The sequence below is a fragment of the Amycolatopsis sp. NPDC004368 genome, from assembly GCF_053602515.1.
In genome coordinates, this window is sequence record NZ_JBSGDT010000010.1 from 1 (window position 1) to 55735 (window position 55735).

At 71.9% G+C, this 55735-nt stretch carries 57 protein-coding genes and 1 pseudogene (1 of these 58 cut by a window edge); 30 read left to right on the forward strand and 28 right to left on the reverse strand.

Going from position 1 to position 55735, the window contains the following annotated elements; genetic code table 11:
* Nucleotides 1-230 precede the first annotated feature (230 nt).
* Nucleotides 231-1274 (reverse strand): bile acid:sodium symporter family protein, encoded by a 1044-nt coding sequence (locus ACWEOE_RS16545; RefSeq protein ID WP_452009461.1) that lies wholly within the window; start codon nucleotides 1272-1274, stop codon nucleotides 231-233.
* A gap of 98 nt (nucleotides 1275-1372) precedes the next feature.
* Between ACWEOE_RS16545 and ACWEOE_RS16550 the strand changes: the two genes are divergently transcribed.
* On the forward strand, nucleotides 1373-2251 hold the full coding sequence (locus tag ACWEOE_RS16550) for a LysR substrate-binding domain-containing protein (protein ID WP_452009464.1): 879 nt from the start codon (nucleotides 1373-1375) through the stop codon (nucleotides 2249-2251).
* A 44-nt stretch (nucleotides 2252-2295) separates the two neighbouring features.
* Here ACWEOE_RS16550 and ACWEOE_RS16555 read toward each other — a convergent pair whose 3' ends face one another.
* Both ACWEOE_RS16555 and ACWEOE_RS16560 read right to left on the reverse strand, forming a co-directional pair.
* Nucleotides 2296-2889 (reverse strand): sigma-70 family RNA polymerase sigma factor, encoded by a 594-nt coding sequence (locus ACWEOE_RS16555; RefSeq protein ID WP_452009958.1) that lies wholly within the window; start codon nucleotides 2887-2889, stop codon nucleotides 2296-2298.
* A gap of 168 nt (nucleotides 2890-3057) precedes the next feature.
* Nucleotides 3058-3720: pseudogene (locus tag ACWEOE_RS16560) on the reverse strand (RNA polymerase sigma factor); the annotation flags it as partial.
* A gap of 101 nt (nucleotides 3721-3821) precedes the next feature.
* Here ACWEOE_RS16560 and ACWEOE_RS16565 point away from each other — a divergent pair.
* The gene (locus ACWEOE_RS16565; RefSeq protein WP_452009466.1) at nucleotides 3822-4091 is read left to right on the forward strand and encodes a WhiB family transcriptional regulator; all 270 of its coding nucleotides are present in this window, start codon (nucleotides 3822-3824) and stop codon (nucleotides 4089-4091) included.
* Nucleotides 4092-4206: 115 nt separating this feature from the next.
* On the opposite strand, the gene ACWEOE_RS16570 is transcribed toward ACWEOE_RS16565, so the two are convergent.
* From ACWEOE_RS16570 to ACWEOE_RS16580, 3 genes are read right to left on the reverse strand one after another with little or no spacing between them, the layout of a single operon-like run.
* Entirely contained in the window at nucleotides 4207-5190 is a 984-nt protein-coding gene (locus ACWEOE_RS16570; RefSeq protein ID WP_452009468.1) for an RNA polymerase subunit sigma-70, read from the reverse strand.
* 15 nt (nucleotides 5191-5205) lie between these two features.
* Entirely contained in the window at nucleotides 5206-6762 is a 1557-nt protein-coding gene (locus ACWEOE_RS16575) for an MDR family MFS transporter (protein WP_452009471.1), read from the reverse strand.
* A 37-nt stretch (nucleotides 6763-6799) separates the two neighbouring features.
* Entirely contained in the window at nucleotides 6800-7408 is a 609-nt protein-coding gene (locus ACWEOE_RS16580; RefSeq protein WP_452009474.1) for a TetR/AcrR family transcriptional regulator, read from the reverse strand.
* Between the two features lie 101 nt (nucleotides 7409-7509).
* Here ACWEOE_RS16580 and ACWEOE_RS16585 point away from each other — a divergent pair, with 101 nt between their 5' ends.
* Both ACWEOE_RS16585 and ACWEOE_RS16590 read left to right on the forward strand, forming a co-directional pair.
* The gene (locus ACWEOE_RS16585; RefSeq protein ID WP_452009476.1) at nucleotides 7510-8253 is read left to right on the forward strand and encodes an SDR family NAD(P)-dependent oxidoreductase; all 744 of its coding nucleotides are present in this window, start codon (nucleotides 7510-7512) and stop codon (nucleotides 8251-8253) included.
* Between the two features lie 207 nt (nucleotides 8254-8460).
* Complete coding sequence (locus tag ACWEOE_RS16590; protein ID WP_452009478.1) at nucleotides 8461-9717, forward strand: LCP family protein; 1257 nt, start codon at nucleotides 8461-8463, stop codon at nucleotides 9715-9717.
* Between the two features lie 27 nt (nucleotides 9718-9744).
* On the opposite strand, the gene ACWEOE_RS16595 is transcribed toward ACWEOE_RS16590, so the two are convergent.
* The 17 genes from ACWEOE_RS16595 to ACWEOE_RS16675 all read right to left on the reverse strand — a co-directional run bounded on the left by ACWEOE_RS16595 (nucleotide 9745) and on the right by ACWEOE_RS16675 (nucleotide 25325).
* The gene (locus ACWEOE_RS16595; RefSeq protein WP_452009480.1) at nucleotides 9745-10938 is read right to left on the reverse strand and encodes an acyl-CoA dehydrogenase family protein; all 1194 of its coding nucleotides are present in this window, start codon (nucleotides 10936-10938) and stop codon (nucleotides 9745-9747) included.
* A 1-nt stretch (nucleotide 10939) separates the two neighbouring features.
* Nucleotides 10940-11899, reverse strand: a complete 960-nt coding sequence (locus ACWEOE_RS16600; RefSeq protein ID WP_452009483.1) for a 3-hydroxyacyl-CoA dehydrogenase NAD-binding domain-containing protein — start codon at nucleotides 11897-11899, stop codon at nucleotides 10940-10942.
* Nucleotides 11900-11901: 2 nt separating this feature from the next.
* Nucleotides 11902-12642 carry an acetoacetate decarboxylase gene (locus ACWEOE_RS16605; RefSeq protein WP_452009485.1) on the reverse strand — a complete coding sequence of 247 codons (741 nt, stop codon included), beginning with the start codon at nucleotides 12640-12642 and terminating at the stop codon, nucleotides 11902-11904.
* A gap of 5 nt (nucleotides 12643-12647) precedes the next feature.
* Nucleotides 12648-13412 (reverse strand): crotonase/enoyl-CoA hydratase family protein, encoded by a 765-nt coding sequence (locus tag ACWEOE_RS16610; RefSeq protein WP_452009488.1) that lies wholly within the window; start codon nucleotides 13410-13412, stop codon nucleotides 12648-12650.
* Between the two features lie 29 nt (nucleotides 13413-13441).
* Entirely contained in the window at nucleotides 13442-14602 is a 1161-nt protein-coding gene (locus ACWEOE_RS16615) for a CaiB/BaiF CoA transferase family protein (protein ID WP_452009490.1), read from the reverse strand.
* Nucleotides 14603-14727: 125 nt separating this feature from the next.
* Nucleotides 14728-15636, reverse strand: a complete 909-nt coding sequence (locus tag ACWEOE_RS16620) for a LysR family transcriptional regulator (RefSeq protein WP_452009493.1) — start codon at nucleotides 15634-15636, stop codon at nucleotides 14728-14730.
* Nucleotides 15637-15762: 126 nt separating this feature from the next.
* On the reverse strand, nucleotides 15763-17133 hold the full coding sequence (locus ACWEOE_RS16625; protein WP_452009496.1) for a sensor histidine kinase: 1371 nt from the start codon (nucleotides 17131-17133) through the stop codon (nucleotides 15763-15765).
* A complete protein-coding gene (locus ACWEOE_RS16630; protein ID WP_452009499.1) occupies nucleotides 17130-17816 on the reverse strand; it encodes a winged helix-turn-helix domain-containing protein in 687 nt (228 codons plus the stop codon). Before ACWEOE_RS16630 ends, ACWEOE_RS16625 begins: the two co-directional genes overlap by 4 nt.
* A 51-nt stretch (nucleotides 17817-17867) precedes the next feature.
* Nucleotides 17868-18056, reverse strand: a complete 189-nt coding sequence (locus ACWEOE_RS16635; RefSeq protein ID WP_452009502.1) for a hypothetical protein — start codon at nucleotides 18054-18056, stop codon at nucleotides 17868-17870.
* Nucleotides 18053-18478, reverse strand: coding sequence for a hypothetical protein (locus ACWEOE_RS16640; RefSeq protein WP_452009505.1), 426 nt, complete (start codon nucleotides 18476-18478; stop codon nucleotides 18053-18055). The genes ACWEOE_RS16635 and ACWEOE_RS16640 overlap by 4 nt, the downstream gene beginning before the upstream one ends.
* Before the next feature lie 112 nt (nucleotides 18479-18590).
* The gene (locus ACWEOE_RS16645; protein WP_452009508.1) at nucleotides 18591-19742 is read right to left on the reverse strand and encodes a M20 family metallopeptidase; all 1152 of its coding nucleotides are present in this window, start codon (nucleotides 19740-19742) and stop codon (nucleotides 18591-18593) included.
* The gene (locus ACWEOE_RS16650; RefSeq protein ID WP_452009511.1) at nucleotides 19739-20737 is read right to left on the reverse strand and encodes a ketopantoate reductase family protein; all 999 of its coding nucleotides are present in this window, start codon (nucleotides 20735-20737) and stop codon (nucleotides 19739-19741) included. Before ACWEOE_RS16650 ends, ACWEOE_RS16645 begins: the two co-directional genes overlap by 4 nt.
* On the reverse strand, nucleotides 20730-21521 hold the full coding sequence (locus ACWEOE_RS16655) for an SDR family NAD(P)-dependent oxidoreductase (RefSeq protein WP_452009514.1): 792 nt from the start codon (nucleotides 21519-21521) through the stop codon (nucleotides 20730-20732). The genes ACWEOE_RS16650 and ACWEOE_RS16655 overlap by 8 nt, the downstream gene beginning before the upstream one ends.
* Nucleotides 21522-22829: an MFS transporter gene (locus ACWEOE_RS16660; RefSeq protein ID WP_452009517.1), complete on the reverse strand. Its 1308-nt coding sequence runs from the start codon at nucleotides 22827-22829 to the stop codon at nucleotides 21522-21524.
* Nucleotides 22826-23722, reverse strand: coding sequence for a polysaccharide deacetylase family protein (locus tag ACWEOE_RS16665; RefSeq protein WP_452009519.1), 897 nt, complete (start codon nucleotides 23720-23722; stop codon nucleotides 22826-22828). Before ACWEOE_RS16665 ends, ACWEOE_RS16660 begins: the two co-directional genes overlap by 4 nt.
* On the reverse strand, nucleotides 23719-24729 hold the full coding sequence (locus ACWEOE_RS16670) for an Lrp/AsnC family transcriptional regulator (protein WP_452009522.1): 1011 nt from the start codon (nucleotides 24727-24729) through the stop codon (nucleotides 23719-23721). Before ACWEOE_RS16670 ends, ACWEOE_RS16665 begins: the two co-directional genes overlap by 4 nt.
* A gap of 38 nt (nucleotides 24730-24767) precedes the next feature.
* The gene (locus ACWEOE_RS16675; RefSeq protein WP_452009524.1) at nucleotides 24768-25325 is read right to left on the reverse strand and encodes a TetR family transcriptional regulator; all 558 of its coding nucleotides are present in this window, start codon (nucleotides 25323-25325) and stop codon (nucleotides 24768-24770) included.
* 49 nt (nucleotides 25326-25374) lie between these two features.
* On the opposite strand from ACWEOE_RS16675, the gene ACWEOE_RS16680 reads away from it, so the two are divergent.
* The 3 genes from ACWEOE_RS16680 (at nucleotide 25375) to ACWEOE_RS16690 (ending at nucleotide 26869) form a co-directional block, all read left to right on the forward strand.
* A complete protein-coding gene (locus tag ACWEOE_RS16680; RefSeq protein ID WP_452009527.1) occupies nucleotides 25375-25803 on the forward strand; it encodes an SRPBCC family protein in 429 nt (142 codons plus the stop codon).
* A 70-nt stretch (nucleotides 25804-25873) separates the two neighbouring features.
* A complete protein-coding gene (locus ACWEOE_RS16685) occupies nucleotides 25874-26245 on the forward strand; it encodes a winged helix-turn-helix transcriptional regulator (protein WP_452009529.1) in 372 nt (123 codons plus the stop codon).
* A 192-nt stretch (nucleotides 26246-26437) separates the two neighbouring features.
* On the forward strand, nucleotides 26438-26869 hold the full coding sequence (locus tag ACWEOE_RS16690) for a response regulator (protein ID WP_452009531.1): 432 nt from the start codon (nucleotides 26438-26440) through the stop codon (nucleotides 26867-26869).
* On the opposite strand, the gene ACWEOE_RS16695 is transcribed toward ACWEOE_RS16690, so the two are convergent.
* Both ACWEOE_RS16695 and ACWEOE_RS16700 read right to left on the reverse strand, forming a co-directional pair.
* Nucleotides 26859-27509, reverse strand: a complete 651-nt coding sequence (locus ACWEOE_RS16695) for a response regulator (RefSeq protein WP_452009533.1) — start codon at nucleotides 27507-27509, stop codon at nucleotides 26859-26861. The two genes, ACWEOE_RS16690 and ACWEOE_RS16695, sit on opposite strands and share 11 nt — an antisense overlap.
* Nucleotides 27506-28717: a sensor histidine kinase gene (locus ACWEOE_RS16700; protein ID WP_452009536.1), complete on the reverse strand. Its 1212-nt coding sequence runs from the start codon at nucleotides 28715-28717 to the stop codon at nucleotides 27506-27508. The genes ACWEOE_RS16695 and ACWEOE_RS16700 overlap by 4 nt, the downstream gene beginning before the upstream one ends.
* A gap of 157 nt (nucleotides 28718-28874) precedes the next feature.
* Here ACWEOE_RS16700 and ACWEOE_RS16705 point away from each other — a divergent pair, with 157 nt between their 5' ends.
* From ACWEOE_RS16705 to ACWEOE_RS16720, 4 genes are all read left to right on the forward strand, one after another.
* Entirely contained in the window at nucleotides 28875-30326 is a 1452-nt protein-coding gene (locus tag ACWEOE_RS16705; RefSeq protein ID WP_452009539.1) for an ArnT family glycosyltransferase, read from the forward strand.
* Nucleotides 30323-30916 carry a GPP34 family phosphoprotein gene (locus tag ACWEOE_RS16710; RefSeq protein ID WP_452009542.1) on the forward strand — a complete coding sequence of 198 codons (594 nt, stop codon included), beginning with the start codon at nucleotides 30323-30325 and terminating at the stop codon, nucleotides 30914-30916. The genes ACWEOE_RS16705 and ACWEOE_RS16710 overlap by 4 nt, the downstream gene beginning before the upstream one ends.
* A gap of 41 nt (nucleotides 30917-30957) precedes the next feature.
* A complete protein-coding gene (locus ACWEOE_RS16715; RefSeq protein WP_452009545.1) occupies nucleotides 30958-31734 on the forward strand; it encodes an isocitrate lyase/PEP mutase family protein in 777 nt (258 codons plus the stop codon).
* A 158-nt stretch (nucleotides 31735-31892) separates the two neighbouring features.
* Complete coding sequence (locus ACWEOE_RS16720) at nucleotides 31893-32558, forward strand: hypothetical protein (RefSeq protein WP_452009547.1); 666 nt, start codon at nucleotides 31893-31895, stop codon at nucleotides 32556-32558.
* A 209-nt stretch (nucleotides 32559-32767) separates the two neighbouring features.
* On the opposite strand, the gene ACWEOE_RS16725 is transcribed toward ACWEOE_RS16720, so the two are convergent.
* Entirely contained in the window at nucleotides 32768-33688 is a 921-nt protein-coding gene (locus tag ACWEOE_RS16725) for a ferritin-like domain-containing protein (RefSeq protein ID WP_452009549.1), read from the reverse strand.
* Nucleotides 33689-33822: 134 nt separating this feature from the next.
* On the opposite strand from ACWEOE_RS16725, the gene rimP reads away from it, so the two are divergent.
* The 6 genes from rimP (at nucleotide 33823) to rbfA (ending at nucleotide 39967) form a co-directional block, all read left to right on the forward strand.
* Nucleotides 33823-34371: a ribosome maturation factor RimP gene (rimP, locus tag ACWEOE_RS16730; RefSeq protein WP_452009551.1), complete on the forward strand. Its 549-nt coding sequence runs from the start codon at nucleotides 33823-33825 to the stop codon at nucleotides 34369-34371.
* A complete protein-coding gene (nusA, locus tag ACWEOE_RS16735) occupies nucleotides 34368-35414 on the forward strand; it encodes a transcription termination factor NusA (protein ID WP_452009554.1) in 1047 nt (348 codons plus the stop codon). The genes rimP and nusA overlap by 4 nt, the downstream gene beginning before the upstream one ends.
* Before the next feature lie 89 nt (nucleotides 35415-35503).
* Nucleotides 35504-35788 (forward strand): YlxR family protein, encoded by a 285-nt coding sequence (locus tag ACWEOE_RS16740; RefSeq protein WP_452009556.1) that lies wholly within the window; start codon nucleotides 35504-35506, stop codon nucleotides 35786-35788.
* 120 nt (nucleotides 35789-35908) lie between these two features.
* Nucleotides 35909-38953 (forward strand): translation initiation factor IF-2, encoded by a 3045-nt coding sequence (gene infB / locus ACWEOE_RS16745; protein WP_452009559.1) that lies wholly within the window; start codon nucleotides 35909-35911, stop codon nucleotides 38951-38953.
* Between the two features lie 188 nt (nucleotides 38954-39141).
* Nucleotides 39142-39435, forward strand: a complete 294-nt coding sequence (locus ACWEOE_RS16750) for a DUF503 domain-containing protein (protein WP_452009561.1) — start codon at nucleotides 39142-39144, stop codon at nucleotides 39433-39435.
* A gap of 31 nt (nucleotides 39436-39466) precedes the next feature.
* Nucleotides 39467-39967: a 30S ribosome-binding factor RbfA gene (gene rbfA / locus ACWEOE_RS16755; protein ID WP_452009563.1), complete on the forward strand. Its 501-nt coding sequence runs from the start codon at nucleotides 39467-39469 to the stop codon at nucleotides 39965-39967.
* A 286-nt stretch (nucleotides 39968-40253) separates the two neighbouring features.
* On the opposite strand, the gene ACWEOE_RS16760 is transcribed toward rbfA, so the two are convergent.
* A complete protein-coding gene (locus tag ACWEOE_RS16760) occupies nucleotides 40254-41291 on the reverse strand; it encodes a TRM11 family SAM-dependent methyltransferase (protein WP_452009565.1) in 1038 nt (345 codons plus the stop codon).
* Between the two features lie 25 nt (nucleotides 41292-41316).
* Between ACWEOE_RS16760 and ACWEOE_RS16765 the strand changes: the two genes are divergently transcribed.
* The 13 genes from ACWEOE_RS16765 (at nucleotide 41317) to ACWEOE_RS16825 (ending at nucleotide 55284) form a co-directional block, all read left to right on the forward strand.
* The gene (locus ACWEOE_RS16765) at nucleotides 41317-42342 is read left to right on the forward strand and encodes a DHH family phosphoesterase (protein WP_452009568.1); all 1026 of its coding nucleotides are present in this window, start codon (nucleotides 41317-41319) and stop codon (nucleotides 42340-42342) included.
* 441 nt (nucleotides 42343-42783) lie between these two features.
* Nucleotides 42784-44097, forward strand: a complete 1314-nt coding sequence (locus tag ACWEOE_RS16770; RefSeq protein ID WP_452009959.1) for an MATE family efflux transporter — start codon at nucleotides 42784-42786, stop codon at nucleotides 44095-44097.
* A 65-nt stretch (nucleotides 44098-44162) separates the two neighbouring features.
* Complete coding sequence (locus ACWEOE_RS16775) at nucleotides 44163-44981, forward strand: PhzF family phenazine biosynthesis protein (protein ID WP_452009571.1); 819 nt, start codon at nucleotides 44163-44165, stop codon at nucleotides 44979-44981.
* A 133-nt stretch (nucleotides 44982-45114) separates the two neighbouring features.
* Nucleotides 45115-46431, forward strand: coding sequence for an MFS transporter (locus ACWEOE_RS16780; RefSeq protein WP_452009962.1), 1317 nt, complete (start codon nucleotides 45115-45117; stop codon nucleotides 46429-46431).
* A 46-nt stretch (nucleotides 46432-46477) separates the two neighbouring features.
* A complete protein-coding gene (truB, locus tag ACWEOE_RS16785) occupies nucleotides 46478-47392 on the forward strand; it encodes a tRNA pseudouridine(55) synthase TruB (protein WP_452009574.1) in 915 nt (304 codons plus the stop codon).
* Between the two features lie 48 nt (nucleotides 47393-47440).
* Nucleotides 47441-48466: a bifunctional riboflavin kinase/FAD synthetase gene (locus tag ACWEOE_RS16790; protein WP_452009964.1), complete on the forward strand. Its 1026-nt coding sequence runs from the start codon at nucleotides 47441-47443 to the stop codon at nucleotides 48464-48466.
* 148 nt (nucleotides 48467-48614) lie between these two features.
* Complete coding sequence (locus ACWEOE_RS16795) at nucleotides 48615-49088, forward strand: XRE family transcriptional regulator (protein ID WP_452009577.1); 474 nt, start codon at nucleotides 48615-48617, stop codon at nucleotides 49086-49088.
* Between the two features lie 5 nt (nucleotides 49089-49093).
* Nucleotides 49094-49609, forward strand: coding sequence for an RNA 2',3'-cyclic phosphodiesterase (gene thpR / locus ACWEOE_RS16800; protein WP_452009580.1), 516 nt, complete (start codon nucleotides 49094-49096; stop codon nucleotides 49607-49609).
* Nucleotides 49610-49739: 130 nt separating this feature from the next.
* On the forward strand, nucleotides 49740-50009 hold the full coding sequence (gene rpsO, locus ACWEOE_RS16805) for a 30S ribosomal protein S15 (RefSeq protein ID WP_326837240.1): 270 nt from the start codon (nucleotides 49740-49742) through the stop codon (nucleotides 50007-50009).
* Between the two features lie 231 nt (nucleotides 50010-50240).
* Nucleotides 50241-52508 (forward strand): polyribonucleotide nucleotidyltransferase, encoded by a 2268-nt coding sequence (locus ACWEOE_RS16810; RefSeq protein ID WP_452009584.1) that lies wholly within the window; start codon nucleotides 50241-50243, stop codon nucleotides 52506-52508.
* Nucleotides 52509-52706: 198 nt separating this feature from the next.
* Nucleotides 52707-54071: a M16 family metallopeptidase gene (locus ACWEOE_RS16815; RefSeq protein ID WP_452009587.1), complete on the forward strand. Its 1365-nt coding sequence runs from the start codon at nucleotides 52707-52709 to the stop codon at nucleotides 54069-54071.
* On the forward strand, nucleotides 54068-54817 hold the full coding sequence (dapB, locus tag ACWEOE_RS16820; RefSeq protein WP_452009590.1) for a 4-hydroxy-tetrahydrodipicolinate reductase: 750 nt from the start codon (nucleotides 54068-54070) through the stop codon (nucleotides 54815-54817). Before ACWEOE_RS16815 ends, dapB begins: the two co-directional genes overlap by 4 nt.
* A complete protein-coding gene (locus ACWEOE_RS16825) occupies nucleotides 54814-55284 on the forward strand; it encodes a hypothetical protein (protein WP_452009593.1) in 471 nt (156 codons plus the stop codon). Before dapB ends, ACWEOE_RS16825 begins: the two co-directional genes overlap by 4 nt.
* A 77-nt stretch (nucleotides 55285-55361) precedes the next feature.
* Here the strand turns inward: ACWEOE_RS16825 and ACWEOE_RS16830 are convergent, their stop codons facing one another.
* On the reverse strand, nucleotides 55362-55735 hold the 3' portion of the coding sequence (locus ACWEOE_RS16830) for a hypothetical protein (protein ID WP_452009596.1). Its footprint extends 142 nt past the window's final position; the window shows 374 of its 516 coding nt (coding positions 143-516); its start codon lies beyond the right edge, outside the window — the gene reads right to left on this strand; the stop codon is at nucleotides 55362-55364.

Genomic DNA, 55735 nt, shown 5'->3' on the forward strand with positions numbered 1-55735 from the left:
GATGGCCGTGGACAGGTCGTTCGCCGACTCCAGCAGCGAGATGCCCGAATAGGCCTTCGTCGAGTCCTGCGTCTGCGCGATCAACGGGTTGCTCACCGGCTCAAGTTAGCAGCGGCGATCACCGGCATTACGCCCGAGCTGGGGCGTTGCCTGTTCGGACACAGATTCTGGGCAGAGTGCGCACATCGTCCGGAACCCGCCGGAACGGGTGAACCGTTCCGGAGTGGCGGTCAGCTCGCCGCGACCAGCTCGCCCTGCTCGTCCTCGTCCTCGGCCGCGGCCTGGCGGGCGTAGCGGCGGGCCATGGCGGCACACACGATCAGCTGAATCTGGTGGAACAGCATCAGCGGCAGCACGATCAAGCCCACCTGCCCGTGGCCGAAGAGCACGGTCGCCATGGGCAAACCACTGGCCAAGCTCTTCTTCGACCCGCAGAACACGATCGTGATGCGGTCGGCGCGGTCGAAGCCGAGCAGCCGCGCACCGACGCTCGTGGTCGTGAGCACGGCGGCGAGCAGCACCACGCACACGCCCAGCAGCACCAGCAGCGGGCCGAACGACAGCTTGTGCCAGATGCCCTCGGTCATGCCCTCGCTGAACGCCGTGTACACGACGAGCAGGATCGAGCCGCGGTCCACGAGCTTCAGCGGCGCCGAGTGCCGGCGCACCCAGCCGCCGATCCAGCGGCGCGCGAGCTGACCGGCCACGAACGGCACGAGCAGCTGCAGCACGATGTCCAGCACCGCCTTGCCGCTCACGCCCGGGCCGTCGGCCGAGAGCAGCAGCGCGACGAGCAGCGGCGTCAGCACGATGCCGAGCAGGTTCGACACCGACGCGCTGCAGATGGCGGCCGCCACATTGCCCTTCGCGATCGACGTGAACGCGATCGAAGACTGCACTGTGGACGGCAGCAGGCACAGGAACAGCACGCCGGTGTAGAGCGGCGAGGTGAGCAGGCCGGGGGAGAGGAACGACGCGGCCAGGCCCAGCAAGGGGAAGAGCACGAATGTGGCGGACAGCACAGTCACGTGCAGTCGCCAGTGTTTGAGGCCGTCGAGCGCTTCCTGGCTCGAAAGCCGTGCGCCGTAGAGGAAGAACAGCAGACCCACCGCGACGTTGGCAGCGACGCCGAAGCCGGTGGCGGTGCCACCCGACGCGGGCAGGAGCGACGCGACGCCCACCGTCAGCAGGATTGCGGCGATGAACGGGTCGATCCTCAGCTTGGCCAGCAGCGCGGAAACGGGGCGGGTCAGCGGGGCGAGCACGGTCGTCATGGAACTCCTTTCCCACCCGATTCTCCGGTGCGGCACGGTCATTCGGAACCCCGATCACCGTACTCACTGTCATTGTGGGCGCCGATAAGATGTGACGCATGCTGGATTCGCGCCTGTGCCGCTCCTTCCTCGCGGTGGCCGAAACCCGCAGCTTCACCGCGGCGGCCCGGCGGCTGGGTGTGGGCCAGCCCACAGTGAGCCAGCACATCCGGCGCCTCGAAAGGGAAGCGGGCGGGTTGCTGTTCCAACGCGACACCCACGCCGTGGACCTCACGGCCCGCGGACAGGCGATGCTCGGCTTCGCCCAGACCATTGTGGACACCGAGGACCGCGCGGCCCGTCACTTCCGCGGCACCCAGGTGCGCGGCCGCGTGCGCTTCGGCGTGTCCGAGGACTTCGTGCTCGACGAGGTGCCCGAGATCCTCCGCCGGCTGCGCCGCAGCCACCCGCTCGTGGACGTCGAGCTCCACGTCGAACTGTCCGATGTGCTCGCTCGCCGCCTCGACGAGGGCCGCCTCGACCTCGTCCTCGGCAAACGCCGCCCCGGCGCGCCCGGCCCCGGCCGCGTCCTGCGCCGCGAACCACTCGTGTGGATCGGCTCGACGGCCACGGTGCTGGAGGCCGGTCAACCCGTGCCGCTCGTGCAGTACCCCATGCCGTCGGTCACGCGTCAGCTCGCGGTCGAAGCCCTCGAACGCGCGGGCCTCGAATGGCGCGCCGCGTGCCTCACCTCGAGCCTCACCGGCCTGCGCGCCGCCGCAGCCGCCGGCCTCGGCATCACCGTGCACGCCCGCAGCCTCGTCCCCGACGGCCTCCTGGCCCTCCCCGCCCACCTCGGCCTGCCCGACCCGGGCGAGGTCGAGTTCATGATCCTGCTGCGCGACTCCCAGGAAGGCCCGGCGGCCGCGCTGGCGGACTTCGTGGTGGCGAAGCTCGGGGTGGACGTGGACGATTCAGCCGACCGCGCCGGCCCCTGACTCGCCATGGGCGGGCTCCCCCACGGGGCCGGTCCGGCGACAGGTCACTCCTGCCCGCCGGACAGCAGCGTGCGCAGCCGCAGCAACGCCCGATGCTGCGAAACCCGCACCGCACCCGGAGACGAGCCCACGGCCTCGGCCGTCTCCTCCGCCGTGAGCCCGACGACCACGCGCAGCAGGACGATCTCCCGTTGCCGGCCGGGCAGCACGTCCAGCAGGCGCGCCAGCCGGGTCGTGAGCTCCGTGCGCAGGGCGTGCTGTTCGGGGCCGTCGGCGTCGTCGGTGCGGTCGGGGAGGTCGGCGACCGGGTCGGTGCGGTTGCGGGCGGCGGCGCGGTGGGCGTCGGCGACCTTGTGCTGCGCGATGCCGTACACGAAGGCCAGGAACGGCCGCCCCTGGTCGCGGTAGGTCGGCAGGGCGGCGAGCAGGGCGGCGCACACCTCCTGGGCCACGTCGTCGGCGGAGGCGTACGCCCGGTCGGGGCCACCGAGGCGGGCGCGGCAGTACCGCACTATCAGGGGTCGCACGGTCTCCAGCAGGTGCGCGGCGGCCCGCCGATCGCCTGCCGTGGCGGCGGCGACGGGGCCGTCGAGGTGGTGCCAGTGGTCGGGGAACCGGGGCGCGGGGCGGTCTTTCACGTGGCGCAGGGCGGTCTCGACGTCGAGGCCGCGGCGCAGCGCCCCGGTGAGCGTGGCATCGGCTTCCAGCAAGACCGTCACGAGCAGGTCCTCCACATCCGACAGCGCTTCCGGCAGCTCTCGTGCCAGTGCACCCGACAGGTCGGGCAACGCGGACACCCGGCGGTGAAGCCGCTCCCGGGCGTGGCGCAGGTTCGAGCGCACCGTGCTGGCCGGCATACCCAGCGCCGTCCCGATCTCGGTCGGGGTGAACCCGTCGAGCGACCAGGCCAGCACGGTGCGCTGCGTGTCCGGCAGCGTCGCGAGCAGCTCGACCCCCAGGGCGTTCCGCTCGACCAGCGCGGTCAGGTCGTCGTCCGCCGGGACTTCGTCGACGGCGACGAGCGGCGCGGCGAACCGCTGCACGGTGAGGCGCAGGCGGGCGCGCGGCGCGTCCGGCGGTGCCCACGTCTGCGCCTCGGTCAGCAAAGCCTCCGCGGCCGCCTCCCGGGCCACCGCGGGATCGAGGCCCAGCTTGCAGCCGAACGCCACCAGGGCCGGGAACTCGGCGCGGAAGAACCTGTCGAACTCGTCCACGCGCACCTCCCGCTCGATCGCTCCGCCGAAGGGACAGGTGCGGTGAGTGAGCCGCCAGGTGTAACGATTCGGTTTCGACGCGAGGTGTAGAACGTGATCTCGTGGGTATGCACTCGGGACAACAAAAAAGTTCAGTGTGACCTGGGCCCAAACCCCTGGGAACAACCGCCGTTGGTGGTAAGTTTGAACTTCGGTCGTCCGCGAGCCGCCCTCATGGGTGTGGCCCGGGTCGGCCGGAAGCCCACCGAGTGTCACCCGAGCTGTACAGCTCCTTGTGAGTTGTGCTGCGCCGTGTGCGCCCGGAGAAGTCGGTTGACCGAGAAAAGACAATGTTCGACAGGAGGTGAAACGCAACAATGGAACTCACGAGCACTGGCTGGCTGTCCCGCGCGGCCTGCATGGACGAGGACCCGGAATTGTTCTTCCCGATTTCGGACGTCGGCCCGGGAGCCCGCCAGGTCGAGCAGGCCAAGGCGGTCTGCGCGCGCTGCCCGGTTCGCGAAGCTTGCCTTTCCTACGCGCTGGACAACGGCCTGGACAACGGCATCTTCGGGGGAACCACCGAGCTGGAGCGCCGCAAGCTGGTCCGCACCCGCGTCGGCGCCGAGAGGCATCGAGCCGCCTGACCGCGTGCCGGTGGCCATTCCCGGCGGCGAAGGCGAGACTTTTCCGGAATTCCCCACGGGGTCCGGCTTGTGCCCGGGCGGTGACCTGATCCAGGTCACCGCCCGGGCCTTTTGCTCAGCCCATCCACACGAGTGTCTCGGGTAATCCGTACGGTTCGAACGAAGGCGTTTCGAACGCGGCCATTGCCGTGACCAATCCGTTCTCGACCGTCAGCACCGTCACGCCGAAGCGGCGGAACACGCTCTCGCCGCGCCGGCACACCCACGTCGCCACCGCGGGTTGCCGATTGGCACGCACGGCGACCATCCGGAACCGCCCCGTGAAATACGGTGACTCCGGGTCCATGCTCGTGCGCAGCGCGGCGGCGATCCGCTCGCGGCTGTCGAACCACAACGCGTACGGCGGCATCACGGCCCGTGCGTCCTCGGCCAGCAGTTCCGCCACGGCGTTCGGGTCGCCGGCTTCGTACGCGGCGACCAGCCGGCGCAGCAGCGCGGACTCCTCGGCCGTGGTGGTGCCCGACGCGGCCCAGTCGGCCCGACGGGCCGGCAACCGTTTGCGCAGGGTTTCGCGAGCGCGCTGCACCGCGCTGTTCGCCGACGCCACCGAGGTCTCCAACGCCGCCGCCGTGTCCCGGGCCGGCCAGCCGAGCACGTCGCGCAGCACGAGCGCGGCGCGCTGGCGGGGCGGCAGGTGCTGGATGGCGGCCAGGAACGCGAGCTCGATCGTCTCCCGCTCGACGACCGTGGCGCCGGGGTCGTCCGGTGCCGTGGGTTGGAGCAGATCATCGGGGATCGGGCCGAGCCACGGCACGTCGAGCGCCGCCGGCACGCCGCCGGGATCGGCGGCCGCGCCCAGCTCGTCGGGCAGGGCGCGCCGGGGGCGCCGGGCCAGCGCGTCGAGGCAGACGTTGGTGGCGATGCGGTAGAGCCACGTCCGCACGCTCGCCCGGCCCTCGAACCCGGCCCGCCCCTTCCAGGCCCGCAGGAACGCCTCCTGCGTGAGGTCCTCGGCTTCCTCGAACGAACCGCTCATCCGGTAGCAGTGCACCCGGATCTCCCGGCGGTGCCGTTCGAGGAGCGTGCCGAAGTCGTCCACGCGGAGCACGGTAGCTCAGGCGGCTTCCTCCGCGAGGCGCTCGAGACCGCTCTGGGTCTTCAGCGGCAGGTGCTTGAGGAACGCCACGGCCACCACCACGAGCAGCGCGATCGGCGCGGCGATGAGGAACAGGTCGCTGGTCGCGGTGCCGTAGGCCTCGCGGATCACGTTCGCGACGGGCGCGGGCAGGTCGGCGAGGTTCGGCACCTTCTCGCTGCCGCCGTCGCTCGTGCCCGGCATCGGGCCGAGGCCCTCGGTGATGAGCGCCGTGACCCGGTTGGCGAGCACCGCGCCGAGCGCGCTGACGCCGATCGAGCCGCCGAGACTGCGGAAGAACGACAGCGTCGAGGTCGCCGCGCCGAGATCGGTGGCGGGCACGTCGTTCTGCGTCACCAGCACCAGGTTCTGCATCAGCATGCCGACGCCGACCCCCAGCACGAGCATGAACAGGCTCAGCTCCAGCACGCTCGTGTGCGCGTCGATGAGGCCCAGCAGCCCCAGCCCGGCGGTCAGCAGCACCCCACCGAGGACCAGATGGCCCTTCCAGCGTCCGGTGCGGCTGATCAGCTGGCCCGATACGGTCGAGGACACGAGCAGGCCGAAGATCATCGGCAGGCTCATCAGCCCCGCGACCGTCGGCGACTTGCCGAGGGAGAGCTGGAAGTACTGCGACAGGAACACCGTGCCGCCGAACATCGCGACACCCACGAAGAAGCTCGCGACCGTGGTCAGTGAAACAGTGCGGTTGCGGAACAAGCGCAGCGGGATGATCGGCTCGCGCACCTTCGTCTCCACGAACACCGCGAGCGCCAGCACCACGGCCCCGGCCGGCACGAGCACCGCGGTCTGCCACGAACCCCAGGCGAACGACGAGCCGGCCAGCGACGACCACACCAGCAGCGTCGAGACGCCGAGCATGATCAGGAACGCCCCGAGCCAGTCCACGTGCGCCTCACGCCGGATCGTCGGCAGCTTCAGCGTGCGCTGCAGCAACAGGATCGCGGCGACCGCGAACGGCACACCGAGGAAGAAGCACCACCGCCAGCCGAGCCACGAGGTGTCCACGAGCACACCGCCGATCAGCGGCCCGGCCACAGTGCCCACGGCGAACACGGCGCCGAAGATCCCGGAGAACTTCCCGAGCTCCCGCGGCGAAACGATCGCCGCCATGATCACCTGCGCCAGCGCCGTGAGGCCACCACCGCCGATGCCCTGCGCGACGCGGCTCACGATGAGCAGCTCGATGTTCGGCGCGAAACCCGCCACGAGTGAGCCCACCACGAACAGCCCGAGTGACAGCTGGATCAGCAGCTTCTTGTTGTAGAGGTCGGAAAGCTTGCCCCACAACGGAACCGTGGCCGTCATCGCCAGCAGCTCCGTGGTCACCACCCACGTGTAGGACGCCTGCGAGCCCCCGAGCTCGGACACGATCCGCGGCAGCGCGTTGGCCACCACGGTGGAGGCGAGGATGGCGACGAAGATGCCCATCATCAGCCCCGACATCGCCTGCAGCACCTGCTGCCGGCTCATCGCCCCCGAGGCGGCGGGCGCCTCGGTTTCGGACACGGTCATGTACGGATCCCCTCGGAAAGTGGGTGGGGTGGGATTTTCAGTGCGGGTCGGTGAACCCGGCGGCCAGCGTGGCCACCGCCTCGTCGACCAGGTCCAGCAGCGGACGCGAACCCCCGAGGTCGCGCCACAGCATCAGGGAGGCGTTGAGCGCGCTGCCGAAGGCCGAAAGCAGCAGCGACGGGTACAGGTCCTTCGCCCGGTCGGTGCCGGTGCGCTTCGCGAGGGCGGCGACGATCGGCTCGACGACGTCGGAGTTGAGCGACATGGCGCGCAGCGTCAGCCCCGGGTTCTCCTTGATGATCCGGATGCGGGTGAGCCACTCGTCGCGGTTCTCGCCGATCTCCGCCAGGTCCTCGCGCACACTGGCGAGCAGTGCCTCGAGCGCGCTCATCGAGGGCGGTTGCGCGGTGAGCCGCTCGACCATCCGCAGGCCGCGTTCGACGTGGTCGGCGTGCGAGATCACCACCGAGTCCTCTTTGGACGCGAAGTAGTTGAAGAAGGTGCGCGCCGAGACTCCGGCTTCGGCGGCGATGTCCTCCACTGTCACGTGGTCCAGACCATGTTCGCCGACGAGCCGCACCGCGGCGGTCGTCAGAGTGCGGTGGGTTTCGAGCTTCTTGCGCTCGCGCAGCCCGGGGGTGGACACGGGGACGAGCGTAACGCGAATCTTGCACGATCTGCAAAGTTGCAGTTTGTGAAACAGAACACCTCGGGCACGTCCGGGAGCGGGCTGGCAGACTGCCGCGCGTGAGCGGAACGGTGCTGGTGCTGGGTGGACGCAGTGAAATCGGGACGGCGGTCGCGCAGCGGCTGGCCGCGGGTGGGGCCAAGCGGTTCGTGCTGGCCGCGCGGCCGGGCGCGGACCTGGGGGAGCAGGTCGCGACGCTGCGCGCGGCCGGGGCCGAGGTGGTCGAGACCGCAGGGTTCGACGCCGACGACCTGGCGTCGCACCGTCCGTTGCTCGACCGCGTGGTGGCCGAGCACGGGCCGCTCGAAGTCGTCGTGCTGGCCTTCGGCATCCTCGGCGACCAGGCACGCGCGGAGAGCGACGCCGAGCACGCGGCCGCGATCGTGCACACCGACTACGTCGCCCAGGTCGCCGTGCTCACCCACACGGCCGAGCTGCTGCGGGCGCAGGGCTCGGGCAGCCTCGTGGTGTTCTCCTCCGTCGCCGGCGTGCGGGTGCGGCGCGCCAACTACGTCTACGGCTCGGCGAAGGCCGGGCTCGACGGCTTCGCCTGCGGGCTGGCCGACGCCCTGCACGGCACCGGCGTGCACCTGCTGCTCGTGCGCCCCGGGTTCGTGATCGGCCGGATGACCAAGGGCATGTCCCCGGCGCCGTTCTCGAGCACGCCCGACCAAGTGGCCGACGCGACGGTCGCGGCCCTGCGACGACAGCGCGCGGTCGTCTGGGTGCCGGGAGTACTCCGTCCGGTCTTCGCGGTGCTGCGCCTGCTGCCGCGCGCGGTGTGGCGGCGGATGCCGCGCTGAGTGCGGCGACCGGACTCCTCGTGTCGGATGCGCCACACGGTGTTGCGGAACTCCGTGGCACAGCTCACTTTTGGCGCAGCGGGGGTCGGCCGAACGGGCATCATCACATCTTTGCGACACGATTCTCAGGCAATTCCCAGCTAACGCGGTGATCCTCGAAGGCGGGCCCGCGTCGGGCCGCTTCAGGGGAAGCAAGGGGATTCTGTCGTGCTGCTCTCGTCCCGGGGTCGCAAGATCAGCGGCCGCGTCGTGCTGGGGGTGGTGTCGACGCTGGTGCTGGGTGCCACCGGGTACGCGTGGTCACAGCTGCACCGGCTCGACACCGGCATCGTCACGGCCGACGTGATCCCGCCCGCCGCCCAGGTGCCCGAGACACCGACCGGACAACCGCTGCAGATCGCGCAGAACATCCTCCTCGTCGGACTCGACTCGCGCACCGACGCCAACGGGAACCCGTTGCCACAGAACGTGCTCGACTCGTTGCACGCCGGCAGCGGCGACGACGGCGGCAGCACCACCGACACGATGATCGTGGTGCACGTGCCCGCCGGCGGCGCGGCCGCGACGGCGATCTCCATCCCGCGTGACTCCTATGTGGACGTCCCGGGATACGGGAAGCACAAGATCAACTCGGCCTACAGCCGCGCGCGGGCCTCGGCCCGTTCCCACCTGTCGAGCCAGGGCCTGGCCGGCCCGCAGCTCGAGGTCGCCGCCGACGCCGAGGGTGCGAAGTCCGCGATCGCCACCGTCGAGAAGCTCACCGGGCTCACGATCAACCACTACGCGGCGGTGAACCTCGCCGGGTTCGCGGCGCTGAGCCAGGCCGTCGGCGGCGTGCAGGTGTGCCTGAACAACCCGGTGCACGACTCCTTCTCGGGCGCGAACTTCCCGGCCGGCCCGCAGACGCTGTCGGGCGCGCAGGCACTGGCGTTCGTGCGGCAGCGCCACGGTCTGCCGGGCGGCGACCTCGACCGCATCGCGCGCCAGCAGGCGTTCCTGGCCGGCATGGCGAAGAACGTGCTCGGCGCGGGCACGCTCACCAGCCCGGACGAGCTCTCGGCGCTCGTCGACGCGCTGCAGGGGGCGGTCGTGCTCGACAAGGGCTGGGACGTGCTGAGCTTCGCGCAGCAACTGCACGGCATCAGCTCCGGCTCCATCGGGTTCGTCACGATCCCGGTGCAAAGCCTGTCGCTGGCCACGCCGTCCGACGGCGACGCGGTGAAGGTCGACCCGCAGCAGGTCAAGACGTTCGTGCAGGACCAGCTGAGCTCGTCGTCGGTGTCGGCGTCCGGCCGCGCCGGCGCCACGGACACGCCCACGACGCCGGGCAGCCACGGCGGCGTGAAGCCGATCGCCGTGACGAAGTCCGCGAACCCACCGTCGGACACGTCGTCGAACCCGCCGTCGGGCGCCGGCACGCCGCAACAGCCGGTGGCGACGAACGCCACCGGCTGCGTGAACTGAACCGCCGCGTCGATCACCTGAGACGCGTCACACGAACGCGCTCTGCCCCGTGATCGCCTTGCCCACGATCAGCGTGTTCATCTCGCGGGTGCCCTCGAAGGAGTAGATGGCCTCCGCGTCGGCGAAGAACCGCGCGATGTCGTGGTCGAGCACGATGCCGTTGCCGCCGAAGATCTCCCGGCCCCAGGCCACGACCTCCCGCATCCGCGAGGTGACGAACGCCTTGGCGAGCGACGAGTGCTCGTCCTTGAAGATCCCCGCGTCCTGCAGGCGGGCCAGCTGCACCAGCATGCCCCAGCTCGCGGTGATGTTGCCGAGGCTCTTCACCAGCAGGTCCTGCACCAGCTGGAACCGCGCGATCGGGCGGCCGAACTGCTTGCGCTCCTTCGCGTAGTCCAGCGCGAGCTCGTAAGCGCCGATCATCACGCCCAGCGACTGCCACGCGACTCCGCCGCGGGTGGCGCGCAGGACCTCGGCGACGTCACGGAAGGAGTTGATGCCCTGCAGGCGGTTCGACTCCGGCACGCGCACGTCGGTGAGGGTGATCTCGGCGTTCTCGACGATGTGGAACGCGATCTTGTTCTCGATCTTCACCGGCGAGAAGCCCGGCGTGCCCTTCTGGACGACGAAGCCCTTCACGTTGTTGTCGTCGATGTCGCGCGCCCACACCACGACGTAGTCGGCGAAGGTGGCGTTGCCGATCCAGCGCTTGGCGCCGTTGAGGATCCAGGTGTCACCCACACGCTGCGCGGTGGTGCGCATGCCACCGGCCACATCGGACCCGCCGAGCGGTTCGGTCATCGCGAACGCGCCGATCTTGTCCATCGCGGCCATCTCGGGAAGCCAGCGGTCGCGCTGTTGCTGGCTGCCGCCGGAGTGGATGGAGTACATCGCGAGTCCGTTGTGGACACCGAAGAAGGTGGCGACCGACGCGTCGGTGCGGCTCATCTCCATGGCCATCATGCCGGTGAGCAGGTGGCTGGTGGCGGCGCGGTGCTCGCCGTAGCCCTCGTACGGCAGGCCCGCGAGGCCGCTTTCGCGGAACTTCGCGATGAGCTCCTTCGGGAACGTGCCGGCGGCCCAGTTCTCGTTCACCAGCGGCTTGACCTCTTCGCGCATGAACGAGCGCGCCTTGAGCAGCAGCTTGCGCTCGTCGTCGCTGAGCAGGGCTTCGTAGTCGTAGAAGTCGGCGACGAGCTGGTCGTCAAGGGTCGTGCTCATGTCAGTTCTCCTCCTTGCCGACACTGTCCAATGCGGACAGAACCGCGAGCTGCTTGCGGTCGCGCGCCTCGGCGAGTTGCGAGTACGTGGAGGAGCCGTAAGCCTTTTCGACGGCTTCGACGAGCCGTTCGGTTTCTTCCGGGGTCTGCGCGGGCTGCCCGAGGGTCGCCCACATCTTCTTCATCGACGGGCCGAGGTGCTCGGCCATGTGGCGGTAGCCGCCGGGGCCGCCGCCCAGGTGCGAGCCGAGGAACGGCCCGACCGTCGCCCAGCGGATGCCGAGCGAGCTGGTCATCACCTTGTCGAGGTCTTCCGGCGTGACGACACCCTGCTCGACGAGGTAGATCGCCTCGCGGCTGAGCGCGTTCTGCAGGCGGTTGCCGACGAAGCCGGGGATCTCCTTGCGCTCCACCACGGGCACGCGCCCGAGCAGGGTGTAGAAGTCCACGGTCGCCTGGGTGGCGTCCTCGGAGGTGCGTTCGCCGGGCACGACCTCCACGAGCGGGATGAGATGCGGCGGATTGAACGGGTGACCGATGAGGACGCGGCTCGCGTCGGCCAGTTCGCCGGTGAACGCGGTCGAGGGGATCGCCGACGAGGAGCTCAGCAGCAGCGCGTGCTTCGGTGCGGCTTCGACGAGCGTGGCGAACAGGTCTTTTTTGAACTCGACGCTCTCCGGGCCGTTCTCCTGCACCACATCGGCGTCGCGGACGGCTTCTTCGACACTGTCGGCGAGCTGCACGCGGCCGGCCGGCCCGGTGACGTCGAGGCCTTGCGCGGCGAGGTGCGGGGTGAACTCGGCCAGCGCCGCGGCGACCGCGTCGGCCAGGTCGGGGCGCGGGTCGGTGACCTTCACGGTGAGGCCGTGGCCGGCGAACAACGCGGTCCACGACAGGCCGATGGTGCCCGCGCCGATCACGGCGGCCGTTTTGACGTCACTGCGGAACTCGGTGGTGCTCATGGTCAAGCTCCCTTGAGGTAGTCGTGGACCGGCGTGACGGGCGCCAGCGTGAGGTCGGTGAGGATGTGGCTGGCGGACACGACCTCGCGCACCGGCAGGTCGGCCAGCGGTGCCAGCACGTGCTCGAACAGCTGCAGCCGCGCGGGGCCGGTCCAGGCCTCCTTCACGATCACGTCGGTGATCTCGGTGCGCACGAGCTCCATCACGCGGGGCGCGCCGTCGTAGCCGGGGACGATCTTGAGCATGAACGTCGGCACGGTGATCTGCGCCTCGGCGGCCACCGCGTCAAGGGTGAAGTGCTTGTAGCCCATGGTCGCGGTGGCCACGCGCAGTGTGCCGTGGTCGAGCGTGCCGACCAGGGCGCCGTTGTCGACATAGAGGTTCGGCGCCCCGATGGTCTTCGGGTAGGCGCTGACCTCGCGGCCCGACGCGGTGGCCGCGAAGTTGTCGAGGTACATCGCGTGCAGGTACTCGCCGCGTTCGCCGTCGAAGGTGACCGGGACGGCCTGGCCGGACTCGGTGTAGGGGCCGTAGCCGCTCACGTCGCCCATCTTCATGACCTCGAAGCGCACCAGCGGCTCTTCGATCTCGAGCGGCTCCGGCACCACGGCGCGCAGGGCCTCGGGGTCGGTGCGGTAGACGATGTTGAGGTACTCGCGGTTGGTGAAGCGCGGCACCATCGGGGCGAACGCGGGGTTCACGAGCGGCGTGGTCACGTGCCGCCGGACGTCTTCTTGCTTCATGGTCGTCACCGTCCAGTCCACTGGGGCGCGCGGCGCTCGGCGAAGGCGGTCATGCCCTCGCGGACGTCGGCGGAAGTCATCAAGTGCTTCAGTTCTTCGCGCTGAGCGCCGAACGCTTCGGGCTCAGGCACCCCGTCGGCGGCGCGCACGATCTTCTTCACGGCGGCCAGCGCGAGCGGCGCGTTGCCCGTGATCAGCTCGGCCAGCTGCAGCGCGACGGCGGTGGCCTCACCGGCCGGGACCACGCGGTTGGCCAGGCCCAGTTCACCCGCTTTCACTCCGGTGATGGGCTCGCCGGTGGGCAGCAGCTCCATCGCGAGGTGGTGCGGCAGCCGCTTCGGCAGGCGGATCACCCCGCCGCCGGCGGCGACGAGGCCGCGCTTGACCTCGGGCAGCCCGAACCTCGCATCTTCCGCGGCCACGATCAGGTCACAGCCCAGGGCGAACTCGAACCCGCCGCCCATGGCCCAGCCTTCGACGGCGGCGATCAGCGGCTTCGTCAGCGCGGCTTCGGTCAGCCCGCCGAACCCGCGGCCCGGGATCTCCGGGCTCTCGCCGGCCAGCGCGGCCTTGAGGTCCATGCCGGCGCTGAAGGTGCCTTCGGCGCCCGTGAGCACGCCGGCCCGCAGGGTCGGGTCGCTCTCCAGGGTGTCCAGCGCGTCCGCCAGCCCGGCCGCGGCGGCCGCGTTCACGGCGTTGCGCGCCTGCGGGCGGTCGATCGTGATCAGCAAGGTGGTGCCGATCCGTTCGGCGCGCACTTCGGTGCTCATGACGTCACTTCTTCTCTTGCTACGGGGTTTCAGCGGGCGGCCAGCTCGGCCAGCACCTCGGCGGTGTCCTGGCCGGCGACCGGCGCCGGGCGGCGGATCGAGCCGGGGGTGGCCGAGAAGCGCACCGGGATGCCGACCGTGCGGATGGTGCCCTCGGTCGGGTGCTCGACGGTGTCGAGCAGGTGGCCTTCGCGCACGTACTCGTCTTCGTGGGCGCGGTCGAGCTCCAGGACCGGCGCGAACGGGATGCTGTGCTTCGCGCAGACCTCGGCCCATTCGACGGTGGTGAGCGCGGGGGCGCATTCGTCGATGAGCTCGGCGAGGGCGTCGACGTCGGCGTTGTCGATCGCCTCGCCGTTCACCCGCGGGTCCTCGACCAGGTCGGCGCGGCCGGCGGCGGCGAAGAAGTCGCGGAAGTTCTGCGGGTTGTAGGGGATCACGCAGGCCAGTCCGTCCTTGGTCGGCGCCGCGCGGTGGCCCTGCGACATCGACAGCGGGAAGCCCGTGGGGCCTTGCGCCGGCTCGAACACGTGCCCGGCGAGGTGCTCGACCAGGTTGAACGCGATGAGCGTGTCGGTCATCGGGATCTCGATCCGCTGGCCCTCGCCGGTGCGGTCGCGGTGGTGCAGTGCGGCGAGCACGGTGTAGACGATCGTGAGCGAGGAAACCTTGTCGCCCAGGATGGTCGGCAGGTACACGGGCTTGCCGATCGCGCGGTTGGCGATGTCGACGAGGCCGGAGGCGGCCTGCACGGTCTCGTCGTAGGCAGCGTTGCCCGCGCGGTCGGAGTCGCTGCGGAAACCCTGCGCGTGGGCGTAGATCAGGCCCGGGTTGCGGCTCGCGACCTCGGCGTAGTCCAGGCCGAGCCGCGCCAGCGCGCCGGGGCGCATGTTGGTGATCAGCACGTCGGCGGTGCCGATCAGCGCCAGCGCCTGCTCGCGCTCGCCGGCGTCCTTGAGGTTCAGGGCGACGCTGCGCTTGTTGCGGTTCACGTTGAGGTTGAGCGGGGTCATCCCCGGCCTGGTGCGGTACCGGCCCACGCGGACGGTGTCGGCGGGGGACTCGATCTTGATCACGTCGGCGCCCAGGTCACCGAGGATCTGCGCCGCGTACGGGCCCATCACCACGGTCGAGAGGTCGATCACGCGCACCCCGTCCAGCGGTCCGGTGGCGGTGTTCTGCTCGTCCATCTTCGATCCTTTCGCACCTGCTGTTGTTGCTCTGCCACCGAAGTTAGGAGCGCAGGTGGGGAAAGGGAATGATCATGTCGATCGGAATGGTGTGACCGCAGCGATCACACCATTCTCGGGGCGTTTCAGCTGCTCAGCGGTTCGCTGAAGATCTCGCGCGCGGCGGCCACGAGTGCGGCCAGGTCGCCGCTGTCGCCCCGGTCACGCCGCCAGATCAGGTTCGTCTCCAGCTCAGGCTGGAAATCCGTGAAGGGGAGCACAGCCACGTTCTCGAGCCGGTAGAGGTGCATCGGGCTGGCCTCGTCGAGCATGGAAATCGAAAACGCGAGCCCGGAAGAAATGATCTCCGAGACGCCCGAATAGCCGGTGTTCGACAGTTTGAACCGCTTCTTGATGCCCAGGGCCATCAATTGGTGGTCGAGCTGTTCGAAATAGGCGGGGGTCGAATCCTCGGGCGAGGCGAGGTAGGCGAACCCGGCCAGCTCGGCGAGGCTCACCGACTCGCGGCCGGTGAACTGGTCGGCGGGCACGACGGCACCGAGCCGTTCGGACATCGCCGGCAGTGCCTCGAGCGCCGGGTCGGTCACGGGCATGCGTGCCAGGGTGAGGGCGAGGCGCCCGTCGAGCACGGCGTCGACGAGGTCGGGGCTCGCGCCCGGCCAGCGTTTCAGCTCGAACCTCCCGCGCACGCGCTCGGTCAGCGCCGTCACGCGGTCGCGCAGGTCCGGGTGCACGCCCGCGGGCATGCCGAGGAACACCGTGCTGCGCTGGGGGCTCGTCGCCTCGCGCAGCCGCCAGGGGATCGAGTTGACCTGCTCCAGCACGTCGCGGGCGATCGGCAGCAAGGCCGTGCCCGCCGGGGTGAGCGTGACGTGGTGGGTGCTGCGGTCGAACAGCTGCTGCCCGAGCTCGTGCTCGAGGTCCTTGATGCGCTGGCTCAACGGCGACGCGGCCATGTGCAGCTTCCGCGCGGCCGCCGAGAAGTTCAGCTCTTCGGCGACGGCCACGAAGTAGCGCAGGTGCAGCATTTCCACAGGCCTCAGCCTAGCCAGTTCCCGGCCGGCGGGCGCTGCCACGACGGGTCATGCGCGGCGGAGGGTTCGTTGCCGGGATCGTCTGTTGTGGACAGTGCTGCCCCGTCGACCGGCACGACTGGGAGATCATGGACGCGACGGTGCCGAGAGGGGAAGCGTGATCGTGAACGTGGCGCCGCCTTCGGGCGCTGGGCCCGCGGTGAGCGCGCCGCCCATGCGCGTGACCAGGCCGTGGACCAGCGCAAGGCCGATGCCGGAGCCGACGGGGCGGCGGTCGCGGTAGCGCTTGTTCAGCACGCCGCGCTCGAAGGCCACCGCGTAGTCCTCGGGTGCGAGGCCGGGGCCGCCGTCGCGGACGGCGAGGTGCGCGTGTCCGTCCGCCACGACCAGGGAGAACACCATGGGCGCGCCGGCCGGGGTCACGCGCAGGGCGTTCTCGGCGAGGCCGTCGACCACCTGCTGCAGGCGGCGCACATCGGCGGTCACGGGCACCGGCTCGGCGGGGGCGTCGGAGTACAGCGGCACGTTCTCGCGTTCGCAGCGCAGCTGCCACACCTGAGCGCGGTCGCGCACGAGCGCGGCCAGGTCGAGCGTCGCGAGGTCGAGGCGGAACTCGTCGGCGCCGAGACGCGCGAGTTCGAGCAGGTCGCTGACCAGGCGTTCGAGCCGCTGCGCCTCGCGGTGGATCGTCTCGCCCGCCCGGCGCGCCTCGGGTCCCTCGGCGACGCCGTCGGCCACGGCCTCGGCGAAGCCGGTCACGGCGGTGAGCGGGGTGCGCAACTCGTGGGACACCGACAGCAGGAACTCGCGCTGACGGGCCTCGCTGTGGGCCAGCGCGTCGGCCAGCTCGTTGAGCGAGCCGGCGACCTCGGCGACCTCGACGGGCCCTTCCACCGGCACCCGCACGTCGCGCCGGCCCGTGCGCAGGCTCACCGCCGCGGCTGCCGCCCTGCGCAACGGCCGGCCGAGCAGCCGCCCGGACACGGACCCGGCCACGGCGGCCACCAGCAGGCCGATCCCGAGTGCCAGCGCGATGTTGCGCACCAGCGCGCGTTGCGTCGCCTCGCCGCTGCGCGCGGGCTGGACCAGCGCGAACGCGGCCGCGCGCGGGCCGACCGCGCGGATCTCCACGAGGTACTGCTGGCCGTCCACGGTCACCCGGTCCGACTGGTTCCGCCCCGACGCCAGCCCGGCCCGCTCGGCCACGCGTGTGGAGGTGGCGTCACCGATGTCCTGGCCCCCCGCGCGCCGCACGACCACGGCGATGCCCTGGCCCCGCACCACGTCGGCGACCTTGCCCACACCGAGGCGGTTGCCGATGCCGGTGTCGTCGAGCTGGGTCGCGACCACGTCGGCCTGCGCCTTGAGCGACTGCTGCAGCACGGAGTCGGCGGTCGTGCGCACGAGCCGGGTCGCCACCAGCCCGGACACGATCACCGCGATGCCCGCCACCGCCAGGCACACGACCGTGGTGCGCAGCGCGAGCGTGCCCCTCATCCGGCGTCCGCCGCGTAGCCGATGCCGCGGACCGTCCTGATCGGACTGTGCTCGCCGAGTTTGGCGCGCAGCTGGGCCACGTGCACGTCGACCGTGCGCGTGCCCGCGGCGGCCGCGTAACCCCACACCGCGCTCAGCAGCTGGTCGCGCGAGAGCACGCGGCCGGGGTGGCGCACGAGGTGGGTGAGCAGGTCGAACTCGGTCGACGTCAGCGTGATCTCCCGGTCTCCGGCCCACGCCCGGCGGCTCGTCACGTCCACCCGCGCGCCCCCGCACTCGAACGTCTCCGCGGCCGGCGTGCCCCCGGACGTGCGCCGCAGCACGGTCCGCACCCGCGCGGCCAGCTCCCGCGGGCTGAAGGGTTTCGTGAGGTAGTCGTCGGCGCCGATCTCGAGGCCGAGCAGCCGGTCCAGCTCGTCGTCGCGCGCGGTGACGAACAGAACCGGCGTCCAGTCGCCCGCCGCGCGCAACGCCTTGCAGATCTCGATGCCGTCCATTCCGGACAGTCCGATGTCGAGCACCACGGCCACCGGCTTCAGCCGCCGCACCGCCGCGAGCGCCGCCGCGCCGTCGGGCTCCACGTGCACACCGAACCCGTCGCGGCGCAGGTACAGCGCCGCGAGCTCGGCGATCGCGGCCTCGTCCTCCACGACCAGGACGAGACCACGGCCGGCTGACCCCATGCGGGCTCCCGTTCTTCCTGTGCCCCTCCGTCGCAGCAGAGGCTACGCGGCTCAGGGGGAGCCGTCGCCCGCCATGTCGGAGTCGATGCTGTCGAGGGTGGACTGGATGCCGTTCAGTTCGCTGGTGGCCGCCGAGCCCCCGCCGGACGGCGCGGCCGAGTCGCCGCCGTTGCAGGCGGTGCACCCGAGCGCCAGGAGTGCGGCCGCCCCGGCCGCGGCCGCGAGCCGGGCGGCCCTCACTTCGTGCCCGCGGGCTTGCAGTGCGCGGCGGCGAACGCGTTGAGCTTGTTCGTCGCGTCGCCGAGCTGGCTGATGCGGCCCTGGCGCTTGTCGGCGCGCTTCTGGAGGCGGTCGGCGGCCGCGGTGTGGCCCTTGGCCTTCTGGTCGGCCGCGCGGGCCTTGAGGTTGGCGACGGAGCCCGCGACCTCGGCGCCGCCGTTGATGCGGTCGGCGAGGTTCTTCGCGCGCTTCTGCAGCTTGGGCACCCAGTCGCCGCAGACCTGCTGCGACTCTTCCGGGCTGAGCGTGATCGGGGCGACCGCGGCGGACGACGGCGGGGGCGTGGTGGTGTCCGCGACGGCCAGCGGCGTCACGACCAGCAGCCCGGCCGCGACCCCGCCGCCCGCCAGCGCCAGCCGCCGGGTCCACGTAGTAGCTCGCATCGTTCGTTCTCCCTCTCGTGACCGGTGGTTTCCGAGGTGTACTTTCCCGGCCCGGTGTACGAGGGGTGTGGGGCGAATGTTCGAGCTTCGTAAAGCCGCAGCCGTCTAAGCCCTAACCCTGACCGAGCCGGTGCAGCACGGCGGCCGCCAGCGCGGTGCGTTCCAGCATCCCCTCGACGCTGATGTGCTCGTGGCGCGCGTGCGCCCCGTCGCCCACCGCGCCGAAGCCGTCGAGCACCGGGTGACCCAACGCGGCCACGAAGTTGCCGTCGCTGGCGCCGCCGACGGAGCATTCGCGCAGGGTCACGCCCAGCTCGGCGGCCAAGTCGCGCGCCAGGGAGTACAGCTCCACGATGGCGTCCGAGCGTTCCATCACCGGCCGGTTCCACCCGCCCTCGACGGTCACGGTCGCTCGCGGGTCGTGCGCCGTGATGGCCGCGACGCCGGCGTCGATGCGGGCGGCTTCGGCGGCACTCGACACCCGCACGTCGATCTCACCGCGCGCCGACCCGGCGATCACGTTCTGCCTGCTGCCGCCGGAGATCACGCCGACGTTCACGGTGGTGCCCGCCGAAAGGTCGGTCAGCGCGTGCAGCGCGAGAATTGAGCGGGCCAGCTCGTCGATCGCGCTCGCGCCCTTCGTCGGGTCGAGCCCGGCGTGGGACTCCACCCCGGTCGCGTGCACCTGGAACAGGCCCACGCCCTTGCGCGAGGTCTTCACGGCACCGTCGGCGCTGGCCTCGAACACCAGCGTGGCCCGGGTGCCCGCGGCCGCTTCCTCGATCACCGGGCGCGACGCGGGGCTGCCGAGCTCCTCGTCGCCGTTGAGGACCAGCCGCACGGCCGGGCGCGGCAGGCCGGCCGCGTCGAGCGCCCGCAGCGCCCACACGGCGTGGACCAGGCCCGACTTCATGTCGAAGATCCCGGGTCCGGTCGCGCGGTCGCCCTCGACCGTGAACGGCCACCCGGCGAGCGTGCCCAGCGGCCACACCGTGTCGTAGTGGCAGAGCAGCAGCACGGGCCGCTCGCCCGCGCCCGGGTAGTCGTAGACCTTGATGTCGCCGTGCCGGCCGCCGTCGAAGTCGCGCACCGCCGCCGGCTCGCCGAGGCGCGAGCGCAGCCAGCCGTCCACCCAGGACAGTCCGCGGGCGAGGCTTTCCTTGTCGTCGCTGGGCGTCTCGATGCCGACGTACTCGGCGAGGTCGGCGAGCAGGTCGTCGCGGTGTGCGCGCACCCACTCGTGCAGCTCCCGGATCCCGGTCACAGGTGTGCCTCCAGTTCGGTGAGGTGGTCCTCGGACATCGGTGCGCCGGCCTCGACGTCGCCCAGGCGCTTGAGCACGGCCTTCAGCAGCGGGAGCCCGATGCCCAGCTCGGCGGCCTCGTCGAGCACCGGTGCGTAGTGGTGGAAGACCTCGACGGGGCGGTGGCGCACGGCGATGTCGCGCCAGATCCCGCTGCGGTCCTTCGGCATCGTGCGCAGCCAGGCCACCAGCCGGTCGGTCGCCGCTTCCCGCCCGGCCGCGCCCGGCAGGTACGCGGCGGGGTCGAACTCGTCGAAGGGCTCCAGCACGCGCGAACCGGCCGCGGCGAACACCTCGGCCGCGAGCGCGTGCATCAACGGCCGGTGCCGGTCGATGAGGTCGGCCATCGGCGCGTCGGCCAGCGCCGTGGTGGTGAGCATCGCGCCGAAGCCGAGCTTGGCCCACAGGTAGCCCTCGACGTTCGCGGTCGCCACGGCCGGCCCCCAGGCCTGCAGATCGGCCACGACCTCCTCGACACGCTCGCTGATCCGGCCGTCCGGCTCACCGACGACCAGCGCGCCCGCCCCGCCGTCGCGCACCACACCGGGCTCGGCGACGTCGGCGAAGAGGTTCACGAAGGCCCCCACCGTCCGCCGCGCGCCGACGAACGACGCGATCAGCTGCTCGTTCAGCCCGTTCTGCAGCGAAACGACGAACCCGTCGGACGCCAGCCGCGGCTCGAGCCACTGCAGGGCGTTCTCCGTGGCCTGCGCCTTCACCGCGAGCAGGACGCGGCCCAGCTCCGGCGGCGCGTCGCCCGGCAAGAACGCGGGCAGGTCCACGCGCTCCTCGCCCCCGGGTCGCACCAGCGTCAGTCCGCGTTCGGTGATCGCGGCGACGTGGGCCGGGTCGGCGTCGACGATCACCACCGGGTGCCCGGCTTTGGCGAGGTGGAAGGCGATCGTGCCGCCGATCGCGCCGCCGCCCACCACCGTGTAAGCGCGGCGCTCAGCCATGCGCGGTCACTCCCTTTTGGACTTCCGTTTCCCCGGACCAGTGCAGTGGCAGCCCCGCGGCGCCGGCGGTCGACCCGCCGTCGACGCGCAGCACCGTGCCGGTGATCCACCCGGCTTCCGGGCCGGCGAGCCAGAACACGGCGTCGGCGATCTCACCCGGCGCGCCGCGGCGCCCGAGCGGGTTCACCGACACCGCGGCGGCGTAGGCCTCCGTCACGGGGTTCGCTTCGCTGTCGACCGTCACGAACCCCGGGCTCACGGCGTTGACGCGGATGCCGTGCGGTCCGAGTTCGACGGCGCAGGCCTTCGTCGCCATCTCCAGCGCGGCCTTCGACGTGGCGTAGTGCGCGGCGCCGGGCCGCGCGCGGGTGGCGGCACCGGAGGAGATGTTCACGACCGTGCCGGTGGTGCCGGCCGCCACGTGCCGGCGGCCGAACGCGACCGTGGTGAGCACGGCCGCGCGCACGTTCACGTCCTGCACGTGGTCCCACCGCTCGGCCGTGAGGTCGAGCAGCCGGGTGGCGGGGTAGATGCCGGCGGCGTTGACCAGCACGTCGACCGGCCCGGCCGCGTCGACCAGCCCTTCGGCGAACGCGGCGTCGGCGAGATCGCCGGGCAGCTCGGTCACGGGCACGCCGTGGTCGGCGCGCAGCCGGGAAGCCACTGTGGACAGTTCGCCCGCGCGCAGGTCCGCGCACGCCAGCCGGTCTCCTGCGGCGGCGAAACGGGCCGCGATCGCGGCCCCGATCCCGCCCGCGGCACCGGTCACGAGCACCGTACGCATCTAGAGCTGTTTTCCCTTCGTCTCGGGCATCGTGAGGTACACCGCCACGCCGATCAGCGCGGCGACGGCGACGTAGATCCACACGAGATCACCGTGGTGGTTGGCGTTGAGCCAGGTCGTGACGTACGGGGCGGTGCCGCCGAACACGGCGACGGCCAGCGCGTAGGGCAGGCCGATGCCGGTCGTGCGCACCTCGGGCGGGAACTGTTCGGCCATGATCACCGCGCAGTTGGCGGAGTAGCCGACGATCAGCACGAGCCCGATGAGTTCGATCACGAACACGCTCCAGAACCCGTTCGCCAGGAAGTGGAACGCGGGCCAGGCGAAGACCACGAACCCGGCGGCGAACGCGGTCATCGTGGGTTTGCGGCCGAAGCGGTCGGACAGCAGGCCGCCGAAGGGCAGCAGGCAGATGAACACGAGCATCGCCAGCGTGTTGGCCAGCAGCGCTGTCTTGAGCGGGATGCCGGTGGCCAGGTGCGCGTACGCCGGCATGTAGCTGACCCACACGTAGTAGATGAGCGTGCCCGCGATCGTCACACCGGCCACGCGCAGCGCGGCACCCGGGTGGTCGCGGACCATGGCCACGACCGGGTTGCGCCGGGGCTTCGCCGCCGATTGGGCGCTGAGCTTGCCGAACGCCTCCGTCTCGTGCACCGACCGGCGCAGCCACAGCCCGACCAGCCCCAGCAGCCCGGCGACGCCGAACGCGAGCCGCCAGCCCCAGCCGTGCAGGTCGGCGTCCGACAGCGTCGAGTTGAGGATCGTGCCCAGCAGGGCCGCGATGAGCGAGCCCGCGCCGACCGACACCTGCTGCCACGACCCGGCGAACGCCCGGCGCCCGGTGGCGGCCGACTCGATCAGGAACGCCGACGACGACCCGAACTCGCCGCCCGCCGAGAAGCCCTGCACGAGCCGGGCGAGCAGCAGCACGATCGGCGCGCCCACGCCGATCTGGGTGTAGGTGGGGCAGACCGCGATCACGATCGACGCGCCCGCCATCAGCGAGATGGTGAGCGTGAGGCCCTTCTTGCGGCCGCGGCGGTCGGCGTACGCGCCGAGCACCGCGCCGCCGATGGGGCGCATCACGAAACCGACGGCGAACACGGCCAAAGTGGACAGCAGAGCCGCGGTTTCGTTGCCCCCGGCGAAGAACTGACCGGCGAAGATGGGGGAGAAGGTGGCGTAGACGGCCCAGTCGACCCATTCGACGGTGTTGCCGATGGAGCCCGCGACGATCGCCTTGCGCTGCTGCGGGTTCAGCCGGTGGGCCGCCTGGGGCAGGTCCGAAGTGGACGCCGTCGTCATGGTTTCATCCCTTCTGCGGCGAGGACGTGGTCGACGACCTGGGCGTGGGTGGCGAACCACACGCCGTCGTGGCCGCTGATGTGCTCCAGCAGCTCGGTGAGGATCGCGACGCGTGAGCGGTGGCCGATGATGTGCGGGTGCATGGTGAGCTGGAACAGCCCGCCTTCGGCGTAGGCGGCGTCGAACTCGTCGCGCCAGATCTCCAGCACCCCGCGCGGCGGGGTGTAGGGGCGCAGGGAGGCGAAGCGGTCCATCATGAAGTACGGCGCGTCGTCGCGGATCCACTCCACGGGCAGCTCGACGATGCCGGTGGGCTCGCCGTTCTCGAGCAGCTCGTAGCAGTCGTCGTCGGCCATCAGCGAGGAGTCGTACCTCAGGCCGAGCTCGCGCGTGATGGCCAGCGTGGCGGCGGAGAAGTCCCACGACGGCGTGCGGATGCCGACCGGGCGGGTGCCGGTGAGCCGTTCGAGCACGTCGGCGGCGCGGAAGGCGAGATCGCGTTCCTCGGCCTCGGCCAGCGCGGTGTTGCGTTCGTGGATCCAGCCGTGCAGGGCGACCTCGTGGCCGGCGTCCACATAGGACTTCACTTCGCCGTCGTGCAGCAGGGCGGAGACGGCGGGCACGAAGAAGGACGCCGGGGCGCTGAAGCGGTCCAGCAGCCTGAGCAGGCGCGGCACGCCCACGCGGGCGCCGTACTCACCCTGGGCGAGCTTGCCGGGCAGCACTTCGCCGTCGCGCAGGGCGGGTGTTTCGTGGTCGGAATCGAAGGACAGGGCGACCGCGACTTTCGCGCCGCCGGGCCACTGCGCGGGACGCAGCGAGCGGCCCGCGCGGACGTGCTCGACGTGTCCTCGCCACGTCTTCTCGTCCCAGAGCCAGGGTTGTTCGGTCATGCTTCCTCCCGGGTTGCAGTCGCGGCGGGCGTGGGCGACCAAGCGCGTTTGAGGGTGGCGACCTGCAGGGTCACGTCGGCCTCCCGCAGGCCCGGCAAGGCGCCGACGACGTCGGTGGTGTGGCGGTAGAGCTCGCCGTAGTGGCGCAGCACGATCTGGCCGACGAGGTTGAAGCGGCCGGTCGTCGCGCTCAGGTACTTCGTGCCGGGGTGCGCCGCGAGCTGCTGCCCGGCACGGTCGAGCTCGGCCGGGGTGACCGAGAGCCAGAGCATGAACTCCAGCGCGTAGCCGAACATCGCGGGTTCGGCGAGCGTGCGGAAGCGCAGGCAGCCGCGGCGCACAAGGGAGTCGACGCGGCGGGCGACGGTGGACTCGCTCGTGCCGGTCTGGCGCGAAACCTCCTTGAACGAGAGGCGACCGTCTTCGCCGAGCGCGGCGCTGATGGCGAGGTCGAGCTCGTCGAGCTGCTCGGGTGGGCGTTCCCAGTGCTGTTCCTCGAAGGGGCGCACGTCGGCGCCGCGCAGCTCGACGGCGGCTTGGGGGCTGAGCTCGCCGGAGTCCCAGTCGTGGTTGGAGGTGAACGTGCGCATCACGGCGAAGGTCTCGGCGTCGCGCACGTTGTCGGCGGCGGGGAAATCGCCCTGGAGGCGGGCGACGTCGCGGTAGGTGGGGAGCACGAACTCGGCCGAGCAGTCGGCGCTGCCCGCGAGCACCGTGGCGTAGCGGACTTCGGGCCGCGCGGCCAGCGCCTCGGCGACGGCGGTCGCGGTGCCCGGCCGGCACCTCAGCCGCGCCAGCACCGGCACGCCGAGGCCGCAGCGCAGCACGTCGACCACGCCGATCACGCGCAGCTGGCCCGATTCCGTGAGCTGGCCGGCGCGGCGGAGCACCGTGGACTCGCTCGTGCCCACGTGCCGCGCGATCGCACCCCACGACGCACGCCCGTTGAGCTGCAACGCGGCGACGATCCGCCGGTCCAGATCGCCGAGTTTGGCTTCGTCGGTCACGGGTGCATCGTGGATGCAGGAAAACGTCAAGTCAAGGGTCAGGTCTGCAAGAAACCGTCGATTTGGAGGGTCAGGAAGCGGTCCATTGCCGCGTCGACGGCTTCGCGGTCACCCGTCGTCACGAGGTCGAGCAGCAGCCCGCGCGCGACGGCGAGGCCGAGCCGGGCCTGCGCCGCACGGTGGTGTTCGGGCACGCCGAGCCGTTCCAGCAGTGCCTCGACAGGGCCCAGCCAGCCCTCGACCACGCCGTCGAGGAACTCCGCGGTGCCGGCTGCGCCGCCGAGGGCTTGACCGTAGAGCTGGAAGAAGAGTTTTTCGTTGTGCCGCAGCGTTTCGTCGGTGAGCCGGCGCCAGAACTCCTTGGCCAGCTGCTGCGGGGGAAGGGCGGGATCGAGGTCGGCGAGCACCGCGCGCTGGCGCCGCTCCACCTCGCGCGCGACGGCCGTGAGCAGGCCTTCCTTCGAGCCGAAGTGGTAGCTGAGCATCCGGTGGCTCGTGCCGAGGGCCGCCGCCAGTGCCCGGAGGCTCAGCGCGGCACCGTTGCGGGCGATGTGCTCGACAGCCGCGTCAAGGAGCTTGTCCCTTGCCTCCGCCATGTACCAGATGGTACATGTACCAGGTGGTACAGGGTCTCGGGAGGCCTCGATGCAACGAATCTCGGTGCGGGCCCACACGCCCGCCGACCCGGCAACGGTCTACGCCCTCCTGCGCGACGGCTCCAGCTGGCCGCGCTGGTCGCCCCTGGGCTCGTTCGAGCTGGCCCGCCCGGGTGTGTCGGAGCGGGAGGGGCTGGGCGCCCTGCGCGTGTTCCGCACCGGCCGCACCCGCTCGTGCGAGGAGGTGATCGCCCTGGAGCCGGACCGCCGCTTCGGTTATGCCCTGCGCAGCGGCCTGCCCCTGCGCGACTACCGCGCCTACGTCGACCTGGCTCCGGTCGACGGCGGCACGGACATCCACTGGCACTCGTCCTTCGAGGGCAAGATCCCGGGCACGGGCTGGTTCTACCGGATGGTGCTGGGGCGCTTCATCGCCCGCGTGGTGGCCGGCCTGGTGGCGGAAACGACACGGGGTTGACCCCTATTCGGGGATGCAGCTGTTCTCGCGGATTGTTACTCTCTACTGGAGAGTGACAAGGAGGCCTTCCGTGCTGGGAAACCCGTACGACCGCGACTGCCCCACCCGCCAGCTCCTCGACCGCATCGGCGACCAATGGACGGTCCTCATCGTCGGCTCCCTGCGCGACGGCCCGCTGCGCTTCACCCAGATCGGCAAGCGCGTCGAGGGCATCTCCCAGAAAGTCCTGACGCAAACCCTCCGCAGCCTCGTCCGCGACGGCATCCTCACGCGCACCGCGTACCCGGTGATCCCGCCTCGGGTGGAATACGAGCTCACCGACCTGGGCCGGGACCTGGCCGAGCCACTGGACATGCTGGCGGGTTGGGCCCGCCACCACATGAAGCAGGTGACGGCCGCCCGGGCGGCCTTCGACGCGGAACACGCACCGGCATCGGTTTGAGGTGCAGGTAGCCGGTCGGCAGCTCTCTGATGCGCGGTACTCGCTCGCTCGCGCCGGCCAGCACTGTCTTCAGCATCCGGTATCGGCCCGGTGCTCCGCGCCTCGGACGCCGGCGATTCGCTGAAAGTGCTGGCCTCGCCCGACGCCGCCGATCCCGAAGACGGAGCAGGCGGACGTCGGCGGGCGACGCGGGTGTTCGCCGACATCGCGATGCCCGACCTGTCCGGAATTGCGATGTCGCGCATGATCGCGGCCATCGACCTCGTGCCGACGCTGGTGTTGGTCACCGCCTACGCGGACAACGCGGTGGACGCCTTCGACCTGGGCGCCGTCGACCATCTGCTCAAGCCCTACCGGCAGAGCCGGCTCGATCGCACCGTCGAACGGGTCATCGCGCGGCGAAACGCCGACCGCCCCGAGCTCACCGACTTCGGCCGGGACCTGGCCGAGCCACTGGACATGCTGGCGGGTTGGGCCCGCCACCACATGAAGCAGGTGACGGCCGCCCGGGCGGCCTTCGACGCGGAACAGCACCGCCGACGGTTTGAGGTGCAGGTAGCCGGTCGGCAGCTCCTGCCGGTCGACACCGGCCCTCGTCAGAAGCGCGAGGATCTCAGCGACTGACCAACCCCGCCTCATGCGCCAGCAACCCCGCCTGCGTCCGGTTCCCGCACTCCAGCTTCACCAGCATCCGCGACACGTAACTCTTCACCGTCGCCTCCGCCAGGTGCAGCCGGGAGGCGATGTCCGCATTGGACAGTCCCTCGCCGAGGCACGTCAGGACGTCGCGTTCGCGGTCGGTGAGGGCGGCGGTGAGGCGCTGGGCCGTGGCGGTGCGGGCGTGGCCGTCGGAGGACAAGGCGACGAGGCGGCGCGCGGCGGAGGGCGACAGCACCGTGTGGCCGTCGGCGGCGACGCGGACGAGGCCGATGAGGTCTTCGGGCGGGGTGGACTTCACGAGGAAGCCCGCGGCGCCCGCGCGAAGGGCCCGGATGACGTACGTGTCGGCGTCGAACGTGGTCAGCGCGACGACCGCGGGCGGGTCGGGCAGGGCGACGATGCGGGTGATGGCCGTGAGGCCGTCGACGCCGGGCATGCGCAGGTCCATGAGCACGACGTCGGGACGGTGCCGCACGACGGCTTCGACCGCTTCGGCGCCGTCGCCGGCCGAGGCGACCACCGTCAGGTCCGGGGCGGAGCCCAGGATCGTGCGCAGGTGCGCGCAGACCATGGGCTCGTCGTCGGCCACGACCACCGTGATCACCGGGGAGCACCTTCCGTCGTCGGGACGTAGGCGGGAAGTATCGCACCGACCCGGAACCCGCCGCCGGGCTCGGGGCCGGACTCCAGGCGCCCGCCGACGAGCTCGACGCGCTGGCGCAGTCCGCTCAGCCCGGCGCCGGAGCCGCTGCCGGCGAGGGTCGGGTCGGGTGGGCGGCACGCGGAAGTGTTGGTGACGCACACCTCCAGGCCCCCGGGGTGGTACCGCAGCACCACGACGGCCGACGAACCCGGCGCGTGTTTGCGCACGTTCGTCAGCGCCTCCTGCACCACGCGGTACGCCGTGCGCGCGACCGTCGGTGACACCTGGGACGCATCACCGCTCACCGTGAGCTCAGTGGCCACGCCGACGGCCACCGACTCGGCCACCAGGTCGGCCGGCGAAGCCACCGGGGCCGGGGAAGCCGCCGGCGGCTCGAACGACGACCCGTCGCGCAGCACGCCCACCAGGTCCCGCAGTTCGTCCAGCGCGTGCGCGCCCTCGCGACGGATGTCCTCGGCCGCCGAGCGCACGGCCGGGTCGGTGGAGACCACGCCCAGCGCGCCCGCGTGCAGCACCATCAGGCTCAGCCGATGGGTCACCACGTCGTGCATCTCGCCCGCGAGCCGCCGCCGTTCCTCGGCGCGTGCCCGCTCCGCCAGCAGGTGCTGTTCGCGCTCGGCGCGCTCGGCCCGATCGCGCAGGGAACGCAGCAGCTGCCGCCGCGCCTCGAAGTAGAGCGCCACCGCCACCGGCAACGCCGTGCTCAGCAGCCCGAAGGGCGTCGTGTTCCACGCCGGGTCCCACGGCCGCGTCGCAAGCACCGCCAGCACCCCGCCGAGCCACAGCAGCCGCCGCCGGTCCATCACGCGCGGCAGCTGGCTCAGCACCACCGGCGTGATCGTCGGCACGGTCATCAGGCTCGGCTGGTCCGCGGGCACCAGCAGCCCGGGCGAGAACAGGTCCGACGCGAGCATCGCCAGCGACGCCACCACCAGCACCCCGGCCACCGCGTCGGGGAAGCGGAACACCGCCAGCAGCGTCACGTCGCACGCGAGCCGCAGCACCAGCCCGGCGTACGGCCCGAAGGCGCCGCTCGTGGGCCCGGCCAGCTGCAGCGACACGTCGATCGCCGCGAACAGCAGCACCGCGGCCGCGAGCCAGCCCAGATCGGCCGGCCGGGGCCACGTCCCACGCCGCACTTCGGTCACGCCCGTCACGGTAACGGCTGGTCCGGACCTGCGCGGCCGGTACGCATCCGCCGGGGGAGCGGCCGCAACGGAAGTTGCGCGGCCGACAACGTTCGTGGCCCGCGCCGGCTACCGATCACCGTTACGCGCACCCGGCCCGGCGCGGTCCACTCGGATCATGACGAGTACGGAGACGACGAGCACCCGGGACGTCGCCGCGTTCGCCCGGCTGCCGGTGCTCACCGTGGCCGCGCTGGCGGCGGCCGCGCTCGTGGTCACGAGCGTCCGCTACGCGCACGGGTTCGACGAGCTCTATTTCCTGGTGGCTGGTCGAGATCATCCGGCCTGGGGGTATTTCGACCAGCCACCGCTCGTCCCGCTGCTGGCCGGCACGCTCGACCGGCTGTTCCCCGGTTCGCTGCTCGCGCTGCGCCTGCCGATGGCCATCGCGGTCGGCGCCGGGGTGGCGGTCACCGCGCTGATCGCCCGCGAGCTCGGCGGCCGTCGCGGCGCGCAGCTGGTGGCGGCGGGGCTGTACGCCACGTCGAACCTGGTCATCCTCAGCCACTGGGTTTCCACCTACGCGCTGGACCCGTTCCTGTGGACCGTCGTGGTGTTCCTGCTGGTGCGCTGGACCCGCACCCGCCGCGACGGCCTGCTCGTCCGGGCGGGCGTGGTCACGGCCGTGTCGCTGGAGGTGAAGTTCCTCATCCCGGCGTTGTGGGCCGCGGTGCTGGTGAGCGCGGCGGTCTTCGGCCCGCGCCGGCTGCCGAGCCGCCCGAAACTCCTGCTCGGTGCCTTGATCGCGGTGGTGGCGACCATCCCCACCCTCGTCTGGCAGGCGGCGCACGACTGGCCGTACGCGCACATGGCCGACGTCGTCGCGGCCGAGTTCCCCGGGTACTGGGCGTTCGCGCGCGACGGGCTGCTCGGCGCCGGGATGGGCGTGGGCGTGGTAGGCCTGCTGTACGGCGGGTGGCGGCTGTTCCGCTCGGCCGAGCTGCGGCCGTATCGCTACCTCGCCTTCGCGTTGGTGCTGGTCACGGTCGTGGTGGTGCTGACGCACGGCCGTTCGTACTACCTGATGAGCTTCTACGCGCTGCCGTTCGCGGCCGCCGCGGTGGAGCTGAGCCGGCGCGACCTCGCGCGGTGGTGGCGGATCCCAGCGGGCGTCGCGTTCGCGCTGTCGGCCGCGGTGACGGTGGCCGGGTTGCCCGTGTGGCCCGCTTCAGTGACGGCGACGACGTTCGGGCCGGTGTCACTCGGCACGGTGTTCGCGGGCGGCGAGACGGCGCAGAAGCAGGTCGCCGACGTCGTCGGGCAGACGTACGCCGCGCTGCCGGACAAGGCGCACACGGCGGTGTACGCGGAGATCTATCCGTTCGCGGCGGCGGTGGAGTACTACGGGCCGCCCTACGGGATCACGGAAGTCTACAGTGGACACCGCGGGTACTGGTACTTCGACCGGCCGCCGGACCTGGCTCGGGATGTGCTGTTCGTGGGCTTCGAGCCGGCGTTGCTGAAGCCGTATTTCTCGTCGGTCACCGAGGTGGTGCCCGGTCTGGTGTGGCACTTTTCGGGGAGGACGCAGCCGTGGGACGCGATCTGGCCGCAGGTGAAGCGGCAATGACACTTTCACTGGCCGCTCGGGCCTACTTGCTGGCATGCGATCCGGATCGGGGCCGCGTGCGAAGGCGCAGTGACGCCGCGTTGCTCGTGCGCGCCGCCGCGGTGGCCGACCTCGTGCTGCGTGGCCGGCTGGCCGTTGCCGGCGGTCGGGTGTCGGCCGCCGGCCACGGGCCCGTGGGCGACCTGCTGCTCGACGATCTGCTCGCCGACCTCACCGAGGAGGGGCCGATGCGGTGGAAACGCCTGGTGCAGCGTGAATCCGCGGACACCGTGCGTTCGCTGGAACTGCAGCTCGCCGCAGCCGGGCTGGTGCGGGTGCCGCGGCGGAAGGTGGTGGAGCTGGTCGACCGGACGCCGGCCGACGAGATTCGGGCCACTGTGGACGCTGCCCTGTCCGGTTCCACAGTGGACGATGCGACCGCCGCCCTGACGGCTCTCGCGGCGGCGGCGGAGGTGGGCTTCACCCGCTGTTCGGCGCGTCGGCACGCTCGGAGACTCGAGCAGCTGGCTCTGGCCGCCGGCGTGACGGAACTGCGAGCGGCGGTACGGCACTTGCGGGCCCGGCGGTTCGCGCTCCTGGCGAGCGGGTGAGTTCGGCCGCCGCCGAAGGGTTCGGGGCCTACGGTGGCGGAATGACGTCCTTCGCCGCCTTGCACCTGCCCGGGAAACCCTTGCTGCTGCCCAATGTCTGGGAGTTCGGCTTCGCCGCCGCCCTCGCCGCGGCGGGCCACCCGGCGGTCGGCACGACGAGCCTGGGTGTGTCGGCCGCCGCCGGCCTGGCCGACGGCGCCCCCGCGTCCCGCGCGGCGACGGTGGCGCTGGCCCGCGCGCTGGCGCCGCTGGACGTGCTGGTGAGCGTCGACATCGCCGACGGTTTCAGCACCGACCCGGCCGTGGTCGCCGACCTCGTGGCGGAGCTGGCCGACGCGGGCGCCGTGGGCGTCAACCTGGAAGACGGCCGTGCCGACGGCACCCTCGCCCCGGTGGACACGCAGTGCGCCCTGATCGCGGCCGCCCGCGCCGCCGCGCCCGGCGTGTTCCTCAACGCCCGCACCGACACGCACTGGCTCGGCTCCGGCTCGCTGTCCACCACCCTCACCCGCGCCCACGCCTATCGCGACGCCGGCGCCGACGGCCTGTTCGTGCCCGGCCTCGCCGCCGCGGACGACATCACGGCGGTCGTCGCGGCGACGGACCTGCCCCTGAACGTCCTGTTCCTGCCGGGGCGCGTCACGGTCGCCGGCCTCGCCGATCTGGGCGTGGCGAGGGTGAGCCTGGGGTCGACGCCGTACCGCGTCGCGCTGGCCGCGGCGCTGGCCACGGTGGCGGCTGCCCGGGATGGCGGGGAGCTGCCGCTGGCGCCGCCTTCGTACGACGAGGTGGCCGGGTTGCTGCCCGCGGACCGGTAGGTTCCGGCCGCGCGATCCCCCGGGCCGCCGTCACGGTCAGTCCGCGCACCGGCCGCGCCGGGTTGGCTGCCCACTCGACAACACCGTTGACGACGTCAAACGCGTTCTCACCGCATTCGGGTGAAGCCGCCGCCAGCGGTGAACTACGGTATGTGCCCGTGGTTGGTCCGCATTTCACCCCCGGTCCCTCGGACACGGCACCGCTCGCCGCGGTGCCCGCGCAGCCGGGGTCGCCGCCCGGTCCGGCGCCGGCGCGGGACACGAAGGCGTTGCTGGTGCGGGGCGCGGGGCTGCTCGTGATCGCCGTGGTCGCGGGGCTGGTCTGGTACCTCATCCGGCACGACAGCACGCCGCCGCCCGTCGCGCAGGAGCCGGTGAAGACGAGCCCGTTCGACTACCAGCTGGTCGAAGGCCCGAACAAGTCGACCGACTGCGCCGCGAAGTCCTACGACGACACCAAGAAGTTCTTCCAGACCAACCCCTGCGGCTCGCTCGCGCGGGGGCTCTACACGGTCCAGTACGGCGACGCCAAGGCGCTCGTCTCGGTCGTCAAGGTGAGCATGCCGACCGCGGCGCAGGCCGCGCAGCTCAAGGCCCTCACCGACCAGGACGGCACCGGCAACGTCAACGACCTCGTCCGCGACGGCACCTACAAGGCCGCCGGCGCCCCCAAGGTCAGCGGCGACCAGGCGCAGTACGAATCGGCCGTCACGGGCACCGACGTCACCATCGTCCTGGCCGACTTCTACGCCCGCCACAAGGACGACGCGCTCCTCAAGCGCATCGCCACGGGTGCCCTGGACCTGGGCGCCGACCTGCACTGACGACCAAGCACACGGGGCCGTTCCCACCACCGGGAACGGCCCCTCTTTTTCACGGCTTTTTCACGGCCGAGCCCCGGCCCCGGGCGATCATGCCCGGTGCCGAAGCCGTGCCGTGACGGCAGCTTCGGCCTCGGCAGGGCACCGGCGAACCGGACGAAAAAGGGGTCGTTCCCCTCACCGGGAACGACCCCTTTTTCACTCCCGCAACCTCACACGGGCTGCCCCGGCATCGCCAGCGCCGTCGGCTTCTCCCCGGCTTCCTGCCGCCACGGCGTCCCCCGCCGCGACGCCGCGATCAGGGCCTGCAGGGCCATCTTCCGCAGCCCCGCGTCGTCGGTGTGGGTGACCACGCCGAGCCACGCCGCCGCCGAGTCCTGTTCCGCGCTCGCCACGAGGCCGGCCGCCGAGGCGGTGTCGTCGACGGGCTTCGGCGGCACGTACGCGGCTTCCGGAGCCACCGGGGTGCCGCCTGCCGACTCGATCATCTGGGTGACCACGTCGCGCCGGTCGGTGTGCTCGGCGCGGCCCGCTTTGAGGGCGTCGCCGAACTCGCCGGGCAGGAAGGCGGTCACCAGCCCGTACACCCAGAGCGCCGCGTGCTCCGAGGCCAGCGCCTTCTGGAGCGGGTCGACGGCGTCTTCCGCGAGCTTCCCGGCCGGCGCGACCGGGGCCTGGGCGTCCGCGCCGGGGCCCAGCGGCGCGGCGATGCGCTGCAGGCTCGCGCAGCCGGCGGCGACGCCCGCGACCAGCCCGGCGCGGTAGGCCGGCAGCGTGGGCACGAGGTCCTCGGCCTGCTTCCGGGCCGCGGCCAGGCGTTCCTTGAACGCGCCGACGTCCGCGGGCGCGGCGGGCGGAGTGCTCACCTGCGTCGGCCGGTTGAGGCGGTCGACCTCGGGCTTGAGGGCGGCGGCCTGGGCGGCGCGCGCGTCGGCGACCTGCCCGGCGACAGCGCCGCCGAGGGCTCGGGCCGCGGATGCGTCGGCGTCGGCGGCCGTCAGCAGCGGGGCGAGCGGGTCGGGGCTCGAGTCGTAGCCCCCGGAACAAGCCGCCAGCGGGAGGGCCACGGCGGCGACGGCACCCAGGCGCAGAACGCCGCGCCGGGAAAGCCGGGAGAGGTCGGTCGGTCTCACGTCGGCCCATCCTGCCAGGCCCGGCACCGGCACCGCCGCTCGCGCGTCCCCGCGGGGTCGCACGATAAGCTGGTCCACCACCGACCACAGTCGTGACCAGCCCGCGTCACCTCGGCCGAACAGGAGTGCTCCACGTGCCCAACGAACTCGCCAGCCGGCTTCAGCCGATAGTGGCCGAAGCCGTCTCCGCCGCGGGTTTCGACCTCGACTCGTTCGAGGTGCAGCAGGCCGGCCGCAAGCAGCTGGTCAAGGTCGTCGTCGACTCCGACGACGGGGTCGGGCTGGACGAGGTCGCCGAGATCAGCCGCAAGGTGTCGGCGGTGCTCGACGACAACGAGCACGTGCTCGCGAGCGCCTACACCCTCGAGGTCACCTCACCGGGCCTCGACCGGCCGCTCTCGCAGCCGCGGCACTGGCGCCGCGCGAAGTTCCGCCTGGTCCGGATCACGCCGGCCGAGGGTGCGGAGTTCGTCGCGCGCGTGGGCCATGCAGGCGAGGAGCGCGTCACGGTCCTGTTCGAGGGCCGGCTGAAGGACGTGCACTACAAGTCGGTGGCGAAGGCCGTGGTGGAGATCGAGTTCAAGCAACCACCCGTCGACGAGCTCAAAATGTTGGAACAGGACGCGTCCGGCAAGAGCAGCACCCCTGCCGGCCAGACGGAAGCGAAGGAGGAGCCGAAGTGAACGTGGACATCGCCGCGCTGCGGGCGATCGAACGGGACAAGGACATCCCCTTCGACACGGTGATCGAGGCCATCGAGACGGCCCTGCTCACGGCCTACAAGCACACCGAGGGGCACCAGCCCCACGCGCGCATCGACATCGACAAGAAGACCGGCCTCGTCCGCGTCCTCGCCCACACCCTCACCCCCGAGGGCGAGGTCGACGAGGAGTGGGACGACACGCCCGAGGGCTTCGGCCGCATCGCCGCCACCACGGCCCGCCAGGTCATCCTGCAGCGCCTGCGCGACGCCGAGCACGAGAAGACCTTCGGCGAGTTCTCCGCCAAGGAGGGCGAGATCGTGGCCGGCGTGGTGCAGCGCGACGCGCGCGCCAACGCCCGCGGCATGGTGGTGGTCCAGGTCGGCGACACCGAAGGCATCCTGCCCTCGGCCGAGCAGGTCGCGGGGGAGTCCTACGAACACGGCACGCGCATCAAGGCGTTCGTCGTCGGCGTTTCGCGCAGCAACCGCGGGCCGCAGATCATGCTCTCGCGCACGCACCCGAACCTCGTGCGCAAGCTCTTCGCACTCGAGGTGCCCGAGATCGCCGACGGCACGGTCGAGATCGCCGCGGTGGCGCGCGAAGCGGGCCACCGGACCAAGATCGCCGTGCGCTCCTCGGTGCCCGGCGTGAACGCCAAGGGCGCCTGCATCGGCCCGATGGGCGCGCGCGTGCGCAACGTGATGAGCGAGCTGGCCGGCGAGAAGATCGACATCATCGACTACTCGGAGGATCCGGCCCGCTTCGTGGGGAATGCCTTGTCCCCGGCGAAGGTTGTGTCTGTTCGTGTCGTGGACGAGCGGGCGAAGACCGCTCGTGTCGTCGTGCCCGATTTCCAGCTCTCCCTCGCCATCGGCAAGGAGGGCCAGAACGCGCGGCTCGCCGCCCGGCTCACGGGCTGGCGCATCGACATCCGCAGCGACGCCGCACCCGCCGAAGGGGAGGGTGAGCAAGACCACGCCGGACAGACGCGGCCCGCCGCGACAACCGGTTCGGCTGAGTGAAGGTCGAAGCGCTAGACTCGACAATGGTTCAGGAGCCGCCGCGGGGATGTGGCGACACGACCGACCTCCAGCGTCACCGGCACGTTCCGGTGCGCACGTGTGTCGGCTGCCGGCAGCGGGTCCTGAACGGTGAGCTGCTGCGAGTGGTCGCGGTGGCCGGGCGGCTGGTCGTCGACGAACGTCGGCGGCTGCCGGGGCGGGGAGCGTGGTTGCACCCCACACCGGGCTGTCTGGCCAAGGCCGAGCGGAAGCGGGCGTTCCCCCGGGCCCTTCGGGCCCAGGGCGCACTCGACGCCGCGGGCCTGCGTGAACACGCGGCATTCGCGGTGCCCACCACGGAGATGGGGCCCGAGACCTTCTCGGGCCGAGAGTGAACAAGGAAGCAGGTCGACCCGTCATGAGTCAGCCGTGAAGCCGACGCCATGAACGCGCGACGATAAGGACGAGGTCAGCGGGTCTCTTCACCGCCTGGCCTCCCCTAGATGAGGAGAGCTGTGCCAGGCAAGGCCCGTGTACACGAGCTCGCGAAAGAGCTCGGCATCACCAGCAAGGAAGTTCTCGCCAAGCTCAAGGAGCAGGGCGAGTTCGTGAAGTCCGCGTCATCCACGGTCGAGGCGCCCGTCGCCCGTCGCCTGCGTGACGCGTACCCCGCCAAGGGCGGGAAGAAGCCCGGCCCGACGCCCGGCCCGCGGCCCATGCCGCCCGCCGGTCCTTCGAACGCCGGGAACTCCAACGGCAACTCGAACGCTGCCCCGAGCGCTCCGCAGGCCCCCCGGCCCGCCGCGCCGGCTCCGCAGCAGTCGCAGCAGCAGGCTCCGGCGGCGAAGGCCGCGCCTGCCGCTCCGCAGTCCAGTGGCCCGCGTCCGGCCACCCCGGGCGGCCGCCCGGGTCCGGGCCCGCGTCCCGGTCCGCGCCCGGCCACCCCGGCGCAGCCGCAGCAGCCGCAGCCCGAGGTGCAGGCCCCCGCGGCCAAGGCCGAGCCGTCCGGCGGCGCCACCGCGGCGCCGAAGCCCGCTCCGAAGCAGGACGCCGCGTCCTCTTCGGCCGGTTCGGTCGTGCCGCCGAAGCCGCAGGGTCCCAAGCCCGGCGGTCCCAAGCCCGGCCCGCGCACCCCGCGCGTCGGCAACAACCCGTTCGGCGTCGGTTCCGGCGCCCCGGCCCCGCGTCCGCCGGCCCCGCGCCCCGGCCCGGGCCAGGGCGGCGACAACCGGCCGCCGCGTCCCGGCGGTGCCGGTGGCGGCGGTGACCGGCCCGCGCCGCGTCCCGGCGGTGGCGCCGGTGGCAACCGGCCGAGCCCGGGCAACATGCCCCCGCGGCCGAACCCCGGCATGATGCCGGGCCGTACCCCGCGTCCGGCCGGTCCGGGCGGTGGCGCCCGTGGTGGCCCCGGTGGCGGAGCCCGTGGTGGCCCCGGCGGCGGCGGTCGTCCCGGTGGCGGCGGCGGCGGTTTCCGCGGCGGCCCCGGTGGTGGCGGCGGCGGTGGCTTCCGTCCCGGTGGTGGCGGCGGTGGCGGTGGCGGCTTCCGTCCCGGTGGTGGCACGGGTGCCCCCGCCGGCGGTGGCGGCGGCTTCCGCGGTGGCGGCGGTGGCCGTGGCGGCCCCGGTGGCCGTGGCGGTACCGCGGGTGCCTTCGGGCGTCCCGGTGGTCCCTCGCGCAAGGGTCGCAAGTCGAAGCGGCAGAAGCGCCAGGAGTACATGGACAACATGCAGGCGCCCAGCGTCGGCGGCGTCCGCCTGCCCAAGGGCAGTGGCGAGACGATCCGGCTGCCGCGTGGTGCCTCGCTGACCGACTTCGCCGAGAAGATCGACGCCAACCCGGCTTCGCTGGTGCAGGTGCTCTTCCACCTCGGCGAGATGGTCACGGCCACGCAGTCCGTGTCCGACGACATCCTCGAGCTGCTCGGCGGCGAAATGAACTACAACGTTCAGGTCGTCAGCCCCGAGGAGGAGGACCGCGAGCTCCTCGAGACCTTCGACATCACCTACGGTGAGGACGAGGGCGGCGAGGAAGAGCTGCAGGTCCGCCCGCCGGTCGTGACGATCATGGGTCACGTCGACCACGGTAAGACCCGCCTGCTGGACACGATCCGGAAGACGAAGGTGCGCGAGAGTGAAGCCGGTGGCATCACCCAGCACATCGGCGCCTACCAGATCGAGACCGAGCTCGAGGGCACGCCGCGCCTGATCACCTTCATCGACACCCCGGGTCACGAGGCGTTCACCGCCATGCGTGCCCGCGGTGCGAACTCGACGGACATCGCGGTGATCGTGGTGGCCGCCGACGACGGGGTGATGCCGCAGACGGTCGAGGCGATCAACCACGCGCAGGCCGCCAAGGCGCCGATCGTGGTCGCGGTCAACAAGATCGACAAGGAAGGCGCCAACCCGCAGAAGATCCGCCAGCAGCTCACCGAGTACAACCTCGTGGCCGAGGAGTACGGCGGCGACACGATGTTCGTGGACATCTCCGCGCGGGAGAACATCAACATCGACGGGCTGCTCGAGGCGATCCTGCTGACCGCCGACGCCGCGCTGGACCTCCGGGCCAACCCGGACATGGAGGCCCAGGGTGTCGCGATCGAGGCGCACCTCGACCGCGGCCGCGGTCCGGTGGCCACGGTGCTGGTCCAGCGAGGCACGCTGCGCGTCGGCGACTCCGTCGTCGCGGGCGACGCCTACGGCCGCGTCCGCCGCATGGTGGACGAGCACAACGAGGACGTCACCGAGGCGCTGCCCTCGCGTCCCGTCCAGGTCATCGGGTTCACCTCGGTGCCGGGCGCGGGCGACACCTTCCTGGTGGTCGACGAGGACCGCGTCGCCCGGCAGATCGCCGAGCGCCGCTCCGCGCGCACCCGCAACGCGCTCAACGCGTCGCGGCGCAAGCGGGTCAGCCTCGAGGACCTCGATTCCGCCTTGAAGGAGACGAGCAGCCTCAACCTGATCATCAAGGGTGACAACTCGGGTACCGTCGAAGCGCTCGAGGCGGCACTGCTGCAGCTGGACGTCGGCGACGACGTCGAGCTGAACGTGGTGCACCGCGGCGTCGGTGGCGTGACCGAGTCGGACATCGACCTGGCGACCGCGTCCGACGCGATCGTGCTCGGGTTCAACGTCCGTGCCCAGGGCAAGGCGACGGAGCGGGCCACCCGCGAAGGCGTCGACGTCCGGTACTACACGGTCATCTACCAGGCGATCGACGAGATCGAGCAGGCCCTCAAGGGCATGCTCAAGCCGGAGTACGAAGAGGTCGAGCTGGGCCGCGCGGAGGTTCGCGAGGTCTTCAAGTCCTCCAAGATCGGCACGATCGCGGGTTGCCTGGTCGTGTCCGGCGAGATCCGGCGCAACGCCAAGGCGCGCCTGCTCCGCGACGGCACCGTCGTGGCCGAGAACCTGCCCGTCAGCTCGCTGCGGCGGTTCAAGGACGACGTGGTCGAGGTCCGTGAAGGGTACGAGTGCGGTCTCACGCTGGGCTCGTACAGCGACATCAAGGTCGACGACATCATCGAGACCTACGAACAGCGGGAGAAGCCCCGTGCGTGAAGGCTGATTTAGGGGAGGGGCGTGCTCGCCAAAGCGCTCGCCTCTCCCCGCCTTCACGGTGTTTCTTGGGGGTCGAACCCCCAAACCCCCGCCAGGGGCAAGCCCCCTGGACCCCCGCGGTGGTCGCGTCGGTCGATTCGGCCGCCGCGGGATTTCAGTTCGCACGTGGTTTTGCTTTGAAGGAGCCTATGTACGTCGGAGCTCTCGAGCTCGACATCCTGCTCGACGACATTCACTCGTTGAAGCAGAAGCGGTCCGTGATCAAACCGGTGGTGGCCGAGGTGCGCAGGCGCTTCGCCGTGTCGGTGGCCGAAGCGGGTCACCTCGACCTGCACCGGCGAGCCCTCATCGGAGTGGCCGTGGTCGCCGCGGGTGGCGAGCAGGTCCGGGACGTGCTCGACTCGTGCGAGCGGTTCGTGGCCTCGCGGCCGGAGTTCGTCCTCCTGTCGGCGCACCGCCGGCTCGTGGGGCCGGACGACTAGACCGGAGAACTTTTCAGAAGGGGACGTTCCCATGGCCGATCCTGCTCGGGCTCGCAAGCTCGCCAAGCGGATCTCGCAGATCGTGGCGTCGGCGATCGAGCACGACGTCAAAGACCCGCGGCTCGGCGCCGTGACCATCACCGACACCAAGATCACCGCGGACCTGCACGACGCCACGGTGTACTACACGGTGCTCGGCGAAAGCCTCGACTCGGAGCCGGACTTCGCGGGCGCCGCGGCGGCACTGGAGTCCGCTCGCGGTGTGCTGCGCACCAAGGTCGGGCAAGGCACCGGCGTCCGCTACACCCCGACGCTGGCCTTCGTGGCCGACAGCATCCCCGACGACGCGCGCCGCATCGAGGAACTGCTCGCCAAGGCCCGCGAGGCCGACGCCGAGGTGGCCCGCCAGGCCACCGGCGCCCAGCACGCCGGCGACGCCGACCCGTACAAGGCGCCACGCGAAGACGAGGACGACGACGACCTCGCCGACACCGACACCGACGCCGAAACCGAAGAGGAGACCCGAGGCTGAACCGCTCCGGAGGATCCCCGACGTCCCACGACGCGGCGCGCTGTTCCGTGGCGCCGCGTCGTTCGTCGCCACCTCCACCGGGCGCTCCGCCTCGCTGGGTACGCCGTCCGCGGCTGCCCCGCCCACCAGCCCGCCGGCCCTGAACACACCAGTTCGGGGCCGGCGGCTTTCTTTTCGGTGTCCCAGCGGGTGTCTCGGGTGTCGCGGTGTCGCAGCTGCGGCGCGCTCGTGACCGGGTACTCCGAAGTGGACGGTGCCAAACCGGCACGCCGGCAACCCCGGAAGCTCAGGCCGGCTTCGCCGCCACCACGAGGTCCCGCTCGATGGCCTGGTCCACGCGGTGCGCGAACTGCTCATGCGGCCCGCCCTCGCACACGTCCAGACCGGCGCGCGCCAGCACCGCGACGAGCTCCTCGCGCGGCAGCACGTGGGTGTTCCACGAGATCCCGAGCGCGCCACCCGGGCGCAGCACGCGGGTCCACACGGGAACGGCCGCGGCGAGGAGGTCGCGCGGGGAGCGGGCCAGGCCGGCCTCGCGGTGGCTGCCGTGCTGTACGCCGTACGGGGCGTCGGTCACGATCACGTCGACCGAGTTCGGCTTCAGCAGCTCGTCGGTGGTCAGGGTGTCGGCGTTGAAGTAGGTGAGGCGGCGCGTCTGCCCGCCCTTGTAGTCGTCCTTGTCGAACGCGTACTCGAGGTCCAGGCGGCGCCCGAGGCGGACCTTGTTGCGCCGCAGCTGTCCCGAGTCGGCGGTGTGCTTCACGCGCTTGGTGCGCAGCCAGGTCTTGATGAACTGCTCGTAGGCCTCGAAGTCCTTGCCGTCCACGTCGAGGCCGGTGGCGTCGAAGCCGTACATCACGGCCTGGTTGAGCGTGGTGCCGCGCCCGCACAGCGGGTCGAGCAGCGTCCGCGGCCGGGTGAGCCACCCGGTCGGGTCGGCGGTGGCCAGCAGGGTGACGTTGAGTAGCAGTTTCGTGAACTGCTCGTTGGTCTTGCCCGCGTACTTCTGGATCGTGAGCAGGTCGGAGTCCGTCTTCGCCAACGGCCGCACGAGAACGGGGCGCAGCACGCCGTCGCCCAGCTCGAACAGGGCGTAGAGCGAGGACAGGTTGGACAGCAGCGCGATGTTCGCCTCGGTCAGCGGGGCGGGCGTCGCGAACTTCACGTAGCCCACGCCGCCGAGCTCCACCTCCTCGACGGCGGCCGGCTCGCTGCCGAGCCCGGCCGCGCCGAACACCGCCAGCTCGGCCCGCAGCAGCGCGGGCGCCGAGGCGGCGTAGACCCGGTTGGCGGACGGGTGAACGAGAATCGCGTACTCAGGCATTCCGCAGAGCGTAGCGTGACGCACTGTGACACCTACTTTGGCGCAGGACATCGAAGCCGCCGCCGCCCTGCTCGCCGGGGCCACCGACGTGACGCTGCTGGGCCACGTGCGTCCCGACGCCGACGCGCTCGGCAGCGCACTGGCGCTCGGCCACGTGCTGCACCGGCGCGGCGCCCGCGTGCGGGTGTCCTTCGGCGAGCCCGACGAGGCCCCCGAGACCCTGACCTGGCTCGACGTCGACGGCCTGCTCACCCGGCCCGGTGACCTGCCCGCGTCGGAGCAGCTGCTGGTCGCGCTCGACACGCCGGTGCCCGCGCGGCTGGGCCGGCTCGCCGGGCGCGTCGACGCCGTGCGCGCTGCCGGCGGGGCCGTGCTCGTGGTGGACCACCACGCCACGAACGCCTTCTACGGCACGCACCACGTGGTCGACGAGGCCACCGAGGCCACCGCCGTGCTCGTCGCACTGATCATCGAGGCCATGGGCGTGGAGCTGGACGAGCCGGCCGCGCGCTGCCTGTACGCGGGCATCGTCACCGACACCAGCGGCTTCCGCCGCGCCCGTCCCGAAACGCACTTGATCACCGCGCGCCTGCTGGCCGCGGGCGTCGACCCGACCGAGGTGGCGCGGCGGATCGTGGACGACCACCCGTTCGCCTGGCTGCCGATGCTCTCGGCCGTGCTGGCGGAGGCGCGGCTGGAGCCCGACGCCGCGCAGGGCTTCGGGTTCGTGCACGCCGTGGTGCGCTCGGCGGCGGCGGCGAGCGTGCGCGGCGAGGAGGTCGAGTCGGTGATCGACGTGGTCCGCGCGACCCGCGAGGCCGGTGTCGCCGGGGTGCTGAAGGAGTTCGGCCCCGACGGCGACGGTTCGGTGTGGACGGTCTCGCTGCGGTCCGCCGGCGGCGTCGACGTGTCGGCGGTGGCCGCGGAGTTCGGCGGCGGCGGGCACCGGCGGGCGGCGGGCTGCACGATGGCGGGCACGTCGGACGAGGTCCTGGCGAAGCTGCGCGAAGCGCTGGGCCGCGCGCCCCTGCTGGACGGCAAGGGCGCCTGAGTCGCATTGCCCCTGCTCGCGGGGTGCCGCGACGTGCTGCACGTGTTCGGGGACCGTCTGCACGAGCCGCTGACCCGGCCGAAGTGTCCACTGCAGACATTTTGATCCAGCGGGTTCCTTGGTGCACATGGAGATCGGCGGCACGACGAGCCCGGCCGGTCACCCGGTGCTGCTCGGCCTCGCGTCGGCGCATCGCGGCGATGTTCGCCGAATCGGGACGGGTTCGACCCCGCCGCGCCGCAACCCGCACGGCTGCGCAGGTTCCCGGGCTGGCCCGGTGGGCGGAGCCGGCGCGGAGGTCGTCGTTCCGGAGCCACGGCGTCGCGGTGCGTCCGTGATTCTCGGCGCTTGCGGGCCCGAAATGTCGGCGCCGGTGGCTACTCTCCCGAAGTGCCCGACGAAGCCCCGCCTGTCCCGCCCGCCCGGCCCGCCACGCCCGCCGTGACCGCCGACGACCGCATCCCCGCCCGCCGTGTCCTCGGCCTCGCCGTGCCGGCACTCGGGGTGCTGGCCGCCGAGCCGCTGTACGTGCTGGTCGACACCGCGGTGGTCGGGCACCTCGGGGCGCTGCCGCTGGCCGGGCTCGCGCTCGGCGGGGTGGTGCTGTCGCAGATCTCCACGCAGCTCACGTTCCTGTCCTACGGCACCACGTCCCGCACCGCGCGGCTGCACGGCGCCGGCCGCCGCGAGGACGCCGTGCGCGAAGGGGTGCAGGCCACGTGGCTCGCGGTCCTGGTCGGCGCCGTGCTGCTCGTGGCGGGCCAACTGCTGGCGGGGCCGATCGCCCGCGCGCTGTCGGGCAGCGACGAGATCGCGGCCTCGGCCGTGTCGTGGCTGCGGATCGCGCTGTTCGGGGCGCCGCTGATCCTCGTGACGATGGCCGGCAACGGCTGGATGCGCGGCGTGCAGGACGCGGCCCGCCCGCTGCGCTACGTGCTGGCCGGCAACGGTATCTCGGCCGTGCTGTGCCCGCTGCTCGTCTACGTCGCCGGGCTGGGCCTGGAGGGATCGGCGATCGCCAACGTGGTGGCGCAGGTGATCTCGGCGTCGCTGTTCTTCGCGGCGCTGGTGCGCGAGCGCGTGCCCCTGCGCCCCGACTTCGGCGTGATGCGCGAGCAGCTGCGGCTCGGCCGCGACCTCGTGCTGCGCAGCCTGGCGTTCCAGGCGTGTTTCGTGTCGGCGGCGGCGGTCGCGGCGCGCACGTCGACCGAGGCCGTCGGTGCGCACCAGGTGGTGCTGCAGCTGTGGACGTTCCTTTCACTCGTGCTCGACTCCGTCGCCATCGCCGCGCAGTCGCTCGTGGGCGCGGCGCTGGGCGGGGGAGCGCAGCGGCAGGCACGCGGGGTGGCGTCGCAGATCGTGGCGTACGGGCTGGTGCTGGGCTGCGTCCTGTGCGTGCTCTTCGCCGCGCTGTGGAGCACGCTGCCGCACGCGTTCACCTCCGATCCGGGCGTGCTCGCCGAGATCCCGCACGCGTGGTGGTTCTTCGTGGCCCTGCAACCGATCGCGGGCGTGGTCTTCGCCCTCGACGGCGTGCTGCTGGGCGCCGGCGACGCCGCGTTCCTGCGCACGGCCACGCTCGTCAGCGCGGGCCTGGGGTTCCTGCCGCTGATCTGGCTCTCGCTCGCGTTCGGCTGGGGCCTGGCGGGCATCTGGACGGGGCTGTCGCTGTTCATGCTGTTCCGCCTGGCCGCCGTGCTCATCCGCTGGCGCTCGGGCCGCTGGGCGGTGGTGGGCGCGGTCCGCGGCGCCTGAGACGCCGGCACTCGAGATGACCGGCACTCGAGATGACCGGCACTCGAGATGACAAAGTGGGGTTCATGCGCTTCAGCCAGGTCGATGTCTTCACCGACGAGCTCACCTTCGGCAACGCCCTCGCCGTGGTCCACGACGCCGCGGGCCTGTCCGACGACGGGATGGCCGCGTTCGCGCGGTGGACCAACCTCAGCGAGACCACGTTCCTGCTGCCGCCCACCGACCCGGCGGCCGACTACCGCGTGCGGATCTTCACCGTCGAGCGCGAGCTGCCCTTCGCCGGGCACCCCACACTGGGTTCGGCGCGCGCGTGGCTCGAAGCCGGCGGCACGCCGAAGGGCGAGGACCTCGTGCAGGAGTGCGGCGCCGGTCTGGTCCGCGTGCGGCGCACGGGCGGACGGCTCGCGTTCGCCGCGCCGCCGCTCGACCGCAGCGGTCCCGTCGCGCCCGAAGACCTCGCCGCGGTGCGCACGGCGCTGCGGCTGGCCGAAGGCGACGTCGTCGACGCGCAGTGGGCCGACAACGGCCCCGGCTGGCTCGCCGTGCTGCTCGCGGACGCCGACGCGGTGCTCGCAGTGGAACGCGACGTGGCGGCCCTCGGGAGCTACAAGGTCGGGGTCGTCGGGCCGCACCCGGCGGGTGCGGAGGCGGCGTTCGAGGTGCGCGCCTTCACCGGCCTGGTCGAGGACCCGGTCACCGGCAGCCTCAACGCGGCGATCGGCCAGTGGCTCATCGCGTCGGGGCGGGCGCCGCAGGCCTACGTCGCCGCGCAGGGCACCCGGCTCGGTCGGCGCGGGCGGGTGCACGTCGAGCGCGCGGACGGCGAGGTGTGGGTGGGCGGCGACACCGTCGTCGGCATCACCGGGCAGGTCGCCCTGGGGTGACCGAACCGCGGCGTTCGGGTGATGTGGTGGATCCCACCCGGGTAACGGCTATGTTTCGACCTTGCTGAGGCGATACAACAATCGAGGCGGCAGTGTCGTCGTCTTCCCCCGACGATCGCTACCCGCAGGAGGAATCTTGTCGCCCGGCCGCGCCACCGTCCGGTCCTGGCTCATCTGGCTCACCGCTGTCTCCGTGTACCTGCTCGCCGTGTTCCACCGCACCTCGTTCGGGGTCGCGGGCCTGGAAGCCGCGGACCGGTTCGGGGTCGGCGCGGCGGCGCTCGGCACGTTCACCGTGCTGCAGGTCGGCGTCTACGCGGCCATGCAGATCCCCACCGGCGTGCTCGTGGACCGCTACGGTCCGCGCCGCGTCCTCACCGCCGCCGTGCTCATCCTCGGCACCGGCCAGCTGCTGCTGGGCCTCGCCGAGAGCTACGGCGTCGGCCTGCTCGCCCGCGGTGTGCTGGGGCTCGGCGACGCGCTCACGTTCGTCAGCGTGCTGCGCCTGATCGCCGCGCACTTCCCGGCCCGCCAGTACGCGTTGATCGCCACCTTCACCTCCGCCATCGGCTACGTCGGCAACCTGGCGGCCACCGTGCCGCTCACGCTGCTGCTCGCAGGTCCCGGGTGGACGGTCACCTTCGTCTCGGTCGGCGCGCTCACGATTCTGTTCGCGGTGCCGGTGGTGCTGCGGGTGCGCGACACCCCGCTCGGCGTCCCCGAGCCCGAACGGCTGCCTGTGCACCCGGCGCTGCTCGCGCGCCAGATCCGCGCCGCCTGGCGCGTGCCCGGCACCCGCCTCGGCTTCTGGACGCACTTCAGCACGATGTTCGCGCCCAACGTGCTCACGCTGCTGTGGGGAGTCCCGTTCCTCGTGCAGGGCCAAGGGATCCCGGCCGCCACGGCGAGCGCCGTGCTCACCGTGTTCGTGTTCGGCTCGCTCGCCGGCGGCCCGGTGCTGGGCACGGTGATCAGCCGCCACCCCGAGCTGCGGATGCCGATCGTCGGCGGTTACCTCGGCACCGCCGCCGTGACGTGGGGCGTGCTGCTCGGCTGGAGCGGGCACCTCCCGCTCGGCGTGCTCGTGCCCGCGTTCGCGCTGCTGTCGCTCGGCGGCCCGGTGTCGATGATCGGCTTCGCCCTGGCCCGGGACTACAACCCGCTCGAACGGGTCGGCACCGCGACCGGGGTCGTGAACGTCGCCGGGTTCGTCGCCACCACGGTCACCTCGCTCGTGGTCGGCGTGCTGCTGCAGTGGACGGGCGGGAACTTCCGCGTGTCGCTGCTGAGCATCGTGGTGGTGCTCGCGCTGGGCACCTGGCGGATGCTCGTGTGGTGGCGCCGTGCCCGGGCCCACGTGTTCGCCGCCGAAGCGCGCGGCGAGGACGTGCCCGTGCGGCTCACGCGCCGGCGCTGGGACGGCGAGGTGCCGGCGGTCGTCGCGGCCTGACGGCCGCCCGCCGGTCCGGACCGCACGGCTCGATAGGGTTCGCCCCGTGTCTCGCCCGAAGGAACCGCGCCGCCCCGCTCCGCCGCCCGGTCTGCTCATCGTCGACAAACCGGCCGGGATGACGTCGCACGACGTCGTCGCGAGGGCGCGCCGGATCATGGGTACGCGCAAGGTCGGCCACGCCGGCACGCTCGACCCGATGGCCACCGGTGTGCTGGTGCTCGGCATCGAACGCGCGACGAAGCTGCTGGGCCACCTGGCGCTCGACCGCAAGACCTACCTAGCGACGCTGTCGCTGGGCAGCTCCACCACCACCGACGACGCCGAGGGCGAGGTGCTCACCGAGGGTGACCCGGCGGTGCTCGCGAAGATCACCGAGGAGCAGCTCGCCGCCGGCGTCGCCGAGCTCACCGGCGACATCCAGCAGGTGCCCAGTGCCGTCAGCGCGGTGAAGATCGACGGCAAGCGCGCCTACGCGCGGGTGCGTGCGGGGGAGGACGTGGTGCTGCCGCCACGGCCCGTCACCGTGTACCGCTTCGACGTGCTCGCCGTGCGCCGCGAGGAGGACCGCATCGAGCTCGACGCCGTGGTCGAGTGCTCGTCGGGCACCTACGTGCGCGCGCTGGCCCGAGACCTCGGCGCCGGGCTCGGCGTCGGCGGGCACCTGCTCGCGCTGCGGCGCACCACGGTCGGGCCGTTCACGCTCGCCCGCGCCCGCACGCTCGACAAGCTCGAGGAACAGCCCGACCTGTCGCTGGACCTGGATGCCGCCGTCGCCGCCGCCTTCCCGCGCCGCGACGTCGACGCCGCCGAAGCGCAGGCCGTGCGCCACGGCCGGGCCATCCCCGCGGCCGGCATCGACGGGACCTACGGCCTGTTCGCACCGGACGGCCGCGTGCTCGCACTGGCGTCGGACGCCGAGGGCGTGGCCCGGTCGGTGGTGGTCCTGCTGCCCGCATAGGGTGGGTCGCGGTTGGGCTGAAGACCGGCACGGGGAGAGTTGACGACAGTGCAGCGGTGGCGTGGCCTCGGGGATCTCCCGGGCGGCTGGGGACGGTGCGTGGTCACCATCGGTGTGTTCGACGGCGTGCACCGCGGGCACCAAGTGCTCATCTCGCGCACGGTGCGTGCGGCCGCCGAGCGCGGCGTGCCGAGCGTGGTGCTCACGTTCGACCCGCACCCGTCGGAGGTCCTGCGCCCCGGCAGCCACCCCGCGCAGCTGACCACCCTGCGGCGCAAGGCCGAGCTCGTCGAAGAGCTCGGCGTGGACGTGTTCGCGGTGCTGCCCTTCACCCTGGAGCTCTCGCGCCTGTCGCCGCACGAATTCGTGCACGAGGTGCTCGTGGACCGGCTGCACGCGGCCGCCGTGCTGGTGGGCGACAACTTCACCTTCGGCGCCAAGGCCGCCGGCGACGTGACGCTGCTGCGCAAGCTCGGCAGCCGCTTCGGTTTCGTGGCCTACGGCGCCGAGCTGCAGGGCCGCTCGCTCGCCGAGGACCGCGCCGCCAACGACATCACCTTCTCCTCGACCTACGTGCGCTCGTGCATCGACGCCGGCGATGTGGTGGCCGCGGCCGACGCGCTGGGCCGCCCGCACCGGCTCGAGGGCATCGTCGTGCGCGGCGACGGCCGCGGGCACGACCTCGGCTACCCGACCGCGAACCTCTCGACGCCGCGCTTCGCCGCCGTGCCCGCCGACGGTGTGTACACGGCGTGGTTCACGCGCTTGTCGGACCCGGGCCGGCGGTTGCGGGCGGCGGTGTCGGTGGGCACGAACCCGACGTTCTCCGGCCGCGAGCGCACGGTCGAGGCGTTCGTGCTCGACGTCGACGAGGACTTCTACGGCCAGCACGTGGCGCTGGACTTCGTCACGCGCCTGCGCGACCAGGAGCGGTTCAGCCGGTCCGAGGAGCTCGTGGTGCGGATCGACGACGACGTGGTGCGCACCCGCGAGGCGCTGCCTGTCGAAACCCTGCCTGTCGAAACCCTGCCTGTCGAAACCCTGCCTGCCGAGGCCCGGGGCACCGAAGACTGAGGCCGTTCCCCCGGACGGGCTCCGGCGGGGGCGGAATGGGCGGTTCCCCCCGCCCGGGCGCGGGCGCGGTGGCAAGATGCTCACGGGCGGGGTTTACCGGACCGGGCGCCGGTCAGGCCGGACGAGGGGACCAAGGGGAGCGGAACTGGTGGAGGACCACAAGATCGTCCAGCGGAACGTCGCGCTGCAACGAGAGTGGTACGGCGAACCGCTGGGTGACCGGGTGCGCAGGCTCGTGGTGGCCTTCGACATCTCGCAGGCTTATCTTGCCGAGGTCCTGGGCATCAGCGCCCCCATGCTCAGCCAGGTGATGAGCGGTCGGCGCGCCAAGATCGGCAACCCCGTGGTGCTCGCCCGCATGATCATGCTCGAACGCAAGATCCTCGTGCCCGACGTCGCCGCGGGCAACCGCGATGCGATGCAGGCGGCCCTGGAGGACGTGCGCGACTCGCGGCCCACCGTCGGGCGCGACAACATCCCCGTGGGCTCCGACGAGCGGCTGGTGCTGGCCGCGCTGCGCGAGGTCGCCGAGGACGAGGACCTCACCGAGGCCGCCAAGCGCCTCGACGACGACTTCCCCATCCTGGCCGAGCTGCTCCGCCGCGCCGGGGCCAGCCAGTAGTTCCCGTGCGACTGTTCACGGCGCTGGTGCCGCCGCCCGACGTCGTGGCCGCGGTGGCCGCGGTGCTGGGCGAACCCGGTCCCGGCCTGCGGTGGTCCGCGGCCGAGGACTGGCACGTGACGCTCGCGTACTACGGCGAAGACGACCCGGACGAGCGGGTCGCCGACCTGGTGCCCGCCCTGGCCGGGCGCACCTCCGTCGACGTCCGCCTCACCGGTCCGGGAACGTTTCCGGGCGTGCTGTGGTTGGGCGTGGCAGGGGAGGGTCTCGCACGCCTTGCCGAGGCCGCCGGAGCGGACCGGGACGACCGTCCGTACCGGCCCCACCTCACGCTGGCGCGGTTCGCCCGCGACCGGCCGTCCGCGGCCGAGCCGTGGGCGCGGCGGCTGGCCGGGTTCGCCGGCCGCAGCTGGACCGCCGACGAGGTGGTGCTCATGGGCGGCGCCGGCACACCGGGCCCGCGGTACCGGGTGCTGCGGACGTTCCCGCTGAGGCCGCAGCCGAACGTGAACCGCGCCTGAAGGCACTGATCACACGGCTGGTAACCTCGACAATCGGGTCCGGCTGCAGTCCGTGGCGGCCGTGACCGACTACCCGGCCGCGCAGCGTGGTTCGGGCCCCACGGCACTGATTCAACGAGGAGCAACACCAGTGGCGCTGTCCACCGAAGAGAAGAAGTCGATCCTGACCGAGTACGGCGTGCACGACTCGGACACCGGATCCCCCGAGGCCCAGGTCGCGCTGCTGACCAAGCGCATCGTCGGCCTCACCGAGCACCTCAAGGCTCACAAGCACGACCACCACTCGCGTCGCGGGCTCCTGCTGCTGGTCGGCCGTCGCCGCCGGCTGCTGAACTACGTGATGAAGGTGGACATCGAGCGCTACCGGTCGCTGATCCAGCGACTCGGCCTGCGCCGCTAGCGTGACCCGAGGGGGAGTGACCGGCCTGGTCGCTCCCCCTCGGTGCCAGAAGAGAAGAAACGGCGCGAGCGCGCTGGAGGATCCGTCCGCCGGTCCTCGGTAGTGGTTCCCGGGTGGTGACCCGGGGGCTTCGATCGAAGACCGGCCACACTCCTCGAGCGTCCGCAGGCGAAGCAGGTCCCAGGGTGGGAGACTCGCGCCGGACGAAGCACAAAAGAGGAGAAACACCCTATGACCGACTCCACCGGAGTCACCGTGCACGAGACCGAAGCCGTGATCGACAACGGCCGGTTCGGCACCCGCACCGTGCGTTTCGAGACGGGCCGCCTGGCCAAGCAGGCCGCCGGCTCCGTCGTCGCGTACCTCGACGAAGAGACCATGCTGCTCTCGGCCACCACGGCGTCGAAGCACCCGAAGGAGCACTTCGACTTCTTCCCGCTGACCGTGGACGTCGAAGAGCGGATGTACGCCGTGGGCCGCATCCCCGGCGCGTTCTTCCGTCGTGAGGGCCGCCCGTCGACCGACGCGATCCTCACCGCCCGCCTGATCGACCGCCCGCTGCGCCCGTCGTTCACCGACGGTCTCCGCAACGAGATCCAGGTCGTCATCACGGTCCAGAGCCTCAACCCCGAGGACCCGTACGACGTGCTGGCGATCAACGCCGCGTCGGCGTCCACCCAGATCGCGGGCCTGCCGTTCTCCGGCCCGGTCGGCGGCGTGCGCGTCGCCCTGATCGAGGGCCAGTGGGTCGCGTTCCCGACCTGGTCACAGCTCGAGAAGGCCACGTTCAACATGGTCGTCGCCGGCCGCATTGTGAACACAGGCGGTGATGGCTCTGCTGATGATATTGCGATCATGATGGTCGAGGCCGAGGGCACCGAGCAGACGCTCGACCTGATCGCCGCCGGCGGCAAGGCGCCCGACGAGGCCGCCGTGGCCGAGGGCCTCGAGGCCGCGAAGCCGTTCATCCGCGTGCTGTGCGAGGCGCAGCAGCGCCTGGCCGCCGAGGCCGCGAAGCCGACCGGCGACTTCCCGCTGTACCCGGCCTACCAGCCGGACCTGTACGAGGCCGTCGCCGCGATCGCGGCCGACGACCTGGCGAAGGCGCTGACCATCGCCGGCAAGCAGGACCGCGACGGCGCGACCGACGAGGTCAAGGCCACCGTGCTGGCGAAGCTGGGCCTGGGCGAGGGCGAGGCCTTCGAGGGTCGCGACGGCGAGGTCGGCGGCGCGTTCAAGGCGCTGACCAAGAAGATCATGCGCCAGCGCGTGCTCACCGAGAAGATCCGCATGGACGGCCGCGGTCTCACCGACATCCGGTCGCTCTCGGCCGAGGTCGCCGTGATCCCGCGCGCCCACGGCTCGGCGCTGTTCGAGCGCGGTGAAACCCAGATCCTGGGCGTCACCACGCTGAACATGCTCCGCATGGAGCAGCAGATCGACTCGCTGTCGCCGGAGACGACGAAGCGCTACCTGCACCACTACAACTTCCCGCCGTTCTCCACCGGCGAGACCGGTCGCGTCGGTTCGCCGAAGCGGCGCGAGATCGGCCACGGCATGCTCGCCGAGCGCGCCCTGGTCCCGGTCCTGCCGAAGCGCGACGAGTTCCCGTACGCGATCCGCCAGGTCTCCGAGGCGCTGGGCTCCAACGGCTCGACCTCGATGGGCTCGGTCTGCGCGTCGACCATGGGTCTCTACAACGCCGGTGTGCCGCTGAAGGCGCCGGTCGCGGGCATCGCGATGGGTCTCGTCTCCGACGAGGTCGACGGCGAGACGCGCTACGTCGCGCTCACCGACATCCTCGGTGCGGAAGACGCCCTGGGTGACATGGACTTCAAGGTCGCCGGCACCAAGGACATCATCACCGCGCTGCAGCTCGACACGAAGCTCGACGGCATCCCGTCGGAGGTCCTCGCGGCCGCGCTGAAGCAGGCGAAGGACGCCCGGCTGACCATCCTGGAAGTCATCGCCGAGGCGATCGACGGCCCGGACGAGATGAGCCCGTACGCCCCGCGCGTCACCTCCGTGAAGATCCCGGTCGACAAGATCGGCGAGGTCATCGGCCCGAAGGGCAAGATGATCAACTCGATCACCGAGGAGACCGGCGCCGACATCTCGATCGAGGACGACGGCACGATCTACGTGGGCGCGGCCGACGGCCCGTCGGCGGAGGCGGCGATCGACAAGATCAACGCCATCGCCAACCCGCAGCTGCCGAAGGTCGGCGAGCGCTTCCTGGGCACCGTGGTGAAGACGGCCGCGTTCGGTGCGTTCGTCTCGCTGCTGCCGGGCAAGGACGGCCTCGTCCACATCTCGAAGCTGGGCAACGGCAAGCGGATCGCCAAGGTCGAGGACGTGGTCAACGTGGGCGACAAGCTCCGCGTGGAGATCGCCGACATCGACAACCGCGGCAAGATCAGCCTGATCGTGGTCAAGGAAGACGACGCGGCTCCGGCCGAGGGTGCGGACAAGCCCGAGGCCGAGAGCGCCGACGCCTGACCCTCGACTCTGTTCTTGAAGAAAGCGACCAGTACCGATCCGGCCAAAAGTAGGCGGGTCCGCAACGGGACGTAGTCTTGTCAGGTAAGCGTTCCCGCCGTGACTGCGGCCGGATCGGTACTCAATGGCACAGCCCGTCGAAGGCCTCCTCGTGGAACCTCGCGAGGAGGCCTTCGCGGCATCGTGAGTAAGGAACCCATGGCACGGCAGGTTTCCGGGCACGAGCAGCCCGTCGGCAGCACCCGCACGCTCGAGTCCACTCCGGACGGTGCGGTCGTCAGGCGGAGCGTGCTCCCCGGCGGGCTGCGGGTGATCACGGAGTACGTCCCCGCGTCGCGCTCGGCCACGGTGGGGCTGTGGGTGGGCGTGGGTTCGCGCGACGAGCCGCTCGCCGTCGCGGGGGCCGCGCACTACCTGGAACACTTGCTGTTCAAGGGAACCAGCAACCGCGACGCCACGCAGATCGCCGAGGAGATCGACGCCGTCGGCGGCGAGTTCAACGCGTTCACGGCGAAGGAGCACACCTGCTACTACGCGCAGGTGCTCGACGCCGACCTGCCGCTGGCCATGGACCTCGTGACCGACGTGGTGTTCGAGGCGCTGTGCACCGACCGCGACATGGACACCGAGCGCAGCGTGGTCCTCGAAGAGATCGCGATGCGCGACGACGACCCCGAGGACCTGCTGCACGAGACGTTCGTGGGCGCGATCCTCGGCGAGCACCCGCTCGGCCGGCCGGTGCTGGGCACCGAGAAGTCCATCACCGACATGTCACCGGTGGCGTTGCGCGGGTTCTACAAGCGCCGCTACACGCTGCCGCGGATGGTTCTCGCGGTCGCCGGCAACGTCGAGCACAACCAGGTGCTTCGCTTGGTGCGCAAGGCTTTGGGCGACCGGCTCAACGGCGCGGGCATCCCGGTGGCGCCGCGCGCGGGCCGCGCGCGCATCCAGGCGGCGCCGAAGCTCGCACTGCACACCGACGACACCGAGCAGGCCCACGTGATGCTCGGCCTGCGCTCGCTGCCGCGCCACGACGAGCGCCGCTTCGCGCTGTCGGTGCTCAACGCGGCGCTGGGCGGCGGCATGAGCTCGCGGCTGTTCCAGGAGATCCGGGAACGGCGCGGGCTCGCGTACCAGGTGTACTCGTCCACGGCGAGCTACGCCGACACCGGGCACCTCGCCGTGTACGCGGGTTGCCAGCCGGAGCGCCTCGGGCAGGTCGCGGGCGTGATCCGCGAGGTGCTCGACGGCGTCGCCGCCGACGGGCTGTCCGACGCCGAGGTGGCGCGCGCCAAGGGACAGCTGCGCGGCGGGCTCGTGCTCGGGCTGGAGGACACGTCGTCGCGCATGTCGCGCATCGGCAAGAACGAGCTGAACTACGGCCGTTACCTGGGTGTGGACGACACCGTCGCCCGCATCGACGCGGTGACGACCGACGAGGTGTGTGCGCTGGCTCGCACTCTGCTGCGCCGCCCCGGTGGGGTGTCGGCCGCGGCGGTGGTGGGGCCGTACGCTCACGCCGACGACCTGCCGGACGATCTGCACGAGGTGATCGCGTCATGACCGAGTCCCCGATCCGCGTCGGCGTGCTGGGTGCGCGCGGGCGCATGGGTGCCACGGTGGTCCAGGCCGTCGAGGGCGCCGCGGACCTGAAGCTCGTGGCGGCGCTCGACGCGGGCGACGACCTCGCGACCCTGGGCGAGGCCCAGGTCGTGGTGGACTTCACCCACCCCGATGCCGTGATGGACAACCTGCGGTACCTGATCGCGCACGACCTGCACGCCGTGGTCGGCACGACCGGCTTCGGCGAGGAGCGGCTGGCCCAGCTGCGTTCACTGGTGGCCGAGAAGCCTTCGGTGGGCGTGCTGATCGCGCCGAACTTCGCCCTCGGCGCGGTCCTGGCGATGCGCTTCGCGGCGCAGGCCGCCCGCTTCTACGCCTCGGCCGAGATCATCGAGCTGCACCACAACCGCAAGGCCGACGCGCCGTCGGGCACCGCGGCGCACACCGCGCGGATGATCGGCGAGGCCCGCGCGGCGGCCGGCCTCGAACCGGGCGCGGACGCCACGACGTCCGGATTGGACGGTGCCCGCGGGGCGCGCGTCGCCGACGTTCCGGTGCACTCCGTGCGCCTGCCCGGGCTGGTCGCGCACGAGGAGATCCTGTTCGGCGGCGAGGGGGAGACCCTGACCATCCGGCACGACTCGCTCGACCGCACGTCGTTCATGCCCGGCGTGCTGGTCGGCGTGCGTTCGGTGGTGTCGCGCCCCGGCCTCACGGTCGGCCTGGAGAACGTGCTCGACCTGTGAGGGCCCGCAACGTCGCGCTGCTGCTGACCGCGGCGCTGCTCGTGTACCTGGTCCTGCTGGCGGACCGGGGCGTGGAGCTGTTCGCCACCGGCTCGCCCGAGGGCATCGCGCTCGGCGTCGGCGTGTTCGTGCTGCCGCTGCTCGGCGTGTGGATCGTGGTGGCCACCTGGCGCTCGGGCCTGCAGATCCAGCGCCTGTCCCGCCGCCTCGACGCCGAAGGCGGGCTGCCCGACGTGTCGGACCTGCCGCGCCGCCCGTCGGGCCGCGTCGACCGCACCGCCGCCGACGCCTGGTTCGAGGGGCGTCGCGCCGAGGTCGAGGCCGACCCGGACGACTGGCGCGGCTGGTACCGCCTGGCCTACGCGTACGACATCGCGGGCGACCGGCGCCGTGCCCGTGCGACGATGCGCAAGGCCGTGGATCTGGAAGCCGCCGAGCGCGGGAAAACCGGGGGCGCGGCGGAGTAGGGGTTCCCGTTCCGCCCTGGGTGGGCTTGGGTGTTCTCCGTGCAGCCGACCCAGTGCGGCCGACCCGTGCAGCCGGCTCAGTGCAGCCAGCCCGTGAACACCGCCGGTGCCGCCGCGAGCAGGCTGAACCGGATCCAGCGCCCGGCGAGCCCGGCGGTCAGGAACGTGACCAGCCGCATGCGGACCATGCCCGCCAGCACGCTCGTCGCCATGAAGGGCGGCAGGCCGAGCAGCGAGCTGACGCCGTAGGTGCCGGTCATCCAGTGCGGGTGGCGCCGGCAGCGTTCGCGCAGGGCTTCGATCTTCGAGCGGAGCACCTTGGTGCGCCGGTGCCAGCGGTCTCGTCGGGCGCTGGGCGGGCGTTCGCGGTGGAGGCGGTCGTGCAGGAACGCCGGAAGCCGGATGGACCCGCGGGCGGCGAGGAAGTAGAAGAGCTTGCCGGCCATCTGCC

Excerpts from the sequence above, each read along its gene's own strand:
- ACWEOE_RS16600 (WP_452009483.1), bottom strand. The coding sequence starts at position 11,899 with ATGAGCACCACCGAGTTCCGCAGTGACGTCAAAACGGCCGCCGTGATC.
- ACWEOE_RS16675 (WP_452009524.1), bottom strand. The coding sequence starts at position 25,325 with ATGGCGGAGGCAAGGGACAAGCTCCTTGACGCGGCTGTCGAGCACATC.
- ACWEOE_RS16615 (WP_452009490.1), bottom strand. The coding sequence starts at position 14,602 with ATGGACGAGCAGAACACCGCCACCGGACCGCTGGACGGGGTGCGCGTG.
- ACWEOE_RS16815 (WP_452009587.1), top strand. The coding sequence starts at position 52,707 with ATGGCACGGCAGGTTTCCGGGCACGAGCAGCCCGTCGGCAGCACCCGC.
- ACWEOE_RS16595 (WP_452009480.1), bottom strand. The coding sequence starts at position 10,938 with ATGAGCACGACCCTTGACGACCAGCTCGTCGCCGACTTCTACGACTAC.
- ACWEOE_RS16640 (WP_452009505.1), bottom strand. The coding sequence starts at position 18,478 with ATGCGAGCTACTACGTGGACCCGGCGGCTGGCGCTGGCGGGCGGCGGG.
- ACWEOE_RS16545 (WP_452009461.1), bottom strand. The coding sequence starts at position 1,274 with ATGACGACCGTGCTCGCCCCGCTGACCCGCCCCGTTTCCGCGCTGCTG.
- ACWEOE_RS16660 (WP_452009517.1), bottom strand. The coding sequence starts at position 22,829 with ATGACGACGGCGTCCACTTCGGACCTGCCCCAGGCGGCCCACCGGCTG.
- ACWEOE_RS16650 (WP_452009511.1), bottom strand. The coding sequence starts at position 20,737 with ATGGCTGAGCGCCGCGCTTACACGGTGGTGGGCGGCGGCGCGATCGGC.
- ACWEOE_RS16715 (WP_452009545.1), top strand. The coding sequence starts at position 30,958 with ATGACGTCCTTCGCCGCCTTGCACCTGCCCGGGAAACCCTTGCTGCTG.
- ACWEOE_RS16775 (WP_452009571.1), top strand. The coding sequence starts at position 44,163 with ATGCGCTTCAGCCAGGTCGATGTCTTCACCGACGAGCTCACCTTCGGC.
- rbfA (WP_452009563.1), top strand. The coding sequence starts at position 39,467 with ATGGCCGATCCTGCTCGGGCTCGCAAGCTCGCCAAGCGGATCTCGCAG.
- ACWEOE_RS16605 (WP_452009485.1), bottom strand. The coding sequence starts at position 12,642 with ATGAAGCAAGAAGACGTCCGGCGGCACGTGACCACGCCGCTCGTGAAC.
- ACWEOE_RS16665 (WP_452009519.1), bottom strand. The coding sequence starts at position 23,722 with ATGACCGAACAACCCTGGCTCTGGGACGAGAAGACGTGGCGAGGACAC.
- ACWEOE_RS16705 (WP_452009539.1), top strand. The coding sequence starts at position 28,875 with ATGACGAGTACGGAGACGACGAGCACCCGGGACGTCGCCGCGTTCGCC.
- ACWEOE_RS16750 (WP_452009561.1), top strand. The coding sequence starts at position 39,142 with ATGTACGTCGGAGCTCTCGAGCTCGACATCCTGCTCGACGACATTCAC.
- ACWEOE_RS16680 (WP_452009527.1), top strand. The coding sequence starts at position 25,375 with ATGCAACGAATCTCGGTGCGGGCCCACACGCCCGCCGACCCGGCAACG.
- ACWEOE_RS16575 (WP_452009471.1), bottom strand. The coding sequence starts at position 6,762 with ATGACCGTGTCCGAAACCGAGGCGCCCGCCGCCTCGGGGGCGATGAGC.
- ACWEOE_RS16630 (WP_452009499.1), bottom strand. The coding sequence starts at position 17,816 with ATGGGGTCAGCCGGCCGTGGTCTCGTCCTGGTCGTGGAGGACGAGGCC.
- ACWEOE_RS16655 (WP_452009514.1), bottom strand. The coding sequence starts at position 21,521 with ATGCGTACGGTGCTCGTGACCGGTGCCGCGGGCGGGATCGGGGCCGCG.
- ACWEOE_RS16550 (WP_452009464.1), top strand. The coding sequence starts at position 1,373 with ATGCTGGATTCGCGCCTGTGCCGCTCCTTCCTCGCGGTGGCCGAAACC.
- ACWEOE_RS16565 (WP_452009466.1), top strand. The coding sequence starts at position 3,822 with ATGGAACTCACGAGCACTGGCTGGCTGTCCCGCGCGGCCTGCATGGAC.
- ACWEOE_RS16625 (WP_452009496.1), bottom strand. The coding sequence starts at position 17,133 with ATGAGGGGCACGCTCGCGCTGCGCACCACGGTCGTGTGCCTGGCGGTG.
- ACWEOE_RS16760 (WP_452009565.1), bottom strand. The coding sequence starts at position 41,291 with ATGCCTGAGTACGCGATTCTCGTTCACCCGTCCGCCAACCGGGTCTAC.
- ACWEOE_RS16810 (WP_452009584.1), top strand. The coding sequence starts at position 50,241 with ATGACCGACTCCACCGGAGTCACCGTGCACGAGACCGAAGCCGTGATC.
- dapB (WP_452009590.1), top strand. The coding sequence starts at position 54,068 with ATGACCGAGTCCCCGATCCGCGTCGGCGTGCTGGGTGCGCGCGGGCGC.
- ACWEOE_RS16710 (WP_452009542.1), top strand. The coding sequence starts at position 30,323 with ATGACACTTTCACTGGCCGCTCGGGCCTACTTGCTGGCATGCGATCCG.
- ACWEOE_RS16610 (WP_452009488.1), bottom strand. The coding sequence starts at position 13,412 with ATGAGCACCGAAGTGCGCGCCGAACGGATCGGCACCACCTTGCTGATC.